The organism is Mesorhizobium sp. URHB0026 (genome assembly GCF_054059755.1).
This window is the reverse complement of record NZ_JBSSCN010000002.1, coordinates 457,934-513,019: the sequence shown is the minus strand read 5'-3', so window position 1 is coordinate 513,019 and position 55,086 is coordinate 457,934. Positions and strand designations below refer to the sequence as shown.

At 59.5% G+C, this 55,086-nt stretch carries 54 protein-coding genes and 13 pseudogenes (1 of these 67 running past the window's edge); 37 read left to right on the top strand and 30 right to left on the bottom strand.

Annotated features, from left to right (window positions below):
* A pseudogene (locus tag ACVWWD_RS31065) lies at window positions 1-623 on the top strand (hypothetical protein); the annotation flags it as partial.
* 39 nt (window positions 624-662) lie between these two features.
* On the opposite strand, the pseudogene ACVWWD_RS31060 reads toward ACVWWD_RS31065, so the two are convergent.
* Window positions 663-806: pseudogene (locus tag ACVWWD_RS31060) on the bottom strand (recombinase family protein); the annotation flags it as partial.
* Between the two features lie 239 nt (window positions 807-1,045).
* On the opposite strand from ACVWWD_RS31060, the gene ACVWWD_RS31055 reads away from it, so the two are divergent.
* From ACVWWD_RS31055 to ACVWWD_RS31035, 5 genes are all read left to right on the top strand, one after another.
* On the top strand, window positions 1,046-1,783 hold the full coding sequence (locus ACVWWD_RS31055; RefSeq protein WP_352551208.1) for a Crp/Fnr family transcriptional regulator: 738 nt from the start codon (window positions 1,046-1,048) through the stop codon (window positions 1,781-1,783).
* An 11-nt stretch (window positions 1,784-1,794) separates the two neighbouring features.
* Window positions 1,795-2,061 (top strand): DUF6894 family protein, encoded by a 267-nt coding sequence (locus ACVWWD_RS31050; RefSeq protein ID WP_352551206.1) that lies wholly within the window; start codon window positions 1,795-1,797, stop codon window positions 2,059-2,061.
* A 408-nt stretch (window positions 2,062-2,469) separates the two neighbouring features.
* Window positions 2,470-2,697 (top strand): SHOCT domain-containing protein, encoded by a 228-nt coding sequence (locus ACVWWD_RS31045; RefSeq protein ID WP_352551201.1) that lies wholly within the window; start codon window positions 2,470-2,472, stop codon window positions 2,695-2,697.
* Between the two features lie 294 nt (window positions 2,698-2,991).
* Window positions 2,992-3,348 carry a hypothetical protein gene (locus tag ACVWWD_RS31040; RefSeq protein WP_352551199.1) on the top strand — a complete coding sequence of 119 codons (357 nt, stop codon included), beginning with the start codon at window positions 2,992-2,994 and terminating at the stop codon, window positions 3,346-3,348.
* A gap of 212 nt (window positions 3,349-3,560) precedes the next feature.
* Window positions 3,561-4,511 (top strand): magnesium transporter CorA family protein, encoded by a 951-nt coding sequence (locus ACVWWD_RS31035; protein ID WP_352551197.1) that lies wholly within the window; start codon window positions 3,561-3,563, stop codon window positions 4,509-4,511.
* A 361-nt stretch (window positions 4,512-4,872) separates the two neighbouring features.
* Here ACVWWD_RS31035 and ACVWWD_RS31030 read toward each other — a convergent pair whose 3' ends face one another.
* Complete coding sequence (locus ACVWWD_RS31030; RefSeq protein ID WP_352551195.1) at window positions 4,873-5,754, bottom strand: SMP-30/gluconolactonase/LRE family protein; 882 nt, start codon at window positions 5,752-5,754, stop codon at window positions 4,873-4,875.
* Window positions 5,755-6,101: 347 nt separating this feature from the next.
* Here ACVWWD_RS31030 and ACVWWD_RS31025 point away from each other — a divergent pair, with 347 nt between their 5' ends.
* The 4 genes from ACVWWD_RS31025 (at window position 6,102) to ACVWWD_RS31010 (ending at window position 7,540) form a co-directional block, all read left to right on the top strand.
* Complete coding sequence (locus tag ACVWWD_RS31025; RefSeq protein WP_352551193.1) at window positions 6,102-6,383, top strand: hypothetical protein; 282 nt, start codon at window positions 6,102-6,104, stop codon at window positions 6,381-6,383.
* Window positions 6,384-6,414: 31 nt separating this feature from the next.
* Window positions 6,415-6,873: a MucR family transcriptional regulator gene (locus tag ACVWWD_RS31020; protein WP_352551191.1), complete on the top strand. Its 459-nt coding sequence runs from the start codon at window positions 6,415-6,417 to the stop codon at window positions 6,871-6,873.
* 12 nt (window positions 6,874-6,885) lie between these two features.
* A complete protein-coding gene (locus ACVWWD_RS31015) occupies window positions 6,886-7,188 on the top strand; it encodes a hypothetical protein (RefSeq protein ID WP_352551189.1) in 303 nt (100 codons plus the stop codon).
* Window positions 7,189-7,336: 148 nt separating this feature from the next.
* Entirely contained in the window at window positions 7,337-7,540 is a 204-nt protein-coding gene (locus ACVWWD_RS31010; protein ID WP_352551187.1) for a hypothetical protein, read from the top strand.
* 137 nt (window positions 7,541-7,677) lie between these two features.
* Here the strand turns inward: ACVWWD_RS31010 and ACVWWD_RS31005 are convergent, their stop codons facing one another.
* Together ACVWWD_RS31005 and ACVWWD_RS31000 are read right to left on the bottom strand one after the other, a co-directional pair.
* The gene (locus ACVWWD_RS31005) at window positions 7,678-7,965 is read right to left on the bottom strand and encodes a hypothetical protein (protein ID WP_352551185.1); all 288 of its coding nucleotides are present in this window, start codon (window positions 7,963-7,965) and stop codon (window positions 7,678-7,680) included.
* A gap of 833 nt (window positions 7,966-8,798) precedes the next feature.
* Window positions 8,799-9,284 (bottom strand): hypothetical protein, encoded by a 486-nt coding sequence (locus tag ACVWWD_RS31000; RefSeq protein WP_352551183.1) that lies wholly within the window; start codon window positions 9,282-9,284, stop codon window positions 8,799-8,801.
* A 387-nt stretch (window positions 9,285-9,671) separates the two neighbouring features.
* Between ACVWWD_RS31000 and ACVWWD_RS30995 the strand changes: the two genes are divergently transcribed.
* From ACVWWD_RS30995 to ACVWWD_RS30975, 5 genes and pseudogenes are all read left to right on the top strand, one after another.
* Window positions 9,672-10,031 carry an ATP-dependent DNA ligase gene (locus ACVWWD_RS30995; RefSeq protein ID WP_352551248.1) on the top strand — a complete coding sequence of 120 codons (360 nt, stop codon included), beginning with the start codon at window positions 9,672-9,674 and terminating at the stop codon, window positions 10,029-10,031.
* 225 nt (window positions 10,032-10,256) lie between these two features.
* Window positions 10,257-10,484, top strand: a pseudogene (locus ACVWWD_RS30990) (adenylate/guanylate cyclase domain-containing protein); the annotation flags it as partial.
* Between the two features lies 1 nt (window position 10,485).
* Window positions 10,486-10,725 (top strand): annotated as a pseudogene (locus ACVWWD_RS30985) (membrane-bound PQQ-dependent dehydrogenase, glucose/quinate/shikimate family); the annotation flags it as partial.
* Window positions 10,726-10,956: 231 nt separating this feature from the next.
* Window positions 10,957-11,448, top strand: a complete 492-nt coding sequence (locus ACVWWD_RS30980; protein ID WP_352551180.1) for a DUF4142 domain-containing protein — start codon at window positions 10,957-10,959, stop codon at window positions 11,446-11,448.
* Between the two features lie 112 nt (window positions 11,449-11,560).
* The gene (locus tag ACVWWD_RS30975; RefSeq protein ID WP_457103711.1) at window positions 11,561-12,046 is read left to right on the top strand and encodes a cytochrome b; all 486 of its coding nucleotides are present in this window, start codon (window positions 11,561-11,563) and stop codon (window positions 12,044-12,046) included.
* A 261-nt stretch (window positions 12,047-12,307) separates the two neighbouring features.
* Here the strand turns inward: ACVWWD_RS30975 and terL are convergent.
* Window positions 12,308-12,730: pseudogene (gene terL / locus ACVWWD_RS30970) on the bottom strand (phage terminase large subunit); the annotation flags it as partial.
* A gap of 383 nt (window positions 12,731-13,113) precedes the next feature.
* Here terL and ACVWWD_RS30965 point away from each other — a divergent pair.
* Window positions 13,114-13,511 (top strand): annotated as a pseudogene (locus tag ACVWWD_RS30965) (helix-turn-helix domain-containing protein); the annotation flags it as partial.
* Between the two features lie 834 nt (window positions 13,512-14,345).
* Here ACVWWD_RS30965 and ACVWWD_RS30960 read toward each other — a convergent pair.
* The 5 genes from ACVWWD_RS30960 to ACVWWD_RS30940 all read right to left on the bottom strand — a co-directional run bounded on the left by ACVWWD_RS30960 (window position 14,346) and on the right by ACVWWD_RS30940 (window position 17,668).
* The gene (locus ACVWWD_RS30960; protein ID WP_352551176.1) at window positions 14,346-14,579 is read right to left on the bottom strand and encodes a hypothetical protein; all 234 of its coding nucleotides are present in this window, start codon (window positions 14,577-14,579) and stop codon (window positions 14,346-14,348) included.
* 242 nt (window positions 14,580-14,821) lie between these two features.
* Window positions 14,822-15,565, bottom strand: coding sequence for an SDR family oxidoreductase (locus ACVWWD_RS30955; protein WP_457103710.1), 744 nt, complete (start codon window positions 15,563-15,565; stop codon window positions 14,822-14,824).
* A gap of 29 nt (window positions 15,566-15,594) precedes the next feature.
* Entirely contained in the window at window positions 15,595-15,990 is a 396-nt protein-coding gene (locus ACVWWD_RS30950) for a (R)-mandelonitrile lyase (RefSeq protein WP_352551172.1), read from the bottom strand.
* Between the two features lie 20 nt (window positions 15,991-16,010).
* On the bottom strand, window positions 16,011-16,481 hold the full coding sequence (locus tag ACVWWD_RS30945) for a cyclophilin-like fold protein (RefSeq protein WP_352551170.1): 471 nt from the start codon (window positions 16,479-16,481) through the stop codon (window positions 16,011-16,013).
* Entirely contained in the window at window positions 16,478-17,668 is a 1,191-nt protein-coding gene (locus tag ACVWWD_RS30940) for an MFS transporter (RefSeq protein WP_352551168.1), read from the bottom strand. The genes ACVWWD_RS30945 and ACVWWD_RS30940 overlap by 4 nt, the downstream gene beginning before the upstream one ends.
* A 151-nt stretch (window positions 17,669-17,819) precedes the next feature.
* On the opposite strand from ACVWWD_RS30940, the gene ACVWWD_RS30935 reads away from it, so the two are divergent.
* On the top strand, window positions 17,820-18,713 hold the full coding sequence (locus ACVWWD_RS30935; RefSeq protein ID WP_352551166.1) for a LysR family transcriptional regulator: 894 nt from the start codon (window positions 17,820-17,822) through the stop codon (window positions 18,711-18,713).
* 227 nt (window positions 18,714-18,940) lie between these two features.
* On the opposite strand, the pseudogene ACVWWD_RS30930 reads toward ACVWWD_RS30935, so the two are convergent.
* A pseudogene (locus tag ACVWWD_RS30930) lies at window positions 18,941-19,863 on the bottom strand (IS30 family transposase); the annotation flags it as partial.
* A gap of 291 nt (window positions 19,864-20,154) precedes the next feature.
* Between ACVWWD_RS30930 and ACVWWD_RS30925 the strand changes: the two are divergent.
* A complete protein-coding gene (locus ACVWWD_RS30925) occupies window positions 20,155-20,832 on the top strand; it encodes an AraC family transcriptional regulator (protein WP_352732644.1) in 678 nt (225 codons plus the stop codon).
* 146 nt (window positions 20,833-20,978) lie between these two features.
* Window positions 20,979-21,668, top strand: coding sequence for an alpha/beta hydrolase (locus ACVWWD_RS30920; protein ID WP_352548335.1), 690 nt, complete (start codon window positions 20,979-20,981; stop codon window positions 21,666-21,668).
* Between the two features lie 425 nt (window positions 21,669-22,093).
* Here ACVWWD_RS30920 and ACVWWD_RS30915 read toward each other — a convergent pair whose 3' ends face one another.
* On the bottom strand, window positions 22,094-22,939 hold the full coding sequence (locus tag ACVWWD_RS30915) for a hypothetical protein (RefSeq protein ID WP_352548333.1): 846 nt from the start codon (window positions 22,937-22,939) through the stop codon (window positions 22,094-22,096).
* Between the two features lie 679 nt (window positions 22,940-23,618).
* Here ACVWWD_RS30915 and ACVWWD_RS30910 point away from each other — a divergent pair.
* Both ACVWWD_RS30910 and ACVWWD_RS30905 read left to right on the top strand, forming a co-directional pair.
* Window positions 23,619-24,002 (top strand): annotated as a pseudogene (locus ACVWWD_RS30910) (adenylate/guanylate cyclase domain-containing protein); the annotation flags it as partial.
* Window positions 24,001-24,234: pseudogene (locus ACVWWD_RS30905) on the top strand (hypothetical protein); the annotation flags it as partial. The pseudogenes ACVWWD_RS30910 and ACVWWD_RS30905, both read left to right, overlap by 2 nt.
* Before the next feature lie 207 nt (window positions 24,235-24,441).
* On the opposite strand, the gene ACVWWD_RS30900 reads toward ACVWWD_RS30905, so the two are convergent.
* The 6 genes and pseudogenes from ACVWWD_RS30900 to ACVWWD_RS30875 form a co-directional block, all read right to left on the bottom strand.
* Entirely contained in the window at window positions 24,442-24,687 is a 246-nt protein-coding gene (locus tag ACVWWD_RS30900) for a hypothetical protein (protein ID WP_198026192.1), read from the bottom strand.
* A 125-nt stretch (window positions 24,688-24,812) separates the two neighbouring features.
* Window positions 24,813-25,268, bottom strand: coding sequence for a cold-shock protein (locus ACVWWD_RS30895; RefSeq protein WP_352548329.1), 456 nt, complete (start codon window positions 25,266-25,268; stop codon window positions 24,813-24,815).
* A gap of 706 nt (window positions 25,269-25,974) precedes the next feature.
* On the bottom strand, window positions 25,975-26,280 hold the full coding sequence (locus tag ACVWWD_RS30890) for a GlsB/YeaQ/YmgE family stress response membrane protein (protein WP_352567234.1): 306 nt from the start codon (window positions 26,278-26,280) through the stop codon (window positions 25,975-25,977).
* A 274-nt stretch (window positions 26,281-26,554) separates the two neighbouring features.
* Window positions 26,555-27,376 (bottom strand): PRC-barrel domain-containing protein, encoded by an 822-nt coding sequence (locus ACVWWD_RS30885; RefSeq protein WP_435054088.1) that lies wholly within the window; start codon window positions 27,374-27,376, stop codon window positions 26,555-26,557.
* Between the two features lie 379 nt (window positions 27,377-27,755).
* A complete protein-coding gene (locus tag ACVWWD_RS30880; RefSeq protein ID WP_352567236.1) occupies window positions 27,756-28,514 on the bottom strand; it encodes a sensor histidine kinase in 759 nt (252 codons plus the stop codon).
* Window positions 28,515-28,577: 63 nt separating this feature from the next.
* Window positions 28,578-28,922, bottom strand: a pseudogene (locus ACVWWD_RS30875) (response regulator); the annotation flags it as partial.
* 636 nt (window positions 28,923-29,558) lie between these two features.
* On the opposite strand from ACVWWD_RS30875, the pseudogene ACVWWD_RS30870 reads away from it, so the two are divergent.
* Together ACVWWD_RS30870 and scpB are read left to right on the top strand one after the other, a co-directional pair.
* A pseudogene (locus tag ACVWWD_RS30870) lies at window positions 29,559-29,726 on the top strand (DUF1403 family protein); the annotation flags it as partial.
* A gap of 15 nt (window positions 29,727-29,741) precedes the next feature.
* Window positions 29,742-30,430: pseudogene (gene scpB / locus ACVWWD_RS30865) on the top strand (SMC-Scp complex subunit ScpB).
* A gap of 53 nt (window positions 30,431-30,483) precedes the next feature.
* Here the strand turns inward: scpB and ACVWWD_RS30860 are convergent.
* On the bottom strand, window positions 30,484-30,738 hold the full coding sequence (locus tag ACVWWD_RS30860; protein WP_352548321.1) for a Fic family protein: 255 nt from the start codon (window positions 30,736-30,738) through the stop codon (window positions 30,484-30,486).
* Window positions 30,735-30,983, bottom strand: a complete 249-nt coding sequence (locus tag ACVWWD_RS30855) for a hypothetical protein (protein WP_352732647.1) — start codon at window positions 30,981-30,983, stop codon at window positions 30,735-30,737. The genes ACVWWD_RS30860 and ACVWWD_RS30855 overlap by 4 nt, the downstream gene beginning before the upstream one ends.
* 690 nt (window positions 30,984-31,673) lie before the next feature.
* Between ACVWWD_RS30855 and ACVWWD_RS30850 the strand changes: the two genes are divergently transcribed.
* The 3 genes from ACVWWD_RS30850 (at window position 31,674) to ACVWWD_RS30840 (ending at window position 33,502) form a co-directional block, all read left to right on the top strand.
* Window positions 31,674-32,417, top strand: a complete 744-nt coding sequence (locus tag ACVWWD_RS30850; protein ID WP_352548319.1) for a glycosyltransferase family 25 protein — start codon at window positions 31,674-31,676, stop codon at window positions 32,415-32,417.
* 280 nt (window positions 32,418-32,697) lie between these two features.
* Window positions 32,698-33,048 (top strand): hypothetical protein, encoded by a 351-nt coding sequence (locus ACVWWD_RS30845; RefSeq protein WP_457103709.1) that lies wholly within the window; start codon window positions 32,698-32,700, stop codon window positions 33,046-33,048.
* Complete coding sequence (locus tag ACVWWD_RS30840) at window positions 33,017-33,502, top strand: hypothetical protein (RefSeq protein WP_457103708.1); 486 nt, start codon at window positions 33,017-33,019, stop codon at window positions 33,500-33,502. Before ACVWWD_RS30845 ends, ACVWWD_RS30840 begins: the two co-directional genes overlap by 32 nt.
* A 56-nt stretch (window positions 33,503-33,558) precedes the next feature.
* Here the strand turns inward: ACVWWD_RS30840 and ACVWWD_RS30835 are convergent, their stop codons facing one another.
* Window positions 33,559-34,269, bottom strand: coding sequence for a class I SAM-dependent methyltransferase (locus ACVWWD_RS30835; protein ID WP_352548315.1), 711 nt, complete (start codon window positions 34,267-34,269; stop codon window positions 33,559-33,561).
* Window positions 34,270-34,493: 224 nt separating this feature from the next.
* Window positions 34,494-35,228 (bottom strand): glycosyltransferase family 25 protein, encoded by a 735-nt coding sequence (locus ACVWWD_RS30830; protein ID WP_352548312.1) that lies wholly within the window; start codon window positions 35,226-35,228, stop codon window positions 34,494-34,496.
* A 1,497-nt stretch (window positions 35,229-36,725) separates the two neighbouring features.
* Between ACVWWD_RS30830 and ACVWWD_RS30825 the strand changes: the two genes are divergently transcribed.
* Entirely contained in the window at window positions 36,726-37,058 is a 333-nt protein-coding gene (locus ACVWWD_RS30825) for a response regulator (RefSeq protein WP_352548308.1), read from the top strand.
* 613 nt (window positions 37,059-37,671) lie between these two features.
* Here ACVWWD_RS30825 and ACVWWD_RS30820 read toward each other — a convergent pair.
* From ACVWWD_RS30820 to ACVWWD_RS30795, 6 genes are all read right to left on the bottom strand, one after another.
* Window positions 37,672-38,349, bottom strand: a complete 678-nt coding sequence (locus ACVWWD_RS30820) for a recombinase family protein (protein WP_352732651.1) — start codon at window positions 38,347-38,349, stop codon at window positions 37,672-37,674.
* A gap of 165 nt (window positions 38,350-38,514) precedes the next feature.
* Window positions 38,515-38,895 (bottom strand): hypothetical protein, encoded by a 381-nt coding sequence (locus ACVWWD_RS30815; RefSeq protein ID WP_352732654.1) that lies wholly within the window; start codon window positions 38,893-38,895, stop codon window positions 38,515-38,517.
* Window positions 38,896-38,907: 12 nt separating this feature from the next.
* Entirely contained in the window at window positions 38,908-39,840 is a 933-nt protein-coding gene (locus ACVWWD_RS30810; RefSeq protein ID WP_352732657.1) for a BKACE family enzyme, read from the bottom strand.
* A 29-nt stretch (window positions 39,841-39,869) separates the two neighbouring features.
* Window positions 39,870-40,718: a carbohydrate ABC transporter permease gene (locus ACVWWD_RS30805; RefSeq protein WP_023785033.1), complete on the bottom strand. Its 849-nt coding sequence runs from the start codon at window positions 40,716-40,718 to the stop codon at window positions 39,870-39,872.
* The gene (locus ACVWWD_RS30800; RefSeq protein ID WP_352548299.1) at window positions 40,715-41,650 is read right to left on the bottom strand and encodes a carbohydrate ABC transporter permease; all 936 of its coding nucleotides are present in this window, start codon (window positions 41,648-41,650) and stop codon (window positions 40,715-40,717) included. The genes ACVWWD_RS30805 and ACVWWD_RS30800 overlap by 4 nt, the downstream gene beginning before the upstream one ends.
* Before the next feature lies 1 nt (window position 41,651).
* Window positions 41,652-42,902, bottom strand: a complete 1,251-nt coding sequence (locus ACVWWD_RS30795; RefSeq protein ID WP_352548297.1) for an extracellular solute-binding protein — start codon at window positions 42,900-42,902, stop codon at window positions 41,652-41,654.
* Between the two features lie 152 nt (window positions 42,903-43,054).
* On the opposite strand from ACVWWD_RS30795, the gene ACVWWD_RS30790 reads away from it, so the two are divergent.
* The 4 genes and pseudogenes from ACVWWD_RS30790 to ACVWWD_RS30775 all read left to right on the top strand — a co-directional run.
* The gene (locus ACVWWD_RS30790) at window positions 43,055-43,978 is read left to right on the top strand and encodes a BadF/BadG/BcrA/BcrD ATPase family protein (protein ID WP_352548294.1); all 924 of its coding nucleotides are present in this window, start codon (window positions 43,055-43,057) and stop codon (window positions 43,976-43,978) included.
* Window positions 43,979-45,001 carry an SIS domain-containing protein gene (locus ACVWWD_RS30785; protein ID WP_352732660.1) on the top strand — a complete coding sequence of 341 codons (1,023 nt, stop codon included), beginning with the start codon at window positions 43,979-43,981 and terminating at the stop codon, window positions 44,999-45,001.
* A 140-nt stretch (window positions 45,002-45,141) separates the two neighbouring features.
* Window positions 45,142-46,335, top strand: coding sequence for an ROK family transcriptional regulator (locus ACVWWD_RS30780; protein ID WP_352732663.1), 1,194 nt, complete (start codon window positions 45,142-45,144; stop codon window positions 46,333-46,335).
* 210 nt (window positions 46,336-46,545) lie between these two features.
* Window positions 46,546-46,683 (top strand): annotated as a pseudogene (locus tag ACVWWD_RS30775) (mandelate racemase/muconate lactonizing enzyme family protein); the annotation flags it as partial.
* 434 nt (window positions 46,684-47,117) lie between these two features.
* On the opposite strand, the gene ACVWWD_RS30770 reads toward ACVWWD_RS30775, so the two are convergent.
* The gene (locus ACVWWD_RS30770; RefSeq protein WP_023785040.1) at window positions 47,118-47,513 is read right to left on the bottom strand and encodes a hypothetical protein; all 396 of its coding nucleotides are present in this window, start codon (window positions 47,511-47,513) and stop codon (window positions 47,118-47,120) included.
* Between the two features lie 321 nt (window positions 47,514-47,834).
* Here ACVWWD_RS30770 and ACVWWD_RS30765 point away from each other — a divergent pair, with 321 nt between their 5' ends.
* The 5 genes from ACVWWD_RS30765 to ACVWWD_RS30745 all read left to right on the top strand — a co-directional run bounded on the left by ACVWWD_RS30765 (window position 47,835) and on the right by ACVWWD_RS30745 (window position 52,623).
* Window positions 47,835-48,605: a hypothetical protein gene (locus ACVWWD_RS30765; RefSeq protein WP_457103707.1), complete on the top strand. Its 771-nt coding sequence runs from the start codon at window positions 47,835-47,837 to the stop codon at window positions 48,603-48,605.
* 38 nt (window positions 48,606-48,643) lie between these two features.
* Entirely contained in the window at window positions 48,644-49,342 is a 699-nt protein-coding gene (locus tag ACVWWD_RS30760) for an LOG family protein (protein ID WP_352732670.1), read from the top strand.
* Window positions 49,343-49,412: 70 nt separating this feature from the next.
* On the top strand, window positions 49,413-50,363 hold the full coding sequence (locus tag ACVWWD_RS30755) for a DMT family transporter (protein WP_245276275.1): 951 nt from the start codon (window positions 49,413-49,415) through the stop codon (window positions 50,361-50,363).
* Entirely contained in the window at window positions 50,257-52,167 is a 1,911-nt protein-coding gene (locus tag ACVWWD_RS30750; protein ID WP_198030315.1) for a peroxidase family protein, read from the top strand. Before ACVWWD_RS30755 ends, ACVWWD_RS30750 begins: the two co-directional genes overlap by 107 nt.
* A 54-nt stretch (window positions 52,168-52,221) precedes the next feature.
* Window positions 52,222-52,623: a hypothetical protein gene (locus ACVWWD_RS30745; RefSeq protein ID WP_352548280.1), complete on the top strand. Its 402-nt coding sequence runs from the start codon at window positions 52,222-52,224 to the stop codon at window positions 52,621-52,623.
* A 32-nt stretch (window positions 52,624-52,655) separates the two neighbouring features.
* On the opposite strand, the gene ACVWWD_RS30740 is transcribed toward ACVWWD_RS30745, so the two are convergent.
* Window positions 52,656-54,527 carry a hypothetical protein gene (locus ACVWWD_RS30740; protein ID WP_457103706.1) on the bottom strand — a complete coding sequence of 624 codons (1,872 nt, stop codon included), beginning with the start codon at window positions 54,525-54,527 and terminating at the stop codon, window positions 52,656-52,658.
* 206 nt (window positions 54,528-54,733) lie between these two features.
* Here ACVWWD_RS30740 and ACVWWD_RS30735 point away from each other — a divergent pair, with 206 nt between their 5' ends.
* On the top strand, window positions 54,734-55,086 hold the start of the coding sequence (locus ACVWWD_RS30735; protein WP_352548276.1) for a YcaO-like family protein. 1,045 nt of this gene lie beyond the right edge of the window; the window shows 353 of its 1,398 coding nt (coding positions 1-353); it begins with the start codon at window positions 54,734-54,736; its stop codon lies off the right edge, out of view.

The following is a 55,086-nucleotide window of genomic DNA, read 5'->3' as shown; positions in this document are numbered from 1 at the left end:
AAAACCTTCGCCAATACTCTGGCTAGCAGCGCAGTCATTATCGCATTGTCGCTTCCGGCAACGGCTGCTGGTGGCATTGGAGTTGGTGCAGGTGCCTCAGTTGGCGGGAGCAGAGGCGTCAATGCCGGAATCGGAGCATCCGTCGGCGGATCGGGCGGCATCGGCGCTGGGGCTGGTGCCTCGATTGGCGTGCGAGTGGCGTGAACGCGGGTGCTGGAGCCAATGTGGGCGGTTCGACGGGCGTCAGCGCCGGCCTCGGCGCTTCGGTCGGCGGCAGCAACGGCGTTAATGCAGGAGCCGGGGCTAACATCGGGGGGGCGGGCGGCGTCAACGCCGGGCTTGAGGCCAATGTTGGTGGAACGGGCGGCATCAACGCGGGGCTTGGCGTCAATGTCGGCGGCACAAGCGGTGTCTGGGTGGGCGTGGGCATTGGAAACGGAACAAATCCCAGCAATCCGTCGAACCCGAGCACCCTCTCGAGCACCAACATACCGGGTGCATTGGCTCAGATGTCGAGCTCGCAGGTAATGCGCATGAAGAAGCGGTGCGCCGACGTCCTCAGCAATGAGGGGACCTATGACAGTGACCTGCGCCAGCTCTGCCTGCTGATAGCACGCCGCTGAGGCTGAAGGGGGCTGCGGAACCAGCCGTGGGGCTTTGGCCGCACTCTCCGTGCGCCCTTCACGGCTGCCGCCTGACACCTTTTCCGAGCGGATAACCTCGCATCCCTCGGATTTCAGTTTTGCGAGCTGGGTTTCGAGATCTTGATCGATCGTGCTGACGCGAGCGTATCCAATGCGAGCCACAGCTTGTCACCTCAAAGTTTAGGCCCGAGGCTACCTTGTCACAAATAGTCGATGTCAAGCTGGATGGTGCCAGCTCACATCAGCTCCAGCGCCATTGATATATTCGGCGTGTGCCCGGCAGGTAGCAAACCGCAGCCCTTGGGTTCGCACCTCTCTCGGACCTCGGAGCGCGCGGACTGAGGCCGGGAACATTAGCTCCTCGTCCGAGTTCGGCATCTAACTCAATCCGGTCACCAAATTTGGCACATGTCCCTTCCCCTAACGTTTTAATCCGCAAGCTCCAGAACATCTCTGACCTCACCCAGTCGGATATCGCCGTCTTAGAGAGCATCCAGTTCCAGAAACGGGACTATCAGCCCAATCAGGACATTGTGAGCGAGGGAGAGCGACCAACTTATTCATTTGTGATCCTGGAGGGTCTGGTTGGATCCACGAAACTGACTGGCGAGGGTAAACGGCAGATCACGTCGTTCTTTGTTCCGGGAGACATTCCTGATCTCCACGGAATGCACCTCTCTGTCATGGATTGCACCTTCTCGCCGCTCACGCGCGTCAGCGTGGGCCTCATGCGGCACGATGCCTTGCGCGCCATCTGCGGCCAACATCCTTCCATAGCGACGGTATTTTGGCGCTCGACGGTGATCGACGCAGCGATATATCGAGAGTGGGTCACCAACGTTGGAAGGCGCGACGCGTATGCCCGCATGGCGCACATTCTGTGCGAACTCATCGTCCGCCTTCGTTCCATGGGGCTCATCAAGGACCATGTGGCGGAGCTTCCGATCACGCAGGCGGAACTTGCCGACGCGTTGGGCCTATCGACCGTGCACGTGAACCGAACGCTCCAGGAACTTCGACGCGACGGGCTGATTGTCACCGAGGGCTCGCGATTCCACGCTGTTGACTGGGCCCGGCTGGTTCGGGCAGGAGATTTTGACACGACCTACCTGCACCAAAGGAACGCGAGAACGCTGTGAGAGGCGGCTGGATGGCGCGATATTTCTTTGACACCGGCGACAGCGATGACGTCATCAAAGATGAGGTAGGCATCGAATGCGATGGGCTTGAGCAGGCACGTCGTGAGGCCATAGAAGGCCTGATCGACTTAGCGAGAGAATACCTGAAGGATTTCGATGGCCAGCAATTCTTCATTCAGGTCCGGGACGAGAAGGGCAACCAAGTGGCGAGGCTGAGCCTTTCTCTTCGAATGCAGATGCGGACCGATGAGCTGAACGATCCGAGTCTTCCGGCGTGATTTGTGTATTCACAGGGTACGGAATCCCGCCCTATCGCCGTCAAAAAGGCAGTCGTCCATAGCTGCCGGGCTTGTCACATCAGGCTTTAGGTTTCGATAGCCTGTTGTCACAAATGGTCGATGTCAACTCCGATGTTACGACCGGTAAGGTCGGCAGAGTTACGTAAGGCGAGGGAATACCCTCAAGTGACCGCTTCGCGCCCAGTGGCCGTCGTTCCTGTGGCCCCGTCCACTCCCCAAAAAGCGGACATGCCGGATCGATAAATGCTCTCGAAAATGCCAGCGTCGGATCACGCTCAATAATGCCATGTCGATCACTCCGTAATCCCCGCTGAAAAAACGCAGGGTGAGGGTCAAACATGGGTCAATTCTCGGTGGAAATATCCTGGGTTGCCGGGTCAGTTCTCAGTGGCAATCAACAACGGAGGCGAATCGGGCCTCAACCTTGCGGCTAACGACATCGTACCCGTACGCCTCGTCGGCAGCCCGCCGGCGCTGCCTGCGCTGCCGCCGCCAATCAACAGCCCGCCAGCACCCAATGACACCCTTACGCGTCTTGAACGGCTCAAAAAGCTGCTGGATGACGAAGTGATTGATCGGGACCAGTTTGAGCGGTTGCGGGAGCAGATAGTCTGAGTGTCGGGACGCTATTTGCCGCCGCGACTGGAGTTCGTTGCAGCGAGAAGCTCGGTTTCTCAAAGTCCGCAGACGAATCTGCCGCCGAGAGGTTCTGCTAGGGCGGTCGATCCCAGCGATGCGACCTGATCGACGATGCAAACGAACGGCCGGTGCCGGAGGGGACGACCAACAACGCAGGACCTGTACGTTTGTTCGGGTAGCCACTACCTCACGCCGTCAGGCTGTCCCCCGAGCAGGAACCTTTGACAGGCGCTAGCCGTTGAGCATTCCTACTAAACTCGGAGTCCGAAGATGGCCGATGACCAAAATCAAACCGCCGCACCGAGGCCCACACAGCGCGAAGCTCAGGAACCCTTGGAGAAGCAGGTCGCTCAGCTGAAGCGAGAGATCAACAAGATCAATCGGACGCTGGCAGAGCGCGTAGAAGATGTCGCCGACGAAGCCACGGGTTGGTATGACAGCGTTGCAGATCGGACGGGCCGTACAGCTCGGGTGCTTCGGACCGGCGTTCAATCTGTTTCCGGTGCCGCCCAAGACAATCCGGGTACGGTGTCGACCGCGTTCGTCCTAGGCACCGCATTAGGTTTGCTATTGGGCATCACCCTCTACGCCAGCGGGCCTGGCCGGGATCGCTGGTTCAACAATTGATCATCTATGCAGACCGAAGCACAAAGCCCTACTCGCGACTTCCGGCCAAAGTGATTGGCCTCGCGGCGATCGTTCTAGCGCGAGGGACGTGGTCGTTTTGCCGCGAGCCGGAACCAGAGCGTCACTAGGGAAGGCGATTCCGGCCCGACAATGCAGAGGCGGCATTGGCCCCAAGACCGCCCACGCAAGCCGACTGTTCAGGCACTTGCCAAATGTTGAACATCTATCCGCAGCGCAAATCCCCGAGAGCGGCCACAAGTGCCCTCTGGCTGGATCTCATTGACCCCAATGCGGCCGAGGTTAGGGAAGTCGAGACACTGGCCGGCTTTGCCCTTCCAAGCCGCGATGATCTTAACGAGATCGAAAGTTCAAGCCGCCTAAAGGCCCGCGACGGGGTGCTCTCCATGAGCGTTCCCATTGTCACGCATGTTGAAGGCGACCCTCCGTTGGTCACCCCGATCGGTTTTGTGCTGTCGCGCGAGCGCTTGATCACCGTTCGTTTCGCTGCACTGCCGGCCTTCGACGCAGTTGCCGGGCGCTTTACCGATTCCGACAAGCCGCCGACTTCAAGTCTTGAGGTGTTCCTCGACCTCTGTGATGAGCTTGTAGATCGTCTCGCCGACGGTCTTGAACAGGCGGCGACGGACCTTCGCACCCTCTCTGCAACGGCCTTCCATGTTCCCGATAGCCGGGGCCGCAAGGCGATCCGCTCAAACAATGTGATTCGCGCTCAGCTCCGCCATGTAGGCAGGTTGGGTGACGCTCTCTCGGAAAAGCGGGATGGGTTGCTTGCCCTTGGACGCGCCATCGATTTTGCGTGCGGGATGACCGCAGGCTGGGGTGACGTCGCGTCACGTATGGACGGCCTCAAGCTCGACATCGCATCGCTCGACAATTACGAGGTGCATCTCTCCGACAAGGTGCAGTTCCTGCTCGACGCCATGGTGGGATTGATCGGCATCGCGCAAAACGACATCTTCAAAATCCTCACTATCGTCTCGATCGTCGGCATTCCTCCGACCCTGATGGCGAGCATCTACGGCATGAATTTCAAGAACATGCCCGAATACAACTGGGCTTTCGGCTATCCCTATGGATTGGGGATGATTGCTCTCAGCGCAATTGTTCCGTTAGCGTGGTTCAAATGGCGGGGCTGGTTCTAGGGCCTGCAGAGGGAATGCTGAAACCGACCTGCCTCGTCGATGCTGAACCAGCCCGCTACCTCCTGTCGTCTGGTCCAGCGGCGAGGCCGTATCTTCATCGACTATTTGTGCAACGGGCGCGGCAACACGGCAGTCGGTACCACACCAAGCGGCGGTTGCCAGCTTTCAATGTGAAGCGACGTACCGGGGCGGTTTTTCCAGGATGGCCATGACAATCATCCCGGTCCAGCGCTCATACCGATCAATTAGGCTCTCGTGCAGCGCGTCGGACAAACTGTTTGACGCAATTGCCACCATCTGATTTCTGCACGCCGAATGTATGGCTTGCGCGGTGATCGGCGCGGCCCAATGGCCGCCGTGCTCAAAAATTCGTGACGGCGTAGACCTTGCCCGCATAAGGCGCTGCAGATTTGTCGTCTACGGCAGTGACAAAGATTGTTTTGCCATCGGCACTGAATGCTAGGTTGGGAGCGGCGGCTGAGGGGACATCTATGGTTTTGAGCAGCTTCTTTGTTGCCGGATCGACCACCAGAATTCGACCGGCACTATACTCGCCAATGTACAAATTGCCATCCGGTCCTAGCTTAATGCCATCCGGATATGCCGCTGCGGGTTCCCCTAACTCGTAAAGACGCAGGTAGAGCTGCCGATCCGAAAGAGATCCATCGGCGGCGATCTTGAACTGGATAACGCGGCCCGCCTCGGACTCGTTCACGTAGAGGGTTTGGCCGTCCTTGGAGGCGACCAACCCATTGGCGTAGTGTATGTCCTTAGCAAGGACACGGATCTTGCCATCGGCCGCGACATGGACGATCTTTCCCACGATCGGGCCGCTTTCCCAAGGACCAGACAGGGAGACGTAGGCGCCGCCTTTGCCATCAAGCGCGATGTCGTTTGGTCCAAGTAGCTTCTGGCCCTCGTCGTCCAGATCGAGCACCGTCTTGGTCTTGCCTGCGGCGTCGGTCAGCACAATGGTGCCATTGTCGTAGCCCGCGATTATAAAGCCGTCGCCAAATCGCTGGACCGCATTGGCGCCCGAACCATCCTTCTGCCAGACGACAGTTCGCTGACTGCCATCCCATTTGTCGATTTCTCCCGCGCCATATTGAGCATAGAAGAGCACCCCGTTCTCAACGAAAGGCCCCTCCGGGAACTTGGCGTCAGGATCGATGACCTTCACATCAGCCGCAAAGGCCGAACCGCAGCAGAAAAGCATCGTTGCGGCGACAACAGCGAGTTTCATGTCCGATCTCCATTCTCAGGTTATTCAAGGTAACAGAAGGGATATATCTGTTTGTCGAAAAGGCGACTATGATTTTCAAAAAGGACACGTGCCGGCCTGGCAGGGTGCCTGTGAAGACTGCGAATTCGGACATTTCTTCAGGTCACATTGAGCATGTCTGCGGCGGCCGATCCCCACGACGCGCCCGGTTTTTGCGACTGTCTGCTTTGCGCCTCATGCACGAACATGACGTAATCGCGGGAGCGGTGGCCACCTGAGACGTGGCGGCGACGTTCGAACCTCTAGCCGGCTGGCTGTCCTCGATAGGATGAACAACGGGCTCACGATGACAGAAGGGATGACCTGCAGTGGCACCGTTGCAGGGCGGCGACCTCATCCTTCGGCGGGCTGCTTTGATGCTTCGCAATATCGCCGGGGTGGCGTTAGAGCCGCCGGTAGAAGATGCGCTGGACTCCATCGCCGCCGGGATGAAGATCAGCAAGCCGGATCTCATTCAGATTGTCCTGAGTGATTGGCTGGAGACAAACGCCTACCTGCCTGTGCATGAGCTTGATGACGACAAGCCCGACAGACGGGCGTGGCTGACGCTCATTCAGCGCGTTGCGCCAATGAAGCCGCTCAAGTACTAGGTAACCCAGAGATCATTAGGACGGACAATCTATGACTGACGCAACTGAAACGGGCGCCGCCGAACTCATCGAGCTAACGGCAGATATTGTCTCTGCCTATGTAAGCAACAATCCGCTGCCCGTGGGGAGCTTGCCCGACGTCATCGCATCGATTCATGCTTCATTGTCCGGACTTGGTGGGCCAATCACGCCTGCCGTTGAGCCGCAAACGCCCGCAGTCAACCCGAAGAAGTCGGTGTTCCCGGACTACATCGTGAGCCTTGAGGATGGTCGCAAATTCAGGTCGATGAAACGCCATCTTGGTCTGCGCGGCATGACGCCGGATGAGTACCGCGCAAAATGGGGCTTGGCCCGCGACTATCCAATGGTTGCACCAAATTACGCCGCTACCCGGTCGGCGCTGGCAAAGTCGATCGGCCTTGGCCGCAAAGCTGCGCCCATAGCACCCGCCAAGAAGGCTCCTGCTAAGCGGAAAGCCAAGGCCTCGTAGTGACCACACCTCGTGAGTGATATTCGCACGGCGTTGCTGCTGTCCGTTCCGCGCGCTCTTCTCGATGCCGTTCCCTGCAATCTTCGGGCAGTCACCTGCGGCTGGGAAGCAGCGCATATTACGCTACGCATTGACGGTCAGATTTCTGATACCAGCATCGAAGATGCCCACATTGTGGGAGCTGAAGTGGCCGCCGACTTCCCAGTGCAATGGACCGTCGGTGAAGAGTTAGTTCGGCTGGATTATCCGGCCTCATTGGTGCCGACTTTGCTCGTTTGCGCATACCGCCCCAAAGAGAGCACTACAGATACCTGAGCATATCGCTGGGTTGCGGCAGACCTGTTCCGGCCGGCCGGCGTTGCGCCTTTCTCTCCCAAGGCCGCGTCGGCCTTTCTTCCGCCACCCAAGCGACGTCTATTGTCTTCGCGCGATTCGGATTCGAGTGGTACAACGAGGAACTCCCATGGCTAGCACCGCAGTATTGGTCTGGTATCTTGTAATCGCCGGCCCGCAGGGAGGGATGGTCGTGTTGCCGAGCACCTTCGACAAGCGCGAACAATGCACCGCTGCTATAGCCGAGTATCAGAAGCAGCCGACGCCTTCGGGCTGGTCTGTGCAGTGTGTACCGAGCGCCTCGCCCTTCACCGACAACGGGCCGGCAGAGTAGGCGCTGATCGGAGTGCAAAAGGGCCCGTCCTTAAGGAAGGGCCTAATTTACGGAACGCCGCTAAAGGGGTGGCGGCCACCGGCGGGCTAGGGGGAACGACGCCATGTGCTTTCGTTCCCCTTCACGTAGCGTTATTTTCAGCCGCCCATCTTCTTCGCCATCGCGCAAAAATCCGCATGCGACTTGTTGATCTTGGTATCCCCGCAGTCTTTCAACACCGCTGCCTGTTCATTGGGTTTCATAGCCGTCCATGAGGTCTTGAAATCCTTTTCCGTCTTCAAAGTTTTCATGCCGGCATCGGTGAAGAATGGTGACATCTTCGCGGGGTCGTCGAGGGCCGACGTTCCGGTCGCGGTGCCGGCGAGCGCGGTACCAGTGATGATTGAAAGCGCCATGGCACTTATCCAGAGATTCCTGATATTCATTGTAGGTTCCTTCCCTGATTTAGAGAACAATATACCTGCGTAACTGCCGCTGAACTTATTTCATCGGCAGTGTTGTCTGAGGCGTTTTAGCTGCACACTCTCGCGCGCTCGACTACCCGGTGATGATGGCGCCAGTGCGTAGTTACAAATATTCGGCAACCATGATGGTGGTGATGCCGCCTATAATAGTGTCCGTTGTTATACTGGCTGTCATTGTACTGACCGTCGTATTGGCCGTCGTTATTGCTGTCTTGGTAGTGATGTCGATGGTGGCGACGGTACTGGTCGCCATTGTCCGAGGAGTATTGGTCAGCGTAACCTCCGCCGTCGTCAGACTGAATAATTAAGCTTTGGGCATAGATAGGGGCCGTTGATATAAATGTCGTCGCTGCTGCGATCGCAGCTGCCAATAATAGTTTCATCAATTTACTCCCTGCTGGATTTACTCGCAACCTCACAACGACGTGATGACCTGTGCGTTCCAGTCGCGTTGTTTACAAATTCGTAAGCCATCAACAGGCCAGCTCTGACTCTCCCTCGTCTCTACCGATCGCGCGGCATAATCACGGGATAGAGGCAACCCACAATCGATCCTCGGCAGAGGATGCCCTGCTACATGCGCCGGCGTCGTTCGCTGCTCGACAGCAGGCTGATGGCGTCGTTGCGATGAGGTTCGCAAACAGATAGCACGGGCGTCTTTGGCGGGCGGCGGCGGCATAGACAACGGCGGTTAATAAGCGCTCACTTCTGTAGCGGGGACCGCCGCGCAGGGAGTGGACAATTGGCCGGGGCACCGCCGGGCATCGTATATCGCTACCGAAGTGGCGGGCTTCCTATAGGGCTTTGATCAGGCGCTCCAAAACGGGAAAGTCGCCAAGGTCCCTATACGGCGTCAGATCCAAATCGCCAGGCACACGTTTGAGCGTTTCTTCGTCGATTTGTTTCTCGTGAGCCTTCATCACTGCTTGGTAGTCTCTCCACGTGAGGCCGGCGCCCCTCACAGCATCTCGCTCGGCCCGAAGCGCGATCTGGTGGGCGTGGAGGTAATGCAACCTAAGCTCGTCGAGAAGAGCTTTCTCGACAACCTCGTGCGTGACCAGAAATGGCGCAAGTCTGATGTCCACACCCTCCCGTGCAATAGTTCGCGGCAGGTGACGGTCTATATAGATCGTCTTCGCATCCACGCTGTAGCCGGCAATGTAGGGGATATCGAATTCGTGGCTAACCGTGACGCGCCGTTGAAGAGCCGTCACCACATCGGCCAGCACGTCGTCGTCAACGTCTTCGGATTTGTGTCGGACCTCGTTTTCAAGCTTCAAGGCGATCCTCCTGTTCTTGGATCGGCACTCCATTTCCGATAATTGGAGGCCTGAGATCTGACAGCTTCGTCATTTCGCAAAGTCTCGGACTTCATCGGACCCGGAAACACTAAACTCATGTTTTGTCGCCTCACGTTCGTCTACGACGCGGTACCAGTACGGCTGTAGGGCTCTAGGCAAGACCGGCCGGCCGGCGACTAGTTCAGCCGATTTCGTCGCATTCTCTCCTTCCACAACTTGGGAAGAAAGCACGTTATCGTCGTATAGCTTTTCAACCTGATAGACCGGCATCGGCTTTCTCCCGTGAGGGTGCAGATCGAGCGCAACGCCGTCTCGGCTGATTTGTTTCAACCTCACGGCGATTCGGTTTTGGAACTATTTTAGCTAATTCTAATTCTATCGCAGTGTGAGGCGTTTCATCATGAGATTAAATTCGACGGATATCGCACCCAGCTCATCAAGGATGACGACGGCATCCGGCTGATGACCAAGAACGGCTACGACTGGACGGGCCGGTACATCCAACTTGAAGGCGAAGCTGCTGCGATCGAGGCGGAGAACTTCATTATCGACGGCGAGGAGATTACCATCAATGAGGCGGGTTTGTCCGACTTTCACGCCCTGCAATCAGCCGTAACCAGCCGCCAGCCTTCGCGCGACCTATACCTAGTGGCGCTCGACCTCCTACATCTGAACGGGCATGATTTGCGCGACATGCCGGTGGGGTACCCAGAGGGGCGGCACTAGGCTCCGGAGCCGACGAGCTGCCCCTAGGGCGTGCAACCGCCCTACCTGTAATCTACGGATGCGGCCCATCGAACTCGGGCGCGGAGATTTCCAAACTGCCGCGCTTTAGGAGCGCGTCATCCAGGCGGGATGAAATCCAAGAGTAGGCTTGTGGTGTCAGTTCCATCGCTGGTTTGCGCCCCGGTCCAACCTGCCGCCGCCAGCCCGGCCGCGCCGACAGATCTCGGCGAACCTCTTGATCGTCGTATCGAGTTCCGCATCGGCATCCACATCGGCGACGTCGTTGAGGAGAGCGACGGCGACCTCATGGGCGACGGCGTCAACATTGCGGCGCGCCTGGAGGGCGTTGCTGCCCCCGTCACCATCTGCCTTTCGGAGGATGCCTATCGGGAGGTCAGGTCGAGGCTCGACCTCTTGGTCAGCGATCTCGGCCAAACCCAACTCAAGAACATCGATCATCGCCGGGGGCGGCGTCGCGCTCCTGAGCGGAACGATGGATAACTACGTTCGTGGCTACGATCTCCGCACAGGAAGCGAGATTTGGCGCCAGCGGCTGCCGGCGGGCGGGCAGGCAACACCCTCCACCTACCAGGCTGCTGACGGTCGACAGTATCTTGTCGTGGTAGCCGGCGGCCACGGCTCGACCGGCACCAAGGCAGGCGATTCGATAATCGCCTACGCGCTGCCTCACTAGATGTGTTGTGGTGGCTTTGCTGGAGCGGATTGAGTGAGAAAGTTTCGGTGCCCACGCTTTGGATGGCATTTCCTTGACGGTGGAACATTCGAACCGCGCCCGAGTTAGACACGCGCCACACCGCCGGGAGCGCCAGGCCGGCCGCCTCCCCGCAGGTGAACTTGCGCGCGAGTTGCAACAAGGTGCACCACCGCCCGTTTGATTGGGACTCTTGCCCAGGAAAGGTTTCTAATGTCTCCCAAGCTCACCGTCACCGCCGCACTGTTCGCCGCAGCCCTGTTCGCCACCGGCCCCGCCTCCGCAAAAAGCGACAAGAATTTTTTGACCGACGCCATAAAGGGCGACAATTCCGAAGTCGCCCTGGGGAACCTGGCAGCGCAAAAGGGCGATAGCAAGGGGACCAAGACCTTTGGTCAGACCCTGGCCGCAGACCACGCCAAGGCGAAGCGTCAGGTGCTTTCGGCCGGCAAGAAGCTAGGGGTTTGGGACACCAGCGACATGACCGATGAGGCGATGGCTGAACAGACGAAGCTCAACACTCTATCCGGCCCTGCTTTTGATCAAGAATTTGCCACCTACATGGTGTCCGACCACCGCAAGGACATCGCTGATTTTAAGGAAGAGGCGAAGACCGGCCGCAGCAAGGTCGCCAAGCTGGCGATTAAAACGCTGCCGACGCTGGAGAAGCATCTGAAAATGGGGCAGGCGCTGCTAAAGCCGTGAGTAAGGATATGAATCCAGCGACGGCTGACATCAGCCATACGGTCGAGGCGCGAACATCGAGCTGGAGTACTATGACCGACCCACCTTTTGGTTCCACTGGCTGACAGCGCTTATGGTTGTGCTGTTGTTCGGTACGTCACTTGTCTGGAATTACATCACACCGCACAATCGCGCCTGGCGCCCGTTGTTTGAAGAGACTCACGTGTCGCTCGGGATTATTTTTGCCGCACTGATCCTTGCAAGGATTATCTGGCGATTGACCGGGGGACGCCAATTAGTCCCCGAGCCGGGCCTCCCGGGCAGGCTATCCAGGCTGATGTACATGATCCTCTATGTTCTGCTTGCTGCCGAAAGCGTTCTTGGCTTCCTCCTCCGCTGGGCCCAGGGCGAGGAATTCACGTTCTTCGGCTTGTTCAGCATCCCTGCACTTATGCCGCAGAACCGAGATCTGGCGCATACTCTCGAAGAAATGCACAACTACGTTGGCTGGGCGATCGTGATACTGTCGCTTGGCCATGCCCTCGCTGCGCTGTTCCATCACTACGTGCTGAAGGACAAGGTCTTCAAGCGAATGTGGACACGCAGAGCCGCTGCCTAGCCACGATTTCGAAAGGTTGTCCATTCGCACTGGACCGTGGAAACTTGAAGCTGCTAGGCTACGGCACTCGCACAGCGCCTGAGAGCCGTCGTACAGCGGACCGACAGCTTTTGGAAAATAACAGGTCGCTCGGAATGGCCGGAATGTGGGCGCAAGCTGACATTTTGGCGGCGCCCAGACTTTGGAGCAGGACTTCAAAATTTGCCGAAATAGAACCTCCCCCGTCGGCTTGTCGTCCTTCATCCAGATCAGCGCTTGGGTCATGGAGTCGACCTGGTCGTCGTGCTTTCCGTGCGGGAACGCGAGCACCTCAAGCAGGAAGTCATCTCTCCAATGCGCGACTTTCGGAAGATTGACGTTGCCGTTTTCGATCATTGCGGCAACACGTGACAGCCGGCTTTCCTTGTCGGTTCTGGCTTTTACCGGCGTGGTACTGATGTCCTGACTTTCCAAGTCGGCGATGAGGCTTGAGCCGGAACCCGCATCCTCAATGGGGATGATGTCGGGGGAGTGCTCCAGAAGGGAGTTTTTTACCGCCTTGATGAGGTCTGGGTAAGCTGCCCGGACGCGGACGAGATCGAGTAGGTAATAGTTGTTATCGTCCTTGGCCCATGTCGTTCCGACGGAGTAATCGCTGGAGGGGTCGCCCTTGAGGGCGGTGTCCCAGCTTTGAACGATGGTCATAGAACGACGGTCGAACTGATGCGGATCGTAGTCGCGAAACCACACCCTCTTGACCATGTTGCCGTCTGGCGGGGCAGGGGACTGTTGGTATTGCGCGGAGAAGGTGAGCGATCCCAAATCTCGCTTCAGTCTTTCCAGTTCGACGTGTCCGAGCCGGGCGGGGTGCAGGCGATCGTACCCGCGATTTACACCTGTCTGAACGCGCTCGTCCTGCTCGGCAATCGCTGACAGGTTCAAATGCTCCCAGCCGCCAGTCTCCAGAAGGACGCCGGCTAGGTCGCCGACATGCAATCGTTGCATGACAAGAACGACGGCACCAGCAGCGGGTGGGTTCAACCGGTCATCGCAACACGCTTTAATCTGAGAGGATGAAGAGGTGTTGCATGGTGACGTCACGGATCTGGTTTACGTCAGCGCAGAAGGTCGAGCTTTGGGAGCGATGGAAGCGAGGTCAGAGCATTTCGTCGATCTCGCGGGCACTTGACCGCCGGAACAAGACCGGGGTTCAGCGGATCGTATCCTTACACGGCGGCATTGCTCCGTCAGCTAGGCGCAGAGCGGCCTTGGCGCTCGGGCTGGCGGAGCGCGAAGAGATCTCTCGCGGGATCGCGGCGGGTCTTGCGATCCGCGCTATTGCAGAAGTCTCGGGCGATCCCCATCGACAATATGTCGCGAGATCTCGCGCAATGGCGGTGCACAAGCGTATCGTGCAGCCCGGGCCGACAAGTATGCTTGGGAACGAGCGCTGCGCCCGAAGCAGTGTCGCCTGGCATGCTCTGGGTGCTAATGCGTGGTGCTCAGCCTTAGCAACGCTGGAAACCGAGCGAGCCGAGCAGCACGCCAAAGTCTGCCCGCCTCAGGCGGCTGCGGGCCTACTCGGAATGGCTCGTTCGCGACGATCTAGCCTTGATGCGCGGTCGAATGCTCGGCGCTTCTGTAGAGCTTATCCCCCTAGGCACGCCATCCCCAAGCCGATTGCAAGTCATCAAGCGCTTGTTCCATCCTCATTGCCGGCCCGGCATCCAAGAAGGAGAGTTGTCGGAGGACGCCGAGCCTAACCGGCCATACTAGTGGGGGGTGGGCCTCTAGGCTCGCCGGCTGCCTGAATATGGGCCTTTTGGAGCCCTAGCGAAGCATTCGAACGAACGACGTCGCTCGCCGCCGATATGCTACAGTTCCCCGCAATGAGACGGGGGTCGCATGCGGATCGTTCTCTTTGCAATTGTGGTGCTGCTGTTCGTCGGCAGCGGCATTGGCTGGCTGCCGAGCTGGTGATCGCTGGCGGTTGACAGACAGCACAGACGCAAGGCACTTTCTCTCCCCAACCTAGGAAAAGCGGGGAGCACCACTATGAAAAAGCCATACGAAAAGCCAGAACTGAAGAAGCGCGAGCGCCTGGGCAGCATCGCAGCCCAGGTGGTCATCGTATCCGGCCTGGGCAAGACGTGAGCTTCGCGACGAAAACTTACGAGAAGCCTGTCCTGACCAAGCGCGAACGTTTGTCCGCTGTAGCGGCCGCGATCCCGCCGTCGGTTATCATATTGACGCCGCCTGGCTAGCGGATCGCGTTGTTAAGGACGAGGCCCGCTGGCTCCGGCCAGCGGGCTTTTTGGGTTTATGGGGCTATGCCTTGATGTTCGGTGCCGGCGGCTTCACGGTCGATCGCAATTGCAATCTCTCTACCGTTGCAACAATTGCGGCGGAAATCGCTTCTGCCTCGCCATAAAGCGGTTGGGCCATAGATGCAGTTTACTGCTTCCTCGCTGATGAGCACGCCCGGCGGGCAATGGTCCTCGATCGTCTCCATGGTCATTTGCAGGGCGGCTCTGCCGTCAGGATCGTTCTTCATGGGGCATCGAACCCGGCGCCACGGTAGAAGTTCCGGAACTATTTTAGCTAAGGCTTATTGAATGGACAGTTTCGCGAGTGAGTTGATGCGCGCACCGATGACAACAAACCCGGCCAACACCGCCGCCATGGGTGGCAGCAGGCTAACCGCGACCGAACGCGATGGTGTTGGCGATGATGTCGGCAGGTGTGTCATTCGTCAGAAGCAATCTGATCACGTTGTATGCGCGGCTTCGGTTTGGATCACCATGGTTGGTTGGCAGGCCCGACCGTGAACTCGTTGATCGTGGTGTCTTCCGGTGCGTCGATAGCGAACGCAACCACGTCAGCAATCCGGTCGGGCGAGATTCCGTATCTGTCATAGGTATTCTGCATCGCGGCGGCCGTGCCTTCGTCGCTGATTGTTTCAAGCAGCTCCGTGTTGATCGCGGCCGGATAGATGGTGGCGGTGCGGATGTTCGTCCCTTCCATGGCCGATTCCATGCGCAGGACTTCCATGAAGTCGCGCACGAACCATTTCGTGCCTCCATAGACCGCGCCATTTGGATAGGCCTTGAGCCCGGCGACCGAAGAGGTCGCGATGATGTGTCCGGATTTGAGTGCGAGGAACTCCGGCAGCACCGCGGCGACGCCGTTCAGGACACCCTTGACGTTCACGTCGACCATCTGGTGCCAGTCGTCGGTCTTCAGTGCAGATAGTGGCGAGATCGGCATGAGGCCGGCATTTAGGAACATGACATCGACGCGGCCGAACGTCTTCCTGGCCAGCTCGACGATAGCGTCGTTGTCGGGCTGCTTCGTCACGTCCAGTTCCTTGTAGGCCGCCTGACCGCCGTCGTTCGCGATCTCGTCGACGATTCGCTTCAGCTTGTCAGCGCGCCGCGCGCCAAGGACGACCTTGGCGCCTTTGCTCGCGAGCAGCTTCGCGGTTGCCTCACCGATGCCCGATGAAGCTCCGGTGATGATTACGACCTTGTCCTTGATCATGGCTGTTCTCCAAAGTTGATGGTTTGGTCTCAGGCGCCGTATTGTGCGTCCGTCACATGCTCCCTCCAGTCGACGACCTTGCCGTCCTTAACCTCCTGAAGCGCGATATGAGCCATGGCGGTTTCCGCCGACGCGCCGTGCCAGTGCTTTTCGCCCGGGCCGAACCAGACAACGTCGCCGGGACGGATTTCCTCGACCGGTCCTCCTTCACGCTGGACGCGGCCGAGGCCGGATACGACGATCAACGTCTGTCCGAGCGGATGCGTGTGCCAGGCGGTGCGGGCGCCGGGCTCGAACGTCACTTGCGCGCCCTGCACCCGCGCGGCGTCGAAGGGGTTAAAGAGCGGGTCGATCCGCACCGTGCCTGTGAACCAGTCTGTCGGACCCTTGCCGGAAGGTCTGGTCCCAGCGCGAAGAATGTCCATGGTGATCTCCTTTTGCGTTCTCAAATGCGTTCGATCCGGAGCGGGAATTCGCCGCGTATGTGCAGGGCCTGTTCGCTGCCGTTGAAGCGGCCGAGCCTGATCAGTCCGGGATGGCGATAGTTGGCGTAGAACATGGCCAGGTTGCCCCAAGGCATGAAGTAGCAGAGGTCGTAGGGCTGCTCGTTTGCGAATGGACCGCTTCCCTCCTCAGTCAGCTTGCGCGGCAGATAGGCGATCTTCTCGTTATGCGCGTGGTCCTCGATCTTGACGTCGAGCGGCAGCATGGAGAAGAAGTCGCGGGCTGACGGATTGTTGTAGAGCGCGGCGGTCATGGTCCGGCCGTTGAACATCATTCTGATCTTCATGTCGGTGGGCTCCTGGCTGGCTGGGTCGTTGCCCTCTTGGCTGGCGGCAGCGCGCGGCGCAACCGCCACCGCGAGCGCGGCGCCGAGCAATGTCCTGCGGCTGAGCGTTGCGCATTCGGTGGTCATGGCAACAACCTCCGGGCAATATGCGATGCGGCAACAGCGGCGAGGGCCGATCCGACGAGCAGCACCGCGCCGAACGCGAATGCACCCCACCAGCCGACCGCATCGAAGAGCGTGCCGCCTATCGCGGCGCCGCCGGTGATAGCGAGCTGGATCACGGCGACCTGCAGCCCACCGCCGGCTTCCGCGTCGTCCGGCAACATGCGGCTGAGCCACGTGCCCCAACCGACGGGCGCGGCTGTGCCGAAGAAACCCCAGGCTACGAGCAGCAGCGCTGTGGGGGTCGCCGACGCGCCGACGGCGATGAGCGCTATCGCCAGCGCGGCCATGACCAGCGGTATGACGATGAGGATGCTGAACAGGCGCGTGCGCAAGAGCCGGCCGATGCACCAGGTGCCGAGCACCCCCGCCAACCCCATGGCCAGCAGGATCGCCGAAAGCGCGGCGATATCGAGCCGGGTGACGTTCTCGAGGAAAGGGCGCAAATAGGTAAAGAGAGCGAACTGGCCCATGAATAGCATCATGATTGATGCCATGCCGATGGCGACCGGAAGGCGGCCAAGCAGGGCCAGCGGATTGCCTGGACGCTTCCTTTGGCGCGGGGGCAGTGCTGGAAGGCTGATCCACTGCCAGACCAGCGCCAGCAGACCGAGCGGCACGACGAGAAAGAAAGCGCCACGCCAGCCGATAAAGGCGCCAAGAAAGCTGCCCAGCGGTGCGGCAATCGTGGCGGCAATGGCATTGCCAGCGTTCAGCATGGCGAGGCCCTTTGGAACCATGTGTTCCGGCACAAGGCGCATGACGATCGCGGTCGACATCGACCAGAAGCCGCCGATCGCGACGCCGAGCAGCGCCCGGCCAACCATGAGGAACGCGTAATTCGGCGCAAAGGTGACGACTATACCGGAGACAATGAGGAGAACCGTAAAGCCGGCGACGACCATCCGACGGTCAATTCGGCGGGTGAGGCTGGCGACCAGGAGGCTGCTCACCACGGCAAAAGCACCCGAAATCGAAATCGCTTGTCCGGCGCGGCCTGCGGTGGTGGCGAGATCGGCCGCGATCGGACTGAGCAGGCTGACCGGCATGAATTCCGACGCGATAAGCACGAAAACGCACAGCGTCATTGACAGCACCGCACCCCACGCAGCGCGGTCTTCGACAAGCCTTGTGTCGTAGGTCGTTTCCATAATTGGCATCCTCGCAAGGCGACTGGGGCGGATCAGTCGCCCATCCCCATCGCCATGCCGAAAGATATTGCAGAGGGACCCATTCTATTAGACTGAGTAATTCGCATGGACTTATCTGGATGTGATATAAATGTCAGTCGGGAGGTGCCCTATGCAGCGCGATGGCATGAAGGATCTGCTCTGGTTCGTGGCGGTCGCGCGGGAGCGCAGCTTCACCAAGGCGGCGGCCAAGCTCGGAACCTCGCAGTCGACCCTGAGTTCGACAATAAAGGAGCTTGAAGCTCGTCTTGGCGTCCGCCTGCTGACGCGTACGACGCGGAGCGTCGCTCCGACCGAGGCCGGCGAGCGACTTTTCCAATCTCTTGTTCCCCGCTTCGAGGAAATCGAAGCCGACCTCGCAAGCCTGGTGGCCTTTCGCGACAAACCCTCCGGAACGGTCCGTATCACGCTGTCCGATCATGCGCTCCAGACGACCGTCTGGCCGAAGCTGCAACCCGTGATCAGGGACTATCCCGACGTGCGCGTCGAGCTCTACGGCGACAACGGAATGAGAAACATTGTGGAGGAGCGCTTCGACGCAGGCGTGCGGCTCGGCGAGAGCATCGACAGGGATATGATCGCGGTGAGGATCGGTCCGGATTGGAGGCTGGTGGCCGTAGCCTCGCCGGAGTACTTCGCGCGACGTCCGGTGCCAACCGCACCACAGGACCTTGTCCATCATAATTGCATAAACATGCGACAGGCGACTTTCGGCGGACTGTATGCCTGGGAATTCGCCAAGGATGGCCGCGAGCTTCGTGTGCGGGTGGAAGGCCAACTCACCTTCAATTCGAGCATTCCGATGATCGAGGCCGCGATGCGCGGCTGCGGGATCGCCTATGTTCCGGAAAATCTGGTGAGCCAGCACATTGCCAAGGGACGGCTTAGGGTCGTTCTTGACGACTGGAGTCCGCCGTTTGCGGGCTATCACCTTTATTACCCGAGCAGGCGGCAGCTCTCGCCTGCGATGGCGGTAGTCGTCGAGGCGCTCCGGTATCGCATCTGACCCTAGCCAAGCCACGCCTGTGCTGGTTTGGTGAGGGGACAATGCAGGTGGCTATGTTCAACCCCACATGGCCGTGGTCTTCGGCGTTCAGATGATCTTGCGACAGCAACGATCATACCCACCTAATTCTGAGCTTGTTTGCGATGACTGCTCCAGGGAGTTTCGGCCTGACACGGGACAGTCCGCTCCCGGCCCACCTGCTGCCCGGCGGTAATGCGCCGGTGGGTTCAACCGGTCACTGCAACACCTTGTGTAGCCTATCGGCGGGTGTTTCGAAGTCCAGGGTTTTTCGGGGACGCTGATTGAGCCGCAGGGCGACGCTGTCGAGTTGGGCCTGCGGGACCTGCGAGAAGTTGGTTGTTCTGGGGAAGTACTGCCTGAGCAGGCCGTTGGTATTTTCGTTGCTGCCTCGTTGCCAGGGACTGCGCGGGTCGCAGAAGTAGACCTGGAGATCGGTTGCGACGGTGAAGCTCTTATGACGAGCCATCTCCTTGCCTTGGTCCCAGGTCAATGAGCGCCGCAGCTCTTGGGGCAATGTGCCGATTTTCTCGGCGAGGGCCGCCACGACAGTCGCTGAGTCCCTTCTGGCCAACTTCACAAGCATCGTGAACCGGCTGTGTCGCTCGACCAGGGTGACGATGTTCGTGTCGTTTGCTCCGGTGAGCAGATCACCCTCCCAATGACCTGGGATGGCACGATCCTCTGCCTCGGCGGGACGCTCGCGGATGGAGACCATATCGAGGATTTGACCTTGCCCCGTTCGGTTGCTCTGTGCACCTTTGCCGAGGCGCATCTGTCGTTTGGTGCGCAGATGGGCTGTCAGCTCCTTCTTGAGCACCCCTCGCGACTGGATGAACAGGCTGCGATAGATCGCTTCATGAGATATCCGCATGCTTGGATCGCCTGGGTACGCTCGCTTCAGCCAACCCGCAATCTGCTCCGGCGACCATTGCAGTGCCAGCTTTTGCGCCACCCGCCACTTTAGCCGTCCAGAGCATGCCAGGCGACATTGCTTCGGGCGAAGCGCGCGCTGCCAAGCCTGCTTGTCGGCTCGGGTTGCTCGATACGCTTGGGCACCGCCATTGCGCGAGCTCTCGCGACTGATCGTTGATGGGGATCGCCCCAGACTTCGTGCAATAGCGCGGATGGCATCCGCTTGATTGTCCCGAAGGGATGCTCGACAGTGCATCGTTAATCGTCATCAGACCGGAACCGACAGGTGCGCACGGTATCACCTTTCTCGTTCACAATCATCGCTATGCAGGTGGTAACGAACTAACGAACTTCATCATTCGCTCGAAACACCCAACATGCTGATCGAACACCGAACCTTGAACGCCAGTGTTCTTCCGGCCGTCAGTTGCACCTGTACCGCTATTTCGGTCACGCTTGCGGGCCGCTACCTGGTCCCCGGAAGGGGGACGGCGCGGCACGGAGCGCCGTGGCCGTTCAGCCTGGCTTCGCCAGCATTATGCCTCTGGGATTCGAGGAGGCCGAAGTCGAGATCGGCGCCCGGGTCGAAAACGTGCACATTTTTCTCGCGCCGTCCGTGACCGGACAAAGCGCGTTGCACGACTATGACGCCGATCCGGCGAAAACCGAAGTCGTCCGCTACAAGGGAATGTCGGACCCGTTGCTGAGAGAGATCGCGTCATCGCTGCTCGGCGTTGTCTCGCGACGGCCCGAGGTCAGCGACAAGCTCTTCGTCGAGGGCGCGAGCGCCATGCTCGCGGCGCATCTCGTCTCCAAGTATTCGAACATCGCGCAGCGTCGTGCGTCGCCTTCGCAGGCCCTTTCCTATGACAAGCTAAATCGGGTGCTCGATCTGATCGACCACCGGTGGGCGGAGGAGATCGGCTTGGATGAACTCGCCGCCGAAGCGTGCCTCAGCCCGTTTCATTTCGCTCGGCTCTTCCAGAAAGCCACCGGCATTTCGCCCCACCGATACGTCACGGAACGTCGCGTACGCGAAGCGAAGGCCAAACTCGGGGAGGGACGACTGTCGCTCGTCGAGATCGCGCTGGAGTCGGGCTTCGGATCGCAGGGCAACTTCAATCGAATCTTCCGGAAGCACACGGGCCTGACTCCCGGCCAGTTCCGTATCAAGCAGCGATCCTGAATCGGGCGCACAAGAGCAAGAACGGCCAATAGGTCCACAGGATCTGCGAATACGCCGGCCAGTCTGCCGTGCTTTCTGAACCTCGCACCTGGTCCTGACGTCGTGATTGCGCGGGCCGCCCAGGGAGCTGATCTTTGGAGGTTCTGATGTCCACCAAGCCGACTATTGTCTTTTGCCACGGTATCTGGGCCGATGGCTCTTGCTTCAACAAGGTGATCCCCGCGTTGCAGGCCAATAGGCACGAGGTCGTCTCTGTCCAATATGGCCTGGACTCCTTCGAGGAGGACGTGGCGACAGTGAAGCGGACGCTGAACCGCGTCGGCAGCCACGTTCTTCTCGTCGGCCACTCCTACGGTGGTGCTACGATCACGGCGGCAGGCGTCGATCCGCGCGTGGTGGGCCTCGTCTACATCGCGGCGGTCGCTCCTGACGCCGGCGAGACCGTGCAGAACCAGCTCGACAAATATCCGTCGGACATTTTTACGCGCGTAGAAGTCGCTGACGGGCGCGCCTGGATGCTGCCGAATGGCACCGAGTTCTTTGCGGGAGACCTTCCCGAGGCCGAGCAGAAGCTCGTCTGGGCCACCCACTACGCGCCGGTGTTCGATCTGTTCCACCAGCAGAAGCTCGGAGCGAACGACATCGCCTGGAGGTCCAAGCCGAGCTGGTACGTGTTGGCCCGGAAGGACCACACCGTGCATCCCGATCTCCAGCGCTGGGTGTCAAAGCGAATGGGGGCAACGGTCACCGAATTGGAGAGCAGCCACGTCCCGATGCTATCCCAGCCCGACGCGGTAATCGAGGTCATCGGCAAGGCCGCGACAGCCGTCGGCTGAACAGAGGATTGTCCACAGCCGCACGCATCGGGGGGGGATGGCCGTCGCGAAACGGATTATCCCCCTCCGCCCCTACAGGAACTGCCGGCCCGTTTTTCACCCGAACCCAACTTCGTAAGGTCGATGGCGGTCGTGGCGGCACGGCTCGGCGCCTGTCAGACTGTCTCACATCGCCCGACATCGATGCCCGACTGACAGCCACAGGAGTCGAGCGCAGCTGACGGCAGTTATGAGCCCCATGGCCTCACGAGCCCTAATCCAGCGCCTAGTCGTTGCCGCCCAAGGCGGCCGGTCCGCAACGCGCCTGATGTTCATGTGAAAACAGGGAACGTTGCGGTTCGGTCAAAGCAGATAGCGCGGGATCGTCTGAGACCAGCTTCGCGAGAAGATGCGACGCCGCTGACGCGATGGAGCGCAGGGCGTGTTCAGTTGGTGCTGGTTTTGGCTGTAAACCCGCACTGCTTCTGTTCCATATCGATCTGCTTGGTGATGCGGATGGCGTTCTGTGCGTACGCCTCCGTCACGGAGCCGCTATTCACAGTCTTGTCCTTGAGCGGACTGACGCCTGCGCAGAGGTGGAAAACATGCGGCTCGGAGGACTTCGCGGCTCCGTTTTCGGGCGCGATCCAGTAGACGACATCCTGTCCAGTGGGGTGGCTCGGGTCCTGAGTCGCCGCTGTTACCGCGGCGCTGTCCGTGGCGATCGCCTGCGCCTGGGCGGCGACGTCAGGCGAACACGCGGTGGTGGGCTGCCCCGATTTGATCTGGGCCGCGCATGCGTTCATATCCTGGGTGTACTGTTCGACCGATGGGGGTTTGAAACTGATCCCCATGACCGTGGCGAGCACGGCCAGCGCGGCGCCGAGGCCGCCGGCAACCTTCTTGGTCTGCGGATCCATGTTTTTGTCGGTGAGGATCAGGAAAACCAGCGGGAGGAAGGCAATCAGCGTGATGATGGCGCCAAGCTGGTTCTGGAAGAAGAAACTCGCCCTATCGGATGCACGGGCGGGATCGTGCCTGTTGGCCGCTTTCCACAACAAGTTGCCGGCGATTGCGAAAATCGCGATGCCGACCAGAAGGCCGATGATCAGCGGCAGGTGTCCCTGGTCGAACTTGTTCTGGCGAAGGAGAATAATACCGTAGATCTCACCGCCAATGGCCACTATCCACGCCAGTGCGGCGAAAAGGCGAAGACGCGTGGCGGAAGACTTCTGGCCCTGCGTTGCTTGCCAATCCTTAGTAACGTCGGCTCTCGGCTTGTTGTCGCTCATGACCATCCCCTATGATATCGACACTTTTGCTGCGCAACATTGAATTTGAAAACCAACCTGCCCGGCGCTGCGTCATTGAACAATCGTCTTCGTCACCTGACTCGCCGCTGCGGCGAACATGCAAGCCCACGGCAGGCCGCATTGCCATCCTTATTGCGCATGAGTGAGGGCGTCCATACCCAACGACGCGAACGCCAATGTGGCGAGCCTTGTTCTTCTTCATATCAGGGTCGAATTTTGACGCTGGCTTCCTCGTTTCTCGCGCGATCCGGCAGAGGCCGCACAGTCGAAAGCAACGTTGGCAGACCTCAACTGGGGCCAGATCGACGGCCCGAGGAGCCAAGAGCGGACGGTCCGCCCCTGGCACGGTGAAGGCTCGCTCAGGCCGATTGACCGATTAGTCAGCCACAATGTCAGCATGAATAACCCGCCCGCTACCGGACGTCTCCGACGCAAATCTGAAATGCGGCGGGGCAATCTGGCCGGGAGCTTTGCGCCGCATATTCGCAGTCCGTCGATCCCTCGCCAATCCTGGAAGCTGTGTCGGCTTGCCGTGATTTTGGTAGATCTCACGTCCTCACCGGCTGATGGGCACGTGAAGTCGGCGTCCCCAATGCGCTTTTCCCAAGCTTGTGCTACTGATCAGTCGCGCAAAGCGATGCTATCCAATGGGGCAGTCATGGACCGAAAGCTAGCTGCCATTCTCGCTGCGGACGTCGTCGGTTATTCCGCTCTGATGGAGCAGGACGAACAGGGCACGTTCGAGCGTCTCAAGGCCGGCCGAAGGGAACTAATCGCACCCGAAATTGCCCGCCATCATGGCCGTGTCTTCAAGTTCCTGGGTGACGGGCTGCTGGCTGAGTTCTCCAGCGTCGTAGACGTGGTCGAATGCGACGTGGCCCTGCAAAGAGGCCTCGCAGAGCGCAATGCGGCCGCTCCCGAGGATCAGCGGTTCCAGGTGCGCATCGGTGTCAATCTTGGCGAGGTGATCGTCGAGGGCGACGACTGCTGTGGCGAAGGGGTCAACATAGCCGCGCGCCTGGAGCAGATCGCGGAGCCTGGTCATCGCGTTGGCCTACTATCTCATCAGTCTTGACGGCATCCTGGCCTTCTGGCTTGCCTATATCCTGACGCGGCCGCTCGGCGCCTCATTCGGCGACCTGCTGTCGCAGCCGGTCGAATATGGCGGGCTGGGCTTCGGCACCACCTTCACCAGCCTGATCTTTCTCGGCTCCGGCCGTGGGTCATCGCCGTGCATGTCGATCGTGCAGCCTCGAACGGCTGACAACATCTGATTTTTCGGGCGCTTCGCCTTCTGGACCTCACAGGTACCGTTCACCGTCCGCCTTGTGCTCGAAACAGAACCAGTGCTGTTCTTTGACGCGACCGGGCAAAGCCAAAGCCGGCATGCCTTCCGCATCCATCAAAATCCCAGGCAGCCCGAGTACCCTGGCGCGCTCGGCGTAGCCAACATACGGTTCCAATTCCCAGTCGCGGGAATGTCAACCTGATCCTCGTTCGTTTTGCCAGGCTTTTTCGACACTATTCTGGTCTTCACCACCGTCCGGCCGGTTCAGGGTGACTGTGCAGCGAATAAGCATGTTCCAGTCGGGTCCGTGCTCCATGATCAGGTGCAGCTCGGAAATCTCTTCAAGGAAGTGTTCGATGCTGATCGGTCCATTCTCGTGTTGATATTCAAGCACGGCTTTCCACCGCTTATCGCCATGCAGCGCAACTACGTTTGTCATCGGCCACTCCACCGTCAGCTTCAGCGACACCGATCCTGTTCGGTCTCAATCACGTTACCGGTCCCCAGGGTACACCGCGCACTGTTTTGGGCGACATAGCGCTTGACCTTGGATACGGCGCCCACTCAGCAAAGCCGCATTGTTCGCGCCTCAAGCCCTTTATGACCCCGGCTGTAAGTGATGATCACTTTCTGGCCGACTTCGAGGCTGTCAACTCCGCTACGGGTTAGAGTAGTCGCATGAACAAACACGTCCTTCCCACCGGCATCTAACGCAATGAAGCCGAACCCCTTGTTTAGATCGTATCGCGTCACGACGCCGACGGCTTCCTGCCCCTCCTGTTCCTGCAAAGGAACTGAGGCTTCGGCGGGACGCTTTGCAACCTTCGAAGCAACGTCTTCGACGCTCACAGAGACTACTTCGACAACCTGAGCCCCCTTTTGGCCGTGTTCGGTTCGGACCTTCAGCCGTGCACCCTCGGGAAGGCTGTCATGCCCCGCAGCCTGCACCTTCGAGAGGTGAATGAAGGCATCAGAACCATCCCTGAGCTTCAAGAAGCCGAAACCCTTTTCGGCGTTCAACCAGAGTACCTCAGCATCATGTACGGAGGTCGTCGCTGACGAAGGCTGGGGTGGTGCTGGCCTGCGGTCGAAATAACTCGGTTCCGAACTCTCATGATGGTTATCGCCCTCGAAGCCCTGGCTCCGCGACTGACGGTGTTCCCGATATTTGCCCATTCCAGCACTGGCCCTAGAGGAGGAGGTTCCTTATCACCGGGAGTGATCAGGGAGCAACACCAATCCGGTGCCTTGGCATGGCGCGCTGAAGGATGGCCTCCTGGTAAGATCGTCTTGATTCCGGACAATGCGCGGTGGGCTGAAAGATCTGCCGAGTGCAGCCTGTTCTATGCTAGACCCTATGACCATGCCGCGAGAGCCGCGTCGTTGCGTGATCTGCTTTCCAACTAGCCGTCGAGATATTCATTGAGCGAGGCGGTCCGGGTTCACTTTCAACGTGACCACGAGGCCATCTGCCTCGCAATCATAGAAAATGGCCCCGCGCAAGTGCCCTGCGACGCTGCGCTCCAGCAGCTTGCTTCCGTGGCCCCGAGCGACCCTTGGTTCCTCGACACGCGGCCCGCCACTCTCCGTCCAGACCATCGTGACGGCCTCGTCTCGCGCGGACACGAGATGTCCAGCGTGTCGCCGAGAACTGCGGGGAAAACAAGCCAGATCGAGCGATGATCATCCAGATGGGCTCTTTCAACGCAGGTGGGTTCGACGAGTGCTACCGCCAACGGCCAAATCGACCTCTCCATCCTCCGCCGAAACGACCGCTTCCAGCAATCAACCTAATAATTAGGAGAAGTACAATTGCGCCGACGGTGGCATTGACGATTAAGCTGATCGTTCCGCTCCCGAGATGGACGCCTAAGCGGGGCAACAGCCAGTCTCCTATGAACGCGCCGATGATTCCGATTGCAATGTCCCCGATCACACCAAAGCCGGCCCCCCGCACGATCTTTCCGGCCAACCATCCGGCAATAAGGCCGACTACCAATATGACTATGATGCTCTCGTTCGTCAGATGCATGGCGGTTCTCCCAAGACCTCGTTTTCGGATTGCGATTGTTGTTTGAAACCAGCGACTAGTTGCATAGCCGGTCTTCTATTTCCTCGATGGTTCGACGCGACCTGGGCGGCGGTTACCTAAGCAATTTCACGGGCGATAGCATGATCACCAATTGCGGCCGCTTTCCGCTCCCGTTGCGGTCGTTCGGGTCGCAATCATGCCGAGACGCAATCTGATTCCAAAATTGGCAAATGTCTTCCCGGAGTGTCGCAACGATGTTGACAAGCGCTAACGGTCACTGAGCTTTGGTGGTGGGTTGCTGATCTAGGGGCGAGCCATATCGAACCGGGTCAGGGATCAGACTCCGGAAGATGGCATCGTTCTTCGCTCGCCATGCTTCATCCGCAAGCCAGCGATATTCCTGATCGGGCATCAACGGAACGGCTTTAACATCGGCGCTGGAGATGCGTAGGTAAAAGCTGTTTCGCTCCTGATTGACCTGCATATACCGAAGCGGCACGACGATGCTGTCTTTGCCGGCGATGAAAAAGCCCCCCGACGCAATGACCGCATAGTCCCATCGGTCCTTGGTTCCAATTACTACGTTGCGAACTTCGCCAACGATCTTGTCGTCCGAACTGCGAACTTCAGAGCCGACAGTCTCGTCTACACGCAGGCCAGGCCCAAGATCATCTATGTCGATGAGAGGAAGTTCGCCTGGAGCACCGCGATTGCCCTGAACCTTACCGCCTTGATGCTGCTGTGGTTCTTCGGCGGCTACCTGTTCATCGGCCAGGTCCTCGTCGTTGCCCCCAAGCTTGGCCATCGAGGGAGCGGCGATCAGTTGCCGGATATTGGCGAGCAGACGTTCGCAATCGTCTTGTAAGCCGTACGACCAAAGCAGGAACGCCGCATCCCTCAGAGTTCGCAGGTCCCGGACGAGATAGCGATTGTTCGGATTGCGTAATTCCGGGCTTTTGAGGACGGCTTCTTCGAGCTTCGCATCGGAAATGTTACAAACGGCGAACGCCGGCTGTACGCCAAGGCCCAGCAACAACGCCACGGGCGCGGCGATCCAGACCAATCTCATTGAAATTCCCCATGGCGGCTCTTTCATCTTGCTTCGTACGCCGAGCACGCCAATCGGCTGGAAACGTACGCCGCAAACATTATGCGCCAATCTGAACAACTGTTCAGGAAGCAATTGGTTCCGCTCGTGGCAAACTGTGTTGAGTGGGAATGAGGACTGCTACCTGTTAGGCCCGCTCCCCCGACCTGCGAGGCTCTTCTCACACGGATGAATTCTCATGAGGCTGAGACGGTCGAAGAGCAACACGACCGCGAAGCCATCCAGCAGAGAGAGGATTTGGCGACAAGGCATCTCTTGCGTTCGTCATGGCCGAAGAATCGAGACGCCATCGCAAGGTCAATCGATAATGCGCCGGCCTCGAAAGGGGCCGGTTCACCATTGAAGCACTTACAGGATCATAGGCGGCTTACACAGCCGCAATGACTGAACTAAGCGGCACGTCCAGGGTATAGACAAAACCAGACGGCTCATAAGTTAGATGAACCTGGCCATTCAATTGAAGGCCGAGAGATTCTATCAAGCGAGTTCCGAAGCTTCGTCGAGTTGGTGGCTCGACGGTAGGACCGCCTCGTTCTGTCCAGACAAGCCGTAGTCTGTGCGTCGTTTGATCGACTGACCATGCAACTTCCACCCGTCCCTCAGAGTTGGAAAGCGCTCCGAATTTGGTGGTGTTGGTGCACAGTTCATTGAAGGTCATTGCAAAGGCAATAACGGAACCGGAAGTAATTTGGATGTCGGGTCCGTTGAAGTGAAACCGCCTGCCGCCGTGGGTGTCATATGGATCAGTCGCACCGCTCAAGGTATGCGTGAGACTGGCATTTGCCCAGCTGACTTGCATAAGCAGATCGTGCGCGCGTCCCAACGCAATCAACCGACCCTCCATGGCCTTCTGTCCCTGTTCGGTGCTCGTCGCAGCCCGAAAGCTCTGCGATGCGATTGCGCTCACCATGGCAAGGGTATTCTTGACGCGATGATGCAGCTCTCCAAGGATAAGCTTCTGAAGCTTGTCGGCAGCCTCGCGCTCCTTGGCCTCAATGCCGGCCTGTGCAAGTAATGTCTCTGCGTCAATGCCGGCTTGTTCAAGCAACAGCCGAAGGCTGTCATTCTCCGCCGACAGGACGGCCTCATGCGTCGATGGATAAAACGCCTCATTCGCGGCCGCCATCGACGTGTTGGGCACAATTTTTAGTGCTCCCGCTCCGATCATAGCCTGCAACTGCGCGGTCATTTCCTCAACACCCACCGGCTTACCAAAGAAGCGGCTATCTGCTGGCCGTTCGGCTTCCGTCGGGTTGACTTGACCGGAAACCAGTATGATCTTGATCGCCGGCCAGCGGTCATGGACGGCGTGCGCGAGTTTCAGACCGTCCATACTGCCCGGCATCTGAATGTCCGTAAACAGCAACGAGATATCCGAGCGCGCTTCGAGTATGGAAAGTGCCTCGTCGGCATTGACAGCTTCGACGGCAGTGAACCCGGCATCTTCCACAATGTCGACCGCCCGCATGCGGAGCACCATCTCGTCTTCGACCACAAGAACGTTTGTTGGAGAGCCGGTTAGACTGGATGACATGCAGAGGCTCCAAAATTTGACGGAGCCAGAATGATTTTCCGCGCCAATTGCTCAGTGGCGCCGTGCTCGGCGTGGCCCATGCTCATTGCTGGCCAGCCGAGTGCCTGCGGACATAACAACCAGAACTGTAAAAAGTTCCTGCATACAAATTGTAATTGAACAACGAAATAGAATTGCGGCCGCCGCTTTCGAGCGGTGATAGCCGCTCTCGAAGATCCACACGACTCAACCCGTATGGGCCTACGATGGGCTCCCGTGACTCTTTGAGGAGCATCTCGCAAAATTCCACGACTCGCGGCCGCCTACGCGAAAATGATAAAATCCCCACCGTTCGGGCTTGCTGCTGACTGGGAGTTAGGAAAGCTAGAGCTTAGCCTTGCAACCAGCCCTGCTGCATCAGCCGGTCATGTGCAACCCGAATGTCCGTCGGCTTCATGATATCGCGTTTACGCTCATTCCAGTTGTGAACGCGTCTCGTAGTTTCACGGCCGAACGCAGATCGACTGCCCGCCCCAGGGTGCCCTTCGGCAATCGATCCCTCTCTGGCATTGGTCGTTGTCGGTCTCCTGATGCGACTGACGCATAGAAGATTTTGATCATGAATCATCCCACCCCGTTGGTTCGACCATAATCGATATGGCATTGAAATGCTGTAGTAATACCGACACAGTCGCGCCTCATCACCAAGATATCGCCAAAGGTCTTCCCCGGCTGCTGCTCAGTGAAGACGCCGTCTCCGGATCGCTGACGACCAAAGGCCTGTCGCGCTTTGCGACGCGACGCCTGTTCGAGCGGCTGCAGCAACTGGATGCCGTAGGGGTGAGCGAAGCGTCTGCCCGCCGGAAGCCAAACGTTCAGCCAGCCTTGCTGGACACCGAGCTCGAGCACCTGCCGCCAGAACTGCGCTGGCGCGAATGGATGGGTAGGGTCGAAGCGGTGATCTTTGCCGCCAGCGACCCGGTGCCGCGCGAGGTGTTGGCGCGGGTGGTGGGAAGGAACTGCAATTTATCGAGCTGATCATCGACGACATTCGCGCCGAGCTCGCCGGCCGCCCCTACGAGCTGGTCGCCGTCGCCGGTGGCTGGCAGCACCGGACCAAAAAGGTCTTTGGCGACGTCATCCACGCCGCCTTCGGCACAGCCGCGGGGCAGAGGACAAAAGAACTGTCGCAGTCGGAAACTCTTGTCCTGATGTGCATTGCCTATTTCCAGCCGATCACGCGCGCGGAACTGTCGGGCTTCTTCGGCAAGGAGGTGTCGCGCGACCTGATCGGCGTGCTGCGGGGGCAGGAGCTGATTGCCTCGGGGCCGCGCTCGCCGCAGCCGGGCGCGCCCTACACCTATGTGACGACCAAAAATTTCCTGTCGCAGTTCGGGCTGGACACGCTGCGTCAGCTGCCGGATTTCGAGGCGCTCGAGGACGCAGGGCTACTGTCGAAAGAAAAGCTGCTCGCGGGAGATGTTCCGACCGGATTGGTGAGCGGGGAGAGCGACGAGGATCGGCTTTAGCACGCGCGGGACGCCCGTCTTGAAAGGGACTCGAACGGCGCACACCTAAGATCTCAAAGGAGCAGACGACGAAGCTCCAGGACCAAGCTGGTGAGATCGCCCGCGTAGCTCGTAACCATCGCCGGCAAAAATGTTTCTCTTCTGACGCGACTAAAATCCATGGGATATCCCGCGCGCTCGCCGAGCATCGCCATGAATGAGAGTTGCGAACGCCCATTGCCTTCTCGGAAGGGATGGATCGCATTCAGTTCGCCCAGGAAATGGGGCGCCTCGGTCACGAAAGCCTCGGCGGTCTCTGCTCCGATCATCGACGAAGCGCATTGAAAAGCAGCTTCATCTCGCCATCGATATACTCCGGAAAGCAGAACGGATTGTCAGCCTTCGCAGTTCGCACCGTGCGGTACTTGCCAGCCCAACTGTAGACATCCTGGAACAAGTGGTAATGGACGCGGCGGTAGTGGCGGGTCATAACGACCGCCGGTAGCGGCTCGCTAGCGCGCAGCGTTGTCATTTCAAGCTCGAACGCTTCGAGCAATGCGGGATCGCGCAGCATCCGCGTCCGTCGTGTCGTTGGCGAAGCCAAAGAAACGAAGCCGAAGAGCGTCCGCGATTGTTTCGATGACAAATTTTGGCCCAACGGCAACTCATGGCACTTAGGGGTGTGTTTCGTGGGCCGATCTGAAGGCGTCATTTAATTAGCCACCATGTTAGCACGTGTCGCCCACCGGTTTTGAGTGCCGAACGTGGCGCACGATCGGTGGTCGGCTGAGATATTGTTGCCGAGCCGCAACACCCGATTGAAATTGCCTGAGAGTTGCAACGACCGATTTCCCATTTTAGCAGATGCTTGTACACCTAACGCTGAACGAGGGCTTGGCATGAGATCGGTTCTGCTCGCAACGATGGCACTCGTTGCCGCAACTGGCTGCGCGTTCGCTGCCGACGTCGTAACGGAAGAGCCACCTGCTTGGGCTCCGGTGCACGTGTTTAATTGGACCCATTAAAATGCTGTGGTTCGAGAGGCCGACCGTCGAACAGGGAAGCCAGCACGGGGTCTTCCAGAGTTCGGTCGCGGGGCGTCGCCCTCAACTGCAGCTAAAGCAGATCGATTGGTTCCTGGTGAAGCATTGGCGCCGCGTTTTGGCCATACCGCGAGGAGCAAGCAGCCCGCCAAACCTGGTCAGACGCTGCAGGCCGTTCAGGAGACGGCGGATATGCGGCCCGAGTCTTCGGAGGGGCAGCGATGAAATGCCTGGTCATCAACCTCGATAGCTCGAGGGACCGACTGGCGCATATGACAGAACAATTCGCCAGAATCGGCGTGGCCTTCGAGCGCGTTCCGGCGATAGAGAAGCCCGACGGAAGCCGGGTCACCCTGCAACGGCTTACAGGGGCCGAAATCTGCTGCTTCCACAGTCATCGCCACTGCTGGCAGATCATCGCGGACGGCACGGACCGGTATGGCGCGGTCTTCGAGGACGACATCATTTTCAGCAGCGATGCCGGGCCGCTTCTGGCGGATGACGGCTGGGTGCCTCGCGACGCCGATCTGGTGAAGCTCGAAACATATTTCGTGCCGGTGCGGCTGGGGCGCAAGCGAACGCCGATCGGCAATGGATATTCGGTGGTTCGACTGGTCGGGCAGCACGTCGGGGCGGCTGGCTATGTCATCTCCAAGGAGGCGGCTCGCACGCTTCTTAAGCGGACGAAGCGCATCAGGGGAGCGGTCGACGACGCACTGTTCTCACCGACTTTGATGACATGCGCGCGCAACACAATCTACCAGTTGATGTCAGCGCCCTGCGCACAGGCGAAGTTCCTTGGCGGTGACAGCCCCGAGACCTTGATACAGTTCGACGTTCCTGAACGGCAATGGCAATTGCTCGAAAAGGTTCGTACCGAGGCATCGCGAGCCTATGCGCATCTGCGCAACCGAACCTTCTTCGGGACGGACAAGGTCGATGCTGTGGCGTTTCGCGGAGAATAGCCGGGGCGGGCGACCACATCCGACCGCTCGCCAGGCACGACGATAAGCAGACAGGCAACCTTGCCGTCAGCCTGATTGAGCAGCGCGGGATCATCAGTCTATCGAGACGCCAGGGGATTACCCCGGCCGCGCTTGCACGCCTGGTCGACCGGGGTGTCCTCCATCGCCCCCTCACGAGGGCTCGTGAGGGGGAACGGCAGGCCCCGGTACAAAAGTCGCTGACATGCAAGCTGGCCTAATGATAATGTGCCTTTAAGTGAGTGCAGGGCTGGCGGTGCGAATGAGCACTATCAATGGTGGCACGGGACTCTTCATCGGGTCTCCCGGTAAGATTGGGCCGAAGCGCTCAATTCGAACCATGTATTGGGCCAACAACATCGCGCCGTCACTGCCTAAACTTCAAGCGCAGGTCCTCATTTCGCTCGGGCTCACTATCCAGCAAGACATCGCCACCGGCACTCGACATGGCGACTGGCTCCAGCACACGATGGAGCATCTTCCCCAAGACGAAAGCGTCCTGTTTCTGGACGTAGATGCCTTCCCCCTGTCCGGCGACATCGTGGAGCGCGCATTTCGTGCCGCCGAATGGGGTGGCATCTTTGGGGGTCGCACAGGCCGCAAACCATCTTGATCCAACATTCATCTATGCAGGCCCTATGTTCCTTTGCCTGTCCAAGCGGACCTGGAATACACTTGGACGCCCATCACTCAGGGCCGACGACGAATTCGACGTGGCGGGCCGCCTTACGGCAGCTGCCAGAGACAAGGATGTCAAAATCGATCTGATTTTTCCAAATTTTGTTGCCAAGCCAAAGTGGGCCATGCCGAATGGCAATTGCCTTGGGATAGCGACTTTCTATGAAGGTTCAGTCTTCCATCTGTTTGAAAGCCGCGCCCTACCGAACGCGCAGGCAATATTTGCCATGGTCGCGGAGGCCGTCATTCGTCGGGAGCCAATAGACTTCATCAAGCTCCACTGGCGTCTGAACTCTGTGGGCAACCAACTTGCCGATCTTGCCTATGCCAAATGGACAAGGACAAAACGCAAGATTGCTCGGCGGGCCAAGTGGTTGGCCCGCGCATAAAGCGACTCAGCGGGTGCACCTCGGCGTAACACAGTCATCCTTTCCCTGCGTGATGTTCAACCAACGCGCCTAAGACGGAGAGACCTCAGGGCCATCTCTGCCATATATGAGCGCATGCCAGTCTTCCGAGACCCGTCGGAAACCTTGCGTGCGATCAACTGATAATTTCGATGCAGGATTTCAATCTGACCACGTCTTGATGCCACGAATAGATTGATGGCCTCTTCAGGTCGCCGCTCAATAGTGTCCGAACGCCCCCCTTCGTAATCGTCCCAAATAGCGATCCCGCCATCCTTTAGAAGAGGCCACGCAAGCAGAGAGTCCACGTGCACCGTATCGCGATCATGGCCACCGTCGATGTAGATCAGGTCGAACTGAGCCCCTTCTTCTCCCAGGCCTGCTAGCGCCTTTGTCGAAGTCGAAGTCAGCTTTCGGACGCGACCGGGATACAATGACAAGTTGGCCTCGAAACGTCGTTCGATCACCGGTAAGTCGGCGGCGTTGTGGCCGTAGTCATCCTGGCCGCCATCAAACGTATCGATGCAGGTGATCGAGGAATCCAAGAAATATTCGAGGAAGAAAATTGCCGACCTCCCTTCCCAAGACCCAATTTCTAGGATGTTGAGCGGATTTCCCAACCCTCTCAAATCAGCGAGGGAGGCGTTCCAAACAGGAAAATTCCCGGAGGCCCAATTCGAGGAGAATTCCTTGCCCGAATACCATGCGGTCCAAGTTGCCGACATGGGGTGCTGCGATTTCCGCGGCATGAGCTTTGTCCGAAGTCGTCTGAATAGTCCCACTGCTCAATCCTCAAGCCGGTAAAGCGGGCAACCTAATCTGCCGATGCAGCGGCTGACCGATGCCCAGATGACTGCCGCCTACAACATGTTGATCGGCAACGCGACCGATTTCGGCAAGTGTTTCGCACCGGACAAGCTGCGATGATCCAGATCAGTCGCAGTGGTGAAAGCGCTGGGGCTCGATCCTGCGGCTATTCTGTCGCCCGGTGCGGGATGACGATTTTCTCGGTGCCGTACAAGATACCGTTTCGGAAAAGCAAAATCGTGCGGGCCGCGTGCTTGTGAATTTTTTCGCGCACGGTGTCTCTCTTGGGTGCCAAGTTCCGTTGCTGGATGAGGGAGTCGGCGTTGTCATCCCTCGAAATCCATTGGGACTGAATGCAGAGAGCCGGCACCATCTGGTACACGGTCAGACGCACGCAGGTCAAAGTCGTCGGGTCGAACAGTGCATTGTCGACCGGACTTCTGAGGTACTTGGTGAGCCTGAGAAGCTTTTTCGCGGCTGACTTGGAAAGAATGTAACCGGCGGACCCGTAGTGGCGTCCGAACAGACGAGTAACGGAGTATTCGTGCGCGACTTGATGCCGCTGTCGATCAATCCTGACCGGGTCTAGGAATGTCTCCAGTTTGACCAAATCGGCATCTTTCGGCACCCAGGAAGTGTTTCCCAAGAGCGAACTGGCATCGTGCCCGAAAACGACGTCATCCTCGAAAATTGCTCCATGTGGTTCGCTGCCATCGGCAATCATCTGCCAACATAGTTGGTGACTGCGAAAACAGGCTGTCTCTGGCCCGGTTAGCCTTGGGGCTTTGGATACACCGGCGGCGTCGACAGCCGCGATACGTTCAAAGGCAACATCAATCCTGGCAAACTCGGAGGTCATGTGCGCCAGCCGGTCCTTTGACCGGTCAAGATTGATCACCATGCATCTCATCCGAGCGGCGTTCTCCCCTCACTAACGACGAGTTGTCTCGTCAGGACGTAGCCGAATGGGACGACCTGTTCGTCCTACTCCGTTCCACCATATGCCCCCCGCCTGGTTCATACCAAGCGCAAACCGCTGTGGCAGCAATAGGTGCTGCAACCGGCTTAATCCACAACATCTCCCGAGCCTGTTGCGGGTGGCGACCTACTGCCGAACGTAACAGCGCTTTCTAACATCGGGAGCAGGGTCGTCACCGAACGTGTCGTTGTCGCATTGGACGCCGTCCCGGAACACGCCCACGGTGTACTGGCCACGCGCACCGTACCTGACTGTCCTGCGGCCATAGAAATCGCAATAGTCGGTCTCGTTGGCGCAGACGACCCATCCTGCGCGGCGCGGTTCGTAGGCGTCGCCGTAGCCGCCGCGAATCACAATATAGCAGGCCTTGTGAAGCCCAGTGCGGGATCACCGAAAACGCGATTCGAGCATGACACGACCGGGCCGTCGAACGAGCGGGAAGTTGTGTAGCCTGCCGCGCCGTAAACGACTTCCGCGGGGTAAGGCAGGCGGCACGTGCCACCTTCATCCGCGCACCGCCGTAGTTGCTCGGCCGAAGCGGTGGTAGGGATGAGGGCGGAAGCGGCAGCCACCAGACCGCCCAGGCATATGGATGTAAACATCATGCGCATCGGGAAGTTTGGGACTGTTGACACGAGATTCCTCCATTCAGTTTTTCGAGCAGCATTTTAGCGCGGCATTCTTGAATACGCGATGAACAGAGTCTTTCATGCGGCAGCCGGCGTAGGCGAAGCTAGCTCGATTTGCAATGACGCTAGCAGGCATAACAATATAGGTGGCAAGCCCTGCCTCGCTCCGGAACTACTTTCTAGCGCAGGTGGCAATTAATTCACGTGACGATCCAGGTCGTCGGTCTGCCGGACAAGGCGGTGGCCGAGCCGATGATCAGCGGCAGGTGTCCCTGGTCGGACTTGTTCTCGCGAAGGAGAATAATACCGTAGATCTCACCGCCAATGGCCAGTATCCACGCCAGTGCGGCGAAGAGGCGAAGACGCGTGGCGGAAGACTTCTGGCCCTGCGTCGCTTGCCAAATCCTTAGTAACGTCGGCTCTCGGCTTGTTGTCGCTCATGACCATCCCCTATGATATCGATACTTTTACTGCGCAACGTTGAATTTGAAAACCAACCTGCCCGGCGCTGCGTCATTGAACAATCGTCTTCGTCACCTGACTCGCCGCTGCGGCGAACAGAAGCTGCCCGAGGCGGAAGCCAAGAACGTGGCTGGAACATATTGGGTAGGCCAGGGTTCGGGAACTGGCCGCACGCTTCCCCTGCGGTCTTCCCAAGTGACCCTGCCCGCTGCCGAGAGGTGGCGGGCTTTTTTGCGATGCGCCCTGGAACAGGCCGATCGAATGCAAGTTCGGGCGAACGCAGCGCACTCCGACGTCCCTTCGCGCTGCAATGGAGCGGTTCTGGTCGTTGAAGACGAGCCGCTTTTTGCTCGACCTCGAAACTGGACTTGAAGAAGCGGGCTTCCATGTGGTCGGGGTCGACAGGGCCGCGAAAGCTCTTTCAACCTTCGATGCAGATCCTGGGTCTTTCAAGGCGCTGATCTCGGATATCCGGCTAGGTGACGACAAATCCGGTTGGGAAGTCGCACGGCATGTGCGGCAAGCTAATGCGACTATGCCTGTGATCTACATCAGCGGAGACAGCGCCATCCACTGGGGCGCTGAGGGCGTTCCTGATAGCATCATGATCACGAAGCCTTCGCGCTGCCCCAGATCATTACAGCCCTGTCGATGCTGCTAAACCAGCAACATCCGACGCCGCCAAGCGAACAGGGCGCTTAGGAGCTACTTTCCACGCGACATCTGAGCCTCATCTCGCGTATGTGCGCTGGCGTGAAAAGGTTCTTCCCGATAGTTGGGCGCCCGCTGCCTGGTCGGATTTCGGGGCGGTAGCGGGCCGAAAGGTGGCCGGCACCAGTTGGGTTGGGTGGGCTTGGGATGATGCCGGCCGAGCGAACGATCAGGTCCGCCGCGCAACCAACATTACCGACTTCACAAAATGCGGTTATGGCGTGATCGCGGAAGGCTGCGACGTATTTGGTGGTAAATCGGAGAACTCTGAAGGTCACGGGCTGCGTGCGTGAACAGCAGCACCACAAACAGAATAACCACTGCAGATGCAAATCCGGTGACGGGAGCCATACAAACGAACGTTGCCGGCATCTGGAAGTTCCCCGCCTTCATCATGGCGATTGATTAGTCGGGATTGCCCATGACCAGCGTGACGTCACCGAGCACCTCCATGCGCCGGGCGAGGCCAAGTCTCTCTTCTTAAGTCTCTAGGTTTCATTTTTAGGCTTTTGACACAGGCGCACGGGTCAAATTTCCCGCCTATTAAAGACGACCCAGCGTTGTTATGCAGCCTCTGTCGACCGCGCCAGCAAATTGCGAATTTGGAGACTTGCCACTGCCCGTTGCGGGCGGTGCGCACGCCCCGGTTGTTCAACGCGATTGCCAAGCCACGCAGCTGGTGATGCCGGATCGCTGGATTGACACGATGATCGGCAGAACGCCTTGGGCAAACCGATCGGCTTCCTGCACCGAGATCTGACGCCCCTTCGCGGCTGCCTCGGCGGTGTTTGTCGGATTGCCAGTTTGATGCCGGTAGTCTTGCGGGAGGCGAGGGCGGCCTTTGTGCGTTCCGAGATTAGTCTGCGCTCTTTCTCGGCGAGTGCGGTATAGAGGTGCAGCATGAATGGATCGGCATCAGCGCCGAGCTCAGCCACGATGAAGGGCACCCGCTGAACCATTAGGCCGGCGATAAAGGCTACGTCGCGCGACAATCGATCGAGCTTGGCAACAATCACCGGGCATTTGGCCTGACGGGCAAGCGCAAGTGCGGCTGCCAGTTGCGGCCGGCGATCCAGAGCATCCGAGCCCTTGCCGGTTTCGACTTCCGTGAACTCCTGGATGATGCCAATCCCCTCGGCCTCGGCGAAGTGGGCAACAGCAGCACGTTGCGCCTCGATGCCAAGACCTGATCGACCCTGTCTTTGTGTTGAGACCCGATAGTAGGCGACGGCGCTCGACATGGCTCAAATCCCTTGGGTGTGCAAACTGCAAACCACCGTTTGCACTGTGCTCACAAGCAGGGAACAGGCAAGTCGAGTTGTGAAAAGTTGAACAATCGGAGCGACTTGAGGGAAGGGACGCTGGGTCTTGGCTGCGGCGGATGGTTCGGGGATCGTCGGTGTGTGCTACAGCACTCCGCTGTCCTGCGCCGAGATGATCACCCTGATTGGCAAAGCGGCATGGCCGACATGTTCCTGTACCTGAACTTCTTTCCAGCGGGCCCGCGTCTTCAGCCAGAAGATTGCCGCAACCACGGACTCGCGACCTTCACCGGTTGCTTTGCGGAAGAGGCTCTCTGCCACCTTGGCGTTGGCTTTGATCGGGCTGCTATCCAGCTCGGGTCCGTAAATGGCGCGCAGTTCCTCCTCCGGGATGTCGAGGACGCAGGCGATGTCGGCGGGCGAGATGCCGTATCCCGCACCCGACGCGATGTCGACCGACACGCCGTGGATAACCTTGGCCTTGCCATAAGCTTTCTCGACACCTGATATGGTGAGCGCACTCATTGATGTTGTTCCTTAAAAAGAGACCCTTTCGCCGCCCTTGAGCTGCAGGATCTGCCGCGCCTCATCAGGGGTGGCCACCGAGGCGCCAAACCCCTCGATGATCTGGCGCACCTTGAGCACCTGCTCGGCGTTGGATTTCGCCAGCTGGCCCTTGCCGATCCACAGCGAGTCCTCCAGCCCCACGCGCACATTGCCGCCGAGCGCAATCGCCTGGGTGGCTATCGGCAATTGGCTGCGGCCGGCGCCCAGCACCGACCAGTGGTAGTCGTTTCCGAATAGGCGATCGGCGGTGCGCTTCATATGCGCGACATCTTCGGGATGGGTGCCGATGCCGCCCAGAATGCCGAACACGCTCTGGACGAAGAACGGCGCCTTGACCAGGCCGCGCTCGACGAAGTGGGCGAGCGTATAGAGATGGCCGATGTCGTAACACTCGATCTCGAAACGCGTGCCGTTTTCCGCGCAGGTGCGCAGGATATGCTCGATGTCGCCAAAGGTGTTGCGGAAGATGCGGTCGCGGGAGCCTTCGAGATAAGTGCTCTCCCAATCATGCTCGAAGGTCTTGAAGCGCTCCAGCATTGGATAGAGGCCGAAATTCATCGAGCCCATATTCAGCGAAGCGACTTCCGGCGCGAAGGTCTCGGCCGGCTTGACCCGCTCCTCGACGCTCATCGTCGCGGCGCCGCCCGTGGTGATGTTGATGACGCAGTTGGAGCGCTGCTTGATCACGTTCAGGAAGGGCGCAAAGGCTTCGGTCGACTGGTCGGGCCGGCCGTCGGCGGGATTGCGCGCATGCAGATGGACGATGGCTGCCCCAGCCTCGGCCGCTCCGATAGCGGCGTCGGCGATCTCTTGCGCGCTCACCGGCAGATGCGGCGACATTGACGGCGTATGGATCGAGCCTGTGACCGCGCAAGTGATGATGATCTTGTTCTGGTTCGCCACGTGAAAATATCCTCGTCCTTTGATCGCCCTTATTTCACCGCGCCTTGGGTGATGCCTGAGATGAACTGCTTCGACAGCACGATGTAGAGCAGCGTTATCGGCAGGGCCGCCAGAGTCAGCCCTGTGAACAGCACGCCCCAGTCGGTGGTGAATTCGCCGACAAAGACGGTGAGACCTTGCGGCAGCGTCTTGAGATTGTCCGACGTGATCAGCACGAGCGGAAAGAAGAAGTCGTTCCAGATCGGCACCGCATTCTGGATTGCGACGATGACCAGGGCCGGGCGCGCCAGCGGCAGCATGATCGAGCGCATGATGCGAAATTCGCTGGCACCGTCCATACGCGCCGACTCCTCCAGTTCGCGCGGCAAGGTCCTGAGAAAGCCGGTCATGATGAACACCGCGGAGGGAATGCCCATGGCAACATAGACCAGCACCAGGCCGGCATAGCTGTCGACCAGGCCAAGCGAATCCAGCTGGATGAACAATGGAATGATCGCCAGTTTCAGTGGCACGGTCATGCCGCTCAGGAAGAACATCAGCACCAGTGCGCTCAGCCTGAACTGATAGCGGGCGATGGCATAGGCGGCCATGGTGCTGAACAGAAGGATCAAGGCCACCGCGGCCATGGTGATGCCGACTGAATTGGCGAGGTAGCGGACGAAATTGGTTTCGTTCCACACACGCTCGGCATTGGCCAGCGAAAAGTGCGCCGGCAGGGCGAAGGGCGAGCTGAAGATCTCGGCATTGGTCTTGAAGGACGACATCACCATGATGAACAGCGGATAGATCATGATGACGGCATTGATCGCCAGCATCAGCTGGATGGCCCCGTTCTTCAACAGCTCGCCGGGTTCCCTGGTGCCGACCGCTGCGCTCACAGTTCGATCTCGCGACGGCGCAGATAGCGAAGTGCGATTGCGGTGACGCCGGCAACGATGATGAACATCATCACCGCCAGCGCACTGCCCTGGCCGAAATCCTGGATGCCTGTCGTCGTCGAGCCGAAGGCGGTGCGATAGAAATAGAGGCCGAGCACGTCGGTCGCGCCGCCGGGCGAGCCGGTGAGGCCGGCCATGACGTAAGGAATTTCGAACCAGTTGAAGCTGCCGATGAAGGTCAGGATGGTGACGATGGTGACGCTCGGCGCAATCAGCGGCCAGATAATCCTGGTCATCAGCACATAGTCGCCGGCGCCGTCGAGACGGGCGGCTTCGATCACTTCCTTGCTGACGCGCTGCATGCCGGCGAGCAGCACGAGGGTCGGGAAGCCGAGCCAGTGCCAGACATTGGCAAACAGGACGCTGCCGAGTGCGGTGTGTTCATTGCCGAGCCACGGGATGGCGCCAATGCCGACAAGTGCCAGCGTCTGGTTCACCAGGCCGAACAGCGGATGCAGGAATAGCTTCCACAGAAAGCCGACGATGACCGCCGACAGCACGACAGGGAGAAAGACGATGACCTGGTGAATGCGGTGGCCGGGGAGTGCCTTCAGCAAGGCATAGGCGAGCAGGAAGGCGGTGCCGTTCTCGAACACCATCAGCGCCACGAAGGCGATGATGTTGTGCTTCAACGCATTGTAGGTCCAGTCGCTATAAGGCTGTTCAAACAGCACTTTGCGGAAGTTTTCGAAGCCGATGAATCCGGTCGGCTGCAAGCCGTTGAACTCATAGAAGGCAAGGCGGAAGGCCGAGAGCAGCGGCCAGAGCACGAACAGCACCATGACCACCAGGGCCGGTGTCAGCAGGGACGCGATCCAAAGTGACCGGCGCCACGGAAAGGCTTTTTTCGTGTGGCGCCGGCCGCTGTTCATGTCACTTGCCCTGGAAAGGCTTGTACCATTTGGCGAGGCCGTTGGTCAGGTCGGCGGCCAACTGGTCCGGGGTGATCGAACCCGACATCATCTTGGTGATGTCGCCCTGCAGCAGCTCCGATCCTGTCGGCTTCTCGAAACGGAAGTAGACGACATTGATATGCGGCATGGCGGTTTCGTTCAACTTGGCGACGTGGGCAAGAAGCTCGTCCTTGATGACGACGCCCTTGATCGGCGAGATGTTGCCGAGCAAGGCGGAGAACTTGTCACCGAACTCCTTGGTGCCCATCCAGTTGACCAGCTTGAGCGCGGCCTCCTTGTTGGCCGACTTGGCGTTGACGGCATAGCCGCCGTCGAAGAACTTGGTCACCTGCGGCGTATCGCCCGCCTTGGCCATTGGGGGCGCGACGAAGTCCATGTTGATGGCCGGGTTCTGGGTCCGATAGCTGGCGATATCAAAGCTACCGCCGGCCAACATCGCTGCCTTGCCGCTGATGAACAGCTGGCCGGCGGTGTCGTAGTCAATGCCTTCGAAACCGGGAGGCATGTAGTCGCGCAGTTCGAGCAGCTTGCCGAGGGCCGCGACATAGCGCGGGTCCTTGAAGGTGGTCTTGCCCGATGTCAGGTCGCTCACAAAGTCCTGGCCGAGGAACGGGTTGGTGAAGATGGCCACGAACATCTCGTTGAACCAGCTGGTGCCCATGCCGTTTGCCAGGGGGTAAATACCCTTGTCCTTCAGCGCCTTGCTGACGGTGATGAACTCATCCCAGGTGGTCGGCGGCGTCAGTCCGGCCTTGGTGAAGACGTCCTTGTTGATGAACAGGCCGAGCGTCTGCGAGGCGAAGGGCAGGGAATAGACCTTCTTGTCGGCGCGGTAGGTGCCGGCTACCAGCGCATCGGCGGGCTGGTTGGCGAGCGAAGGCACCGTGGTCAGATCCTGCGGCTCGAAATAACCCGCCTTCACGAACTGCTCCAGCCAACCGTAAGCGTGGGTGTGGATGACGTCGCCGCCCTTGCCGGCGGCCAGCGCCGTCGAGACGATGGTCGGATAGTTCTCATCCGGGAAGGACTCGAACTTCACATGGATGTCCGGGTTGGCCTTGGTGAAATCGGCGAAAAGTTCGTTGTAGGCGGCCTTGTCTTCCTGGCGCCAGGTCCAGAACGAGATGTCGGTGGCATGCGCCACGCTGGCTGCCAATCCCCATGCGAAAGACGCGGCCGCGAGGGCCAGCCCAATCCTTCTCCTGCTCATGTTGCAATCTCCCAATCGCGCTTGATGCGCTTTTTACGACGATTATCAAATCATAGTTCTTGCCGTCTGGAAAGATAGTTTGTAAAGTTTCCTAACTAATTGGGATCGGACGCGGCAACCTGGCTTCGTCCCGGCTTGCGCGGTGGATATCGGTGACCCAGAAGATCATTGCAGGCGTTGATATAGGCGGCACCAAGACACGTATCATGGCGTGCCTGGGCGAGCGCATGATCGCCGACGAGGTGCTGGTGACGGAGAGCTGGCGCATTCGCCAGATGGAGACCGATGCCGATACGCTGGCTGGGATCGTTGCCGGGTTGTGCGGCGGCGTCGCCCCCGCTGCGCTGGCCGTCGGCGCGCATGGCTGCGACACGGGTGAACAGTGCCTTCGTTTCCAGGCGTTGCTCTCCGGCAGGACCGGCGGTGCAGTGCAGGTGGTCAACGATGCCGAGCTGATGGTTCCCGCCGCCGGCTATATCGACGGCATCGGCGTCGTCTCCGGCACAGGCTCCATCGCGGTGGCACGGACAGTCGATGGCAAGATGCTGGCAGCCGGCGGCTGGGGCTGGATCCTTGGCGACGAGGGCAGCGCGCCGGCCCTGGTGCGCGAGGCGGCCAAGGCGATCCGCCATAGCCTCGACCGGGGCCAGGATGGCGACCCGCTGATCGCCGCGCTGATGCGCGAACTCGATACCGACGACCAGACCAAGCTTGGCATCCTGCTCAATGAAACTCGCGGTGCGGCGGTCTGGGGCCGTTACGCCAATGCCGTGTTCGACGCGGCGTTCGCCGGCTCGGCTCTGGCTGTCCGGGTCATCAGGGAAGGCGGGGCAGGGTTGGCCGCATTGGTCGAACTCTTGATCGACCGCGGCGCCAATCCCGCCCTTGTCGTGGCTGGGGGCGGTGTCATCTCGGAGCAGCCAATGCTGATGGCGGCATTCGTCGAGGCCATGGCAAAGGTCTCGCCGTCGAGCCAGATCGTGCTGCTGCGCGAGCCGCCGGTGCTCGGCGGCGTCGCCTTGGCCCGGCGGCTGCTCGTCGGCCAGGGCCTATCCTCGCACATTGGAGTTGTTTGAATGATGAAGCGTATCGGCTATCGCCCGGCGGTGGCGCGCCAGACGGAAAGTCTCGAGATTGGCCGACGCTCGGTAGCAGAGGCGCTGGAGAGCCTCGATCTCGCTGCCTTTGTCGGCAAGACGATGGGGCTTGCCGGCATTGGCGCCAGCTATCAGGCGGCCCTCGCCGGCGCGCTTTATCTGCGCGCCTCCGGCATCAGGGCCTTCGCCTATACGCCGACCGATCTCTATGGTCGCACGGACGCGGCCGCCGATGCCTTCATCGCGCTGTCGGCCTCCGGGCAGAGCCGCGAGATTTCCGATGTCATGCGCGAGGCATCGGGTTCGCCGCGCCTGGCGATCTGCCGTGGCACCGACAATCCGCTGGCTGATCTGACCGGCGCCGTGCTTGCCACGGATTCAGGCGCCGACAATGGCGCGAGCTCGACCGGCTATACCGGGACCTTGCTGGCGCTCGGCATGCTGATCGACAGGCTTGCCGGCAAAAGTTTCGACTGGGCGACTTTGCCACCCGCGGTCGCAGCTGTCCTCTCCACTGCGCAACAGCCCGCCGGGGGGGCGGCATGGCTGCTGCAGGGCAGAACGGCCATCGATATCGTCGGCGCCGGTATCGGCTTTGCCAATGCCGGCGAGGCGGCGATGCTGATCCGCGAGGCTGTTCGCGTGCCGGCATCCGGATGGGACACGCTTAACTATCTGCATGGACCGATGGAATCGCAGGATGCGGCGACCGGATTGATCGCCATCGGTGATGGTCGTGAGGTGAAGATCGCGCAGGATGTCGCCGGCTTCGGCTGCCCATCGGTGCTGGTCACCCGGCGCATGGACGTCGTTTCGGCTGATAGGCTGGTGGTGATTTCCATCCCGGCCCTTGGCAATACCATCGCCGATGCCATTCTGGAGATCGTCGCCATCCAGCTTGTCATCGGCGAAATGCAGGATGCTGCTGGCCTCACCGACATCGTTTTCCGCTACCGGCAGACCGATACCAAGTTGAAACCATGGTCGGCGACGGAAGTCTGACGCTTCTGCCCGGATCGCGGAAATTGCCAAACCGCCCGGCAATGAGGCATTGAGGACAGGATGCGGCTTTCCGAGTCGGGGCAGCGATTGCGCTGTGCCCGGCTGGAGACAGGATTTCAGGCAAAGGTCGAACGGCTGAGATGGCGGCTGCGGAAATCCCCAATCTGACCGACAGCGCCCGCGCGGTGCTGCGCCTGCTCGCCTCGCACGGGCCGGTGACGCGGCCGAAACTTGGCGCCATGCTTGACCTGTCGAAGCCGACGATGTCGGCGGCGGTGTCGGAGCTCAGCGCGCTCGGCCTCGTCGCCTCGCGCGGGCTGGAACGCGGCGCCATTGGCCGCACGGCGACCATCTACGGCATCGGCCCGGGCGCCGGCTACGCGATCGGCATCGACGTCGGTGCCGCCCAGGTGCGCGCGGTCGCTTATTCGATGGATGCTGAAAAGCTGGCTTCGGCGGAAGAGCCGATTGCGGAAGCGATAGCCAGCGATGCAGACGAGGTCGGCGCCATCGTGCTGTCGGTGGCGCGCGCCACCATAGCCAAGGTGGCTAAGAGTTTTCGTGCGCTACGCGCCATTGCGGTGGCTGTGCCGCGCATCGTCTCCAACGATCGTTTCGACCGGCCCGGCGGGCCGTCAGCCGTGCTTGGCCGGCTGCGGCGCAGTGTCGAAGTGCCGATCATCTTGGAAAACAACGTCAATTGCGCGGCCATCGGCGAGATGCACTTTGGCGCCGCGCAAGGTCACCAGACCTTCGCCTTTCTGCAGGTTGGCGTGCGGGTTGGCCTCGGCTTCATCACCGAGGGGCGCTTGTTTCGCGGCGCCGGCGGTGCTGCCGGCGAAATCGGCCGCATGCCGTTTCCGTGGTCGGCCAGCGAGACGCCCTATCGTGAAGGGCTCGAACACTATCTGGGCTCGCGGGCGCTGATCGAGCGTTGCCGTGACGGCTGGCCGGAAAGGGAAGGTGCGCCGCCCGATTCGGCCAAGGATCTTTTTGCGCGCGCACTGGAAGGCTCGCCGTCCGCTACGGCGGCCGTCGCGCGCCATGCCGCCGATATCGGCAGGCTGGCGGCCGGCTGCATCGGCATGCTCGACCCCGGGCTGATCGTGCTTGGCGGCGGCGTCGGCAGGAACCCGCTGATGACGGAAAACGTCGGGCACGTCGCGGCGGACCTTGCCTGGCCGACACGCATCGCCGTCAGCTCGCTCGAAGACGGCGGCACGGCGCTCGGCGCGATGAAGCTGGCCGTCGACTACAGTCTCGGGCTGATGCTGCGCGAAGGCCGCCATCCGGCTGTTGTGCTGCCGCCATTAGGCCGATCTGGACCGCGTTAGTGGTGATTCAGGCTCGAATGGATTAGCCTCTTGCTTATGTAAGTGTTCGATCGCAGACCTTCGAGGCACGGTAGCAGGATACCTCCTGGCATCTCAGATGCTGCCGAAATGTTCCGGCCTAATTTGCCGGGCATCACATGATGTCTTCTGTTTAGGACCAACCCGCTCGACGCGCGACGCATGGTCGAGCGCCTCCGACCCCTAGTGGGAGACATCGTCATCGGCCTGCCGTCGCAGATGGTGAAGGACAGCCTGGTGGACCTGCTGGAAGCGCCGGGGCTGGGCCTCGATATCGACGCCGCGGCAGCCCGGAGTCTCATCGAAGAGGATGCGGCTTTCTTCGACTGAGCGATCCTGCTTTCGCCACGCGCGAACCGCTTCACCCGCCGCTGCCTGGCCGGCCAACGTGCCCTCTATGCCGGTCATGAGCCTGCCGGTTCCGTGCGCCAATCATTGCTCGCACCACCGACTCTTTCACGCTGAGCGTAGCAGCCCCGAGCTGCCCAAGCACAAAGACTCCGTGTACAAGCAGCCCTTCTGCGGCAGGCTCGCTTCAGACATCTGGAAAGCTTGGGTTCTTTACAAGGCGCAGTCAAACGCCGGATTCATGCGGCTGCAAATAGGCGCACCCCAGATCCCCCGAGGTGCGCCGGATTGGAACCGGAAGATCAGGCTATGCCGCAAACTCTGAAAACCGGATGCACTGTTTGCCGTCGCCTAATGCACTGACATGGCGAACGATTCTATCGACGACAGGTTTGCGGTTGAATGGGGAATATCTATCACTGTTCCTCTTCTTGTTCCTGCGCGCCGCTGTTCCAGTCGAAGGTTGCCCATTTGGTGCAGGTAGACCGAGCGCCGAAGCCGCCGCGGTCGCAGGCCTGTGCACTGTATGTGCCGCTGTCGCCCGGCTCCCTGTCGAACGAATAGCCGTTGCCGACTTCGATCTGGTCCCCAGGATTGGTCTTGAAATTGAAATGGGTGGTCCTTGAGAGTTTGCTGGACAGCGAGATGCGCACCTTGCCGCCAAAATATTTCACCGAACCGCAAACGCCGTTGATGCATTTGCGCGGCACGGTGGTGCTGTTGGCGTAGGCTGTAGTGGGTGCCACCAGAGGGATCATCAGAACGGCACTTGTCGAGGCCGCGGCGAGTGTTTTCGTCAAGGTGCTCAGCATGATCGAATTCCTTCTACGTTTGCGTTGAGGTTCATTGTCAACCGCTTGACCGCCCGCTCTGACGAAAGTCGGAAGGCCTTGCAGTGATGATGTGTTGGACAATCCAGCGTGAATTCACTGTGAACTGAAGTTGGCCTGCTCCCGGCGCTTCGCATGCCGATGGATGCGGATCACAAGCCTGACGGTCCGCTGGGCCGAAGGGGCAATTGTCATCTGGCGCGGCGCTAATGTGAACCAACGCCTCGGACGCATGGTGGCGCAATTCACGATTGGATCACGCAGAGGATCGCAAAGCATGCGGCATCAAGGAGGAACGCCAAGATGACGCTCAACATCGACAAGTCGCTGAACGCGACTGCAGGCAAACATTCGGTTCGTGATCGAGCATTTCCTTTGATCGTCCCACAGATCCACCTGCCAGCTTTGCGCACGGCATTGACGGATCGAATGTCCGGCCCAGGTGGCGCCTACAACATCGGAAACCTCATTGGCCTCTGTCAGGGGATTACGGCGCAGATGCTCGTATCCTACGATCTCAACCACCTTCCATGGGCAGGCGCGCCGGCCGCCATAAGCCACTATCTGACAGGCAATTTTGCGGCAATCGCAATGACCTCGGCGACGGCGATCTTCTTCGCCAGCGGTGAAGTCTACCATCGCGCCTGGAAGGGACGTTTCAAACCCAGGGAAAAGCTTAACCGATTGGGTGACTTCCTGTCCGGCGTTGGCGCCGTTTGCCTGGGTCTGGCCCTGTTTGAACTTGGCCATCCGTTGCTGGCGTTGACATCGGGTCTGCTTCATTGCGTCGGAAAATTCGGCAGTGCTTTCCATCGCCCCGGCGTTCAGATCCTGAATTTGCCGGCGTCAGGACCCGATCCGTTTCGCACCATGGTCCTGCTCAGCCGGCTGCCGGCCATCATAGCTGCCGGAACCGGCTTCCTTGCCTCGCTGTTCAAGGCCCAGATCGGTCAGCCGCAGCACTGGTCGATGCCAGCCAGCCTTCTCGTTTGTTACCTGCTCTGGTCCTGGGCTGACCTGCTTTTGTTTCGATCGAGCAAACCTGACGCAGCTCACGAGCCCGCCGCGGGCTGATGCGTCCTGGCAATCCCAACCATAACTGGAGAGACACCGTGTTTGGATCATCATCCGACGATACCGCCGAACAGATCGCCCGCTCCTATCCCTCGCAGCGACGCATCGGCACGATCTGCGTTTTCGGCGGCGCCATGCTTGGCAACGATCCCGACCACGCCCGCTGCGCCACCATCCTTGGCGAGGCAATTGCCGCGGCCGGCATTCGCCTGGTCTATGGGGGAGGCTGTGACGGCCTGATGGGCCAGGTTGCCATTGCCGCTGCACAAGCGGGTGGAACCGTAGTCGCCATCACTCCGCAGTTCCTGGTCGAGCGGATGAGGATGCTGTCATCGGGATGCCAGACGATTTCAGTTCCCGACATGAGCATCCGCAAGCAGCTCATGTTCGAGTATGCGGATGCCTTTGTGGCCTTGCCGGGCGGTATCGGCACCGTTGAGGAACTGACCGAGGTCATGACACTTCGCAAACTGGGACGGCACTGCAAGCCGCTGGTCCTGGCGAATTTCAAGGGCTTCTGGTCGCCACTTCTGGGCGTCTTCGACAGCATGTCCGAAGCTGGCTTCATGAACTCGTCAACTCGATGCACGCAAATGGTTTCGGCAACCCCGGAAGCTATACTTCCGCTTCTCCAGCGCAGCGTCAGTTTCGACCACAACGAACCGCAAAGGCCTGTCCTGCTGCCCACCATCCCTGTCTTGCGCAGATCACATGTATCGAGCGCCGGGCCCGGATAGTTCACGAGCCGGGCAGCAACAGGCGCATCCCTCCGGGCAATACCATTCACCTCGACGATGACTAGGTCGGTTGACCCTGGTCACCACTTTCAAACCCGATCACAAACTTTTGGAGCCATTGCCCGTTGCGGCGATGCGATCAATCATGTCCAGATTTAAGGCAAATTCCCTGCTGATGCTTGCCGCGGTCATTTGGGGAGTGGGCAACGTGTTCCACAAGACCATACTGGCCCACCTCGATCCGATCGCGGTTGTTTTCCTGACCAGCGTGATCGCCGCAATGGTGACGTTGCCGTTCGCGGTGCGGGAGCGTGCGCCCTTGGCCAACACCGGCTGGCTTCCAAGTGTGACGAGAGTGGTCCTGCTTTTCGCCCTCGGCTGCGTGGTCCAGCAACTGTCCTATGTCAGCACGACGGTGACGAATTCGAGCCTCCTGATCAGCGCTTCCACCGTCATCACGCCGATCGCCGCATGGCTGATCATGAGGGAGCGGCCAAGCGCACTGATCCTTTTCGTCGCAATTCTGACGGTCGTGGGATCGGCTCTTCTGGCGGGCGGCTTCAATGGTTCGGCAACCGCTGGCGACGCGTTCGCGATCCTGACCGCAATCTGCTTTGCGGTGTGGACGGTCGAGCTCGGGCGCCATGTGCAGGCGCATGGCCATCCCTTCGCGACAGCGGCCGCGCAGTTCATGGGCACGGCCGTTGCCACGCTGCCTTTCGCGCTGCAGGGCACGATGACGTTGCCCGCAATTGTGTCAGCATGGCCCGAACTTATCATGCTCGGCGTGTTCTCGACCGCCGTCGGCTTTTACCTGCAGACTTCCGCGCAGCGCTACACCACATCCTCCCATGCTGCGGTGATCTGCAGCGGAGAAGGCGTATTCGCCGCTATTTCCGCCGCTGCCCTGCTCGGTGAACGGCTTTCTCCCGACGGCTTTCTGGGTGCGGGCGTTATTCTCTCCTGTGTGCTTTTCGCCGCCGTCTCGGCGGGTCCAAAGCTCGATCCGTCATTGCCATGATTGCTTCGCCAATGTTGGCTACTCTGGAGCGGCGCCATTCCCAACACGACGGGCAAGTCTGTTTCTACTCCGCAATTCATGCCAAGATACTGGCCTGGCCGCATTCATCATCTGGAAAATGAGGTTTACTTCGATGCTCCACGGCGAAACGTCCTCCTTCGAAGCCGCTAACCTTCCGAACAGGTCAAACCATAGTTCAGATGACGGGCTCACCGACAAGCCCACCTTGGAAGGGATCAGGCTATTCCCGTCCCTGGCCGACATGCCGATCGCCTTGTTTGCGGCAACCGAACACGAGGGCGTCATCGACCGCACCAAAGCGGCTTTGTTGGACATCACGACGGAAATGGTTGGCCCCAGCGATGGCCTCGAGGACGGTGATCTCAGCCCGACACCGGCAGGCTTTACCTATTTCGGCCAGTTCGTGTTCCACGACATCGTCTTCAGCCAGATATTCGGGTTGCCCAAGCCGACAGGCAAAACCCATCATTTGAAGAACGCGTCCTCGCAAGGTCTGGATCTTTCGGGGCTCTATGGAAGGGGGCCCATCGTCGACGCCCATCTCTACGATGTTACCTACGGACCGAATCTGACGGCCTGCCGGTTTCCCATCGGCTTGCCTTGCATGAAGGACAGCATGCTCCCGGTCGATCGCAAGACGGTGCCGGGCCGCGATTTGCCGCGCATCGACATGTCGGGCAAATTCATCAGTGTCGAGGGCCGGCGGTCGCCCTATCGGCCCCTGGTGGCTGACCCACGAAACGACGACAACCTTGTCCTTTCGCAACTGCTCTGCACCCTGATGTGCATCCACAACAGGATTGTGGATCTGCTGCTTGGCAGCGGCACTTCCGATCCAGCTGAGGCTTACAGGCGTGCCAGGGTCTACCTGACCTCGGTTTATCGTACCGTGATAATCAACGACTATCTGAGAAAGATACTAGCTCCCAACATATGGGATCATTTTTTCGCCAGCGATGATTTTCAAGGCACGGGAGTCTCGGCACTTGAGACGTTCAATGCGCTGCCGTTGGAATTCACCTTCGGGGCGTCGCGCTTTGCCCACGCCATGGTGCGGCAATTCTATGTCGTGAACGACAGGTCGGTCGAAGACCCAGCCAATTTGCGCAGAATGCTGTCCTTCTCCAGCCTGCGCCCGGATGGGGAGATTCCGATACCGGAGAACTGGATCGTCGACTGGACCCGGTTTGCCTCGTCGCAAACCCCATCGAACGCTCAAAGTGCCCGGCGCATTGGACCATTCCTGTCAAAGGAACTGACGATTGCCGGCCTGAGTTCGGAATTGAACGGCACAGTCCGGCCTGTCGCCTTCATGGATTGCTGGCGCTGTTATGATCTGGGCTTGCCATCAGGTCAGGACGTGGCCGGTGCGGTAAAGAGCGCCCTGGGTGACAACAGCATCGATGTGCCGGTCCTCACGGGCAATGACATGCTGCCCACGGCGGCTTGTGCCGAGCGCTACGTCTACAATGCCGGCCGCCTTCAGGGCGCCCTGCAACGTTACCCGGAGTTCCTGAGCCGAACGCCTCTCTCCTACTACATCATCCAGGAGGCGTCCGTTCTTGGCAATGACGGCAGCCATCTTGGCCCGGTTGGCTCCTATATTGTGGCCGCTACGATCGCATCCGCACTGTTCAAGGCCGCCGACACGGATCTCTCTTCTGGCAGGCTCATTCCGGACGTTGAGCCGAAAACACTGGCAGGACTGCTCGATCTCAATGATACTGCGAAGGTGCCGGACGAAGTGCTTGGCGGCCTGATCAACAGACAGGGTTTTCAGTAGCGCTGATAGCTGCAGCGCTACAGCTTTTAATCTGGTTTAACGGGGGAAGTGGACATGGTGAAGTTCAAAGATGTGCAGTTCGAGGCGCTTGGCGAATTCATCCGGGACCTGATCAAGGATCCGGCCAAACAAGCGATCTTCAGAAATGGAGATCAGAAGGCGATGAAGGACCTGATGCGTGGGTTCATGACCCCCAGGGACAAAACCTGGGAGGAGATCACCATCAAACCATACTTCGACGAAGACCTGATCGCGAACATCGCCTTTCCCTTCACCGGCGACGTCGAGCAAACGATCGCTACCATTGCGCCGGCGGATGGACCCGGTGAGGACTACACATTTCCCGATCATTACAAGATCGATCCGAACGCCGGCCCGCCCGACCAGATCAAGCAAAACCGTTTGCGTGCTTATCACTGTCGCCTTGGCGACTATGTCATGTCGCGCTGCAAGTAGAATCCTGAGGGGCGTAACGCAGGATTGTTGCTTCAGCCCGACTGCGCTGCCAGTTCGATACCGCGTGCCAGCTTCACCTGGTCGGCCGGGTGGCGAATGGGAAAGGCGGTACTGAACCAATCGACAGCGAGCGCGCGATCGGGCCTGCCTTGGCCCTGCCATGCCGCCGAAAGGTTGCGCAGGAAACGCCTGAACTCGTCCCCTGCCTCGCGATTGCGTTTCAGCAGCGCGAGGGCTGCTGCCGACCAGCCATGGATGTCGGCGAACAGTTGGTCGCACTTGGCCGCGGCGTCCACGCACCCCTCAAGATCGTCTGCCAAAAAGGCAATGGTCGCCTGATAGCCATGATAGTGCGCATCAGGCACCGGGTTGAGTTCGAAACATCGCTTCGAAAGCTCAAGCGCCCGCTCGTGATGTCCCATGAACGAGCTGGCTAGTGCATAGGCGATCAGCGTCGCGGGATTGCCGGCATTCTGCTCATGCGCCAGGCTGAAGTGGAAATCCGCAAGATCCCAACGCCGGCCCAGAAGGTGGCTCCAGGCCAGATTTACCTGATTGCGGTGGTCGAATGGGTCGAGCAAGACCGAACGCTTGGCCAATTCGAATGCGCGCGTGAGGTCCTGTTCGATTGAAGGCGCTCCGGGAACAACGATCCAGCGCGAGTTGAGCACCGCCGCAAGGCTGGAATAGGCGCAGGACAGATCGGGATCTAGCCGGATGGCTTCCTCGTAGCGGGCGATGGCAGCCTCTTCAGTATCCTTGCGCCACATGATCGAAAGGCGCTGACCGTCCAGCCAGCAATCATAGGCTGAAAAATGGTTTTGTGAGGTCGGCGATATCCGGTGCAGCCTGGCACTGGACAACGCGATCTGAAGACGCGCGGAAAAACGCGCGCACACCTCGTTGAAGGCCGAGCGCCAGGACGACGGATCAGAAGGAACAGTCAGCCTGAAGGCTTCCCCGCCTTGCAGGAAGTCATAGCAGGTGATCTCGAACACGGCTGGGACGTCCGCGTCGATCAAGCGGATGAGCACCCCGATATCCACGTTTTCGCCCGCGGCCACGCGCACGTCGTCAAACGAGATCCGGCTGGTTTGCAACTCCGTCGACAGAGCTGTCCAATGCCTGAAGCGAGAGATCGAAGCCAGAAGCTCTGTCGCCAAGGCAAATTGCAGATGTTCGTTTTCCGCTTCGCGCCTGGCAATGATGATTGCGATCATCGGCTTTCCAGGGATGCGGCTATCGTGATCGCTCCGCCCAAGGCCGGGACCAGTTGCCTGCTTCTCATCGCCCTTGCCGGGTTTCAGAGCCTCCACAAGGCGCAGTATCTCGCCTGGGGGGCGCAAATCCATGTCCGCTTTCAGTTCGGCCGCATAGCGCTCGAAGAAGGCCCGGGCTCGGGCGTAGCCGCTTTCCTGACAGACGCGTCGGATGGTCTCCACTACGGCATCATCAAAAAACGGATCGAGTTGCAGAATACACGCCGCGATGGATTTGCGCTGTCTCGGGTCCGTCTCGGCCGCCAGCCAGGCCGCGAGCCGTGTGACCAGCCTGTCGGTCATCATGGTTGACTGCATTCTCAACCAATTGTCGAAGACAGGATCGCAATCGTCCAACCCGGCGCAGAGGCCATCTCTGGCTTTGCCCAACAACAGCAGGGCACGGTCATAATTGCGGTCGTCAAGCGCCCGCTCAAGCTCATCTATGTCTGAGCGTATCGAGGTCGGATCAATCCCAAGGACGAGTTTGTCCACTGTCAGGAAGTTGAGCCTGGTTTCGCTTGCCAGGCGTCTGAGATCCTTAATACACTGGCGCAGCGATCCGCGCGCATGTTCCTCGTCCTGTTCGCTCCAAAGCAATGCCGCCAGTCGCCCGCGGGTCTCGCGTGACCTGCCGCTCAGCATGAGATAGGCGAGGATAGCGCAGGCCTTCCGCTTACCCAAGGAGAGGGTCTCCGCGCCCTTGCGAAGCTCGAAGCCGCCGATTAGCCTAATCGCCAGACCGTCTGTAGAAATGGTCAACTCCGCCGGCTATCGCCTCGTTCCGGTCGATGGGTGGCGACCGCTTGCCCAACGTAAACAGCAGACGCTAAAATATTGGAAAAGCCAAGTTGCTGTTGCAAGGGCCGCATTGGAGAAAGCTCGCTTCGCTGCTGCGGCGCGACCAGTTGATGGCGCTGATCCAGAACGGCATTGCCGAGGGCGGCCCGTCGAGTCCCCATGATCTTGATGTCTTGGCGAACCTGGCTGCCAACCTTGTTGCCGCGCCTGGCAATGGCCTGCCGCTTTTGCGCTTCGCTACCCGCTACGACATTGGCGTTGAAGTGTTCGATGTTCCAGGCGGGGTCCTGGCAATGTCCAATATTGCTCCCTTCGAAGGCAGTGAGGAACGAGTTACAGCAAGCGGCAAAGGCTTCGATGCCGGCAGGGCCGTGTTGGCATGCCTTGGAGAGGCTGCGGAGAT

What these genes read in the sequence shown, in the direction of transcription:
- ACVWWD_RS31035 (WP_352551197.1), top strand. Translation starts at nt 3,561, where the DNA reads ATGTTGAACATCTATCCGCAGCGCAAATCCCCGAGAGCGGCCACAAGT.
- ACVWWD_RS30950 (WP_352551172.1), bottom strand. Translation starts at nt 15,990, where the DNA reads ATGGACATTCTTCGCGCTGGGACCAGACCTTCCGGCAAGGGTCCGACA.
- ACVWWD_RS30945 (WP_352551170.1), bottom strand. Translation starts at nt 16,481, where the DNA reads ATGACCACCGAATGCGCAACGCTCAGCCGCAGGACATTGCTCGGCGCC.
- ACVWWD_RS31040 (WP_352551199.1), top strand. Translation starts at nt 2,992, where the DNA reads ATGGCCGATGACCAAAATCAAACCGCCGCACCGAGGCCCACACAGCGC.
- ACVWWD_RS30745 (WP_352548280.1), top strand. Translation starts at nt 52,222, where the DNA reads ATGGTGAAGTTCAAAGATGTGCAGTTCGAGGCGCTTGGCGAATTCATC.
- ACVWWD_RS30850 (WP_352548319.1), top strand. Translation starts at nt 31,674, where the DNA reads ATGAAATGCCTGGTCATCAACCTCGATAGCTCGAGGGACCGACTGGCG.
- ACVWWD_RS30780 (WP_352732663.1), top strand. Translation starts at nt 45,142, where the DNA reads ATGGCGGCTGCGGAAATCCCCAATCTGACCGACAGCGCCCGCGCGGTG.
- ACVWWD_RS30855 (WP_352732647.1), bottom strand. Translation starts at nt 30,983, where the DNA reads ATGCTGCGCGATCCCGCATTGCTCGAAGCGTTCGAGCTTGAAATGACA.
- ACVWWD_RS30885 (WP_435054088.1), bottom strand. Translation starts at nt 27,376, where the DNA reads ATGAAAGAGCCGCCATGGGGAATTTCAATGAGATTGGTCTGGATCGCC.
- ACVWWD_RS30845 (WP_457103709.1), top strand. Translation starts at nt 32,698, where the DNA reads ATGAGCACTATCAATGGTGGCACGGGACTCTTCATCGGGTCTCCCGGT.
- ACVWWD_RS31005 (WP_352551185.1), bottom strand. Translation starts at nt 7,965, where the DNA reads ATGAATATCAGGAATCTCTGGATAAGTGCCATGGCGCTTTCAATCATC.
- ACVWWD_RS30955 (WP_457103710.1), bottom strand. Translation starts at nt 15,565, where the DNA reads ATGATCAAGGACAAGGTCGTAATCATCACCGGAGCTTCATCGGGCATC.
- ACVWWD_RS30785 (WP_352732660.1), top strand. Translation starts at nt 43,979, where the DNA reads ATGATGAAGCGTATCGGCTATCGCCCGGCGGTGGCGCGCCAGACGGAA.
- ACVWWD_RS30920 (WP_352548335.1), top strand. Translation starts at nt 20,979, where the DNA reads ATGTCCACCAAGCCGACTATTGTCTTTTGCCACGGTATCTGGGCCGAT.
- ACVWWD_RS31010 (WP_352551187.1), top strand. Translation starts at nt 7,337, where the DNA reads ATGGCTAGCACCGCAGTATTGGTCTGGTATCTTGTAATCGCCGGCCCG.
- ACVWWD_RS30765 (WP_457103707.1), top strand. Translation starts at nt 47,835, where the DNA reads ATGACGCTCAACATCGACAAGTCGCTGAACGCGACTGCAGGCAAACAT.
- ACVWWD_RS30795 (WP_352548297.1), bottom strand. Translation starts at nt 42,902, where the DNA reads ATGAGCAGGAGAAGGATTGGGCTGGCCCTCGCGGCCGCGTCTTTCGCA.
- ACVWWD_RS30800 (WP_352548299.1), bottom strand. Translation starts at nt 41,650, where the DNA reads ATGAACAGCGGCCGGCGCCACACGAAAAAAGCCTTTCCGTGGCGCCGG.
- ACVWWD_RS30835 (WP_352548315.1), bottom strand. Translation starts at nt 34,269, where the DNA reads ATGCCGCGGAAATCGCAGCACCCCATGTCGGCAACTTGGACCGCATGG.
- ACVWWD_RS30975 (WP_457103711.1), top strand. Translation starts at nt 11,561, where the DNA reads ATGGTTGTGCTGTTGTTCGGTACGTCACTTGTCTGGAATTACATCACA.
- ACVWWD_RS30980 (WP_352551180.1), top strand. Translation starts at nt 10,957, where the DNA reads ATGTCTCCCAAGCTCACCGTCACCGCCGCACTGTTCGCCGCAGCCCTG.
- ACVWWD_RS30880 (WP_352567236.1), bottom strand. Translation starts at nt 28,514, where the DNA reads ATGGCGGCCGCGAATGAGGCGTTTTATCCATCGACGCATGAGGCCGTC.
- ACVWWD_RS31030 (WP_352551195.1), bottom strand. Translation starts at nt 5,754, where the DNA reads ATGAAACTCGCTGTTGTCGCCGCAACGATGCTTTTCTGCTGCGGTTCG.
- ACVWWD_RS30890 (WP_352567234.1), bottom strand. Translation starts at nt 26,280, where the DNA reads ATGCATCTGACGAACGAGAGCATCATAGTCATATTGGTAGTCGGCCTT.
- ACVWWD_RS30740 (WP_457103706.1), bottom strand. Translation starts at nt 54,527, where the DNA reads ATGCTGAGCGGCAGGTCACGCGAGACCCGCGGGCGACTGGCGGCATTG.
- ACVWWD_RS30820 (WP_352732651.1), bottom strand. Translation starts at nt 38,349, where the DNA reads ATGTCGAGCGCCGTCGCCTACTATCGGGTCTCAACACAAAGACAGGGT.
- ACVWWD_RS30940 (WP_352551168.1), bottom strand. Translation starts at nt 17,668, where the DNA reads ATGGAAACGACCTACGACACAAGGCTTGTCGAAGACCGCGCTGCGTGG.
- ACVWWD_RS31020 (WP_352551191.1), top strand. Translation starts at nt 6,415, where the DNA reads ATGACTGACGCAACTGAAACGGGCGCCGCCGAACTCATCGAGCTAACG.
- ACVWWD_RS31050 (WP_352551206.1), top strand. Translation starts at nt 1,795, where the DNA reads ATGGCGCGATATTTCTTTGACACCGGCGACAGCGATGACGTCATCAAA.
- ACVWWD_RS30815 (WP_352732654.1), bottom strand. Translation starts at nt 38,895, where the DNA reads ATGAGTGCGCTCACCATATCAGGTGTCGAGAAAGCTTATGGCAAGGCC.
- ACVWWD_RS30860 (WP_352548321.1), bottom strand. Translation starts at nt 30,738, where the DNA reads ATGATCGGAGCAGAGACCGCCGAGGCTTTCGTGACCGAGGCGCCCCAT.
- ACVWWD_RS30960 (WP_352551176.1), bottom strand. Translation starts at nt 14,579, where the DNA reads ATGAAGAACGATCCTGACGGCAGAGCCGCCCTGCAAATGACCATGGAG.
- ACVWWD_RS30935 (WP_352551166.1), top strand. Translation starts at nt 17,820, where the DNA reads ATGCAGCGCGATGGCATGAAGGATCTGCTCTGGTTCGTGGCGGTCGCG.
- ACVWWD_RS30770 (WP_023785040.1), bottom strand. Translation starts at nt 47,513, where the DNA reads ATGCTGAGCACCTTGACGAAAACACTCGCCGCGGCCTCGACAAGTGCC.
- ACVWWD_RS30830 (WP_352548312.1), bottom strand. Translation starts at nt 35,228, where the DNA reads ATGGTGATCAATCTTGACCGGTCAAAGGACCGGCTGGCGCACATGACC.
- ACVWWD_RS30915 (WP_352548333.1), bottom strand. Translation starts at nt 22,939, where the DNA reads ATGAGCGACAACAAGCCGAGAGCCGACGTTACTAAGGATTGGCAAGCA.
- ACVWWD_RS30900 (WP_198026192.1), bottom strand. Translation starts at nt 24,687, where the DNA reads ATGACAAACGTAGTTGCGCTGCATGGCGATAAGCGGTGGAAAGCCGTG.